Annotated in this window: 56 protein-coding genes and 1 riboswitch (2 of these 57 only partly in view); of the genes, 21 read left to right on the top strand and 35 right to left on the bottom strand. The window is 37.8% G+C overall.

Features of this window, described 5'->3' with window-relative positions; all coding sequences use genetic code 11:
• A protein-coding gene (locus ABC228_RS07270) for a CBO0543 family protein (RefSeq protein ID WP_345824442.1) crosses the window boundary here: on the top strand, window positions 1-101 show its 3' portion. Its footprint begins 337 nt before the window's first position; only the last 101 of its 438 coding nucleotides appear in the window; its start codon lies off the left edge, out of view; the stop codon is at window positions 99-101.
• Window positions 102-163: 62 nt separating this feature from the next.
• Here the strand turns inward: ABC228_RS07270 and ABC228_RS07265 are convergent, their stop codons facing one another.
• Window positions 164-1,564, bottom strand: a complete 1,401-nt coding sequence (locus ABC228_RS07265; RefSeq protein WP_427902213.1) for a SpoVR family protein — start codon at window positions 1,562-1,564, stop codon at window positions 164-166.
• A 156-nt stretch (window positions 1,565-1,720) separates the two neighbouring features.
• Here ABC228_RS07265 and ABC228_RS07260 point away from each other — a divergent pair, with 156 nt between their 5' ends.
• Entirely contained in the window at window positions 1,721-2,809 is a 1,089-nt protein-coding gene (locus ABC228_RS07260; protein WP_345824441.1) for a metal ABC transporter solute-binding protein, Zn/Mn family, read from the top strand.
• A 53-nt stretch (window positions 2,810-2,862) separates the two neighbouring features.
• Here ABC228_RS07260 and htpG read toward each other — a convergent pair whose 3' ends face one another.
• The gene (gene htpG, locus ABC228_RS07255) at window positions 2,863-4,746 is read right to left on the bottom strand and encodes a molecular chaperone HtpG (RefSeq protein WP_345824440.1); all 1,884 of its coding nucleotides are present in this window, start codon (window positions 4,744-4,746) and stop codon (window positions 2,863-2,865) included.
• Window positions 4,747-4,973: 227 nt separating this feature from the next.
• Between htpG and ymzB the strand changes: the two genes are divergently transcribed.
• Window positions 4,974-5,330: a protein YmzB gene (ymzB, locus tag ABC228_RS07250; RefSeq protein ID WP_345824439.1), complete on the top strand. Its 357-nt coding sequence runs from the start codon at window positions 4,974-4,976 to the stop codon at window positions 5,328-5,330.
• Between the two features lie 47 nt (window positions 5,331-5,377).
• On the opposite strand, the gene yhbH is transcribed toward ymzB, so the two are convergent.
• Together yhbH and ABC228_RS07240 are read right to left on the bottom strand one after the other, a co-directional pair.
• The gene (yhbH, locus tag ABC228_RS07245; protein WP_345824438.1) at window positions 5,378-6,547 is read right to left on the bottom strand and encodes a sporulation protein YhbH; all 1,170 of its coding nucleotides are present in this window, start codon (window positions 6,545-6,547) and stop codon (window positions 5,378-5,380) included.
• Window positions 6,548-6,793: 246 nt separating this feature from the next.
• Window positions 6,794-8,689 carry a PrkA family serine protein kinase gene (locus ABC228_RS07240; RefSeq protein WP_345824437.1) on the bottom strand — a complete coding sequence of 632 codons (1,896 nt, stop codon included), beginning with the start codon at window positions 8,687-8,689 and terminating at the stop codon, window positions 6,794-6,796.
• Between the two features lie 241 nt (window positions 8,690-8,930).
• On the opposite strand from ABC228_RS07240, the gene ABC228_RS07235 reads away from it, so the two are divergent.
• Window positions 8,931-9,647 (top strand): YebC/PmpR family DNA-binding transcriptional regulator, encoded by a 717-nt coding sequence (locus ABC228_RS07235; protein WP_345824436.1) that lies wholly within the window; start codon window positions 8,931-8,933, stop codon window positions 9,645-9,647.
• A 203-nt stretch (window positions 9,648-9,850) separates the two neighbouring features.
• Window positions 9,851-10,021 carry a hypothetical protein gene (locus ABC228_RS07230; protein ID WP_345824435.1) on the top strand — a complete coding sequence of 57 codons (171 nt, stop codon included), beginning with the start codon at window positions 9,851-9,853 and terminating at the stop codon, window positions 10,019-10,021.
• A gap of 69 nt (window positions 10,022-10,090) precedes the next feature.
• Here ABC228_RS07230 and ABC228_RS07225 read toward each other — a convergent pair whose 3' ends face one another.
• The 4 genes from ABC228_RS07225 to ABC228_RS07210 form a co-directional block, all read right to left on the bottom strand.
• Entirely contained in the window at window positions 10,091-10,717 is a 627-nt protein-coding gene (locus ABC228_RS07225; RefSeq protein ID WP_345824434.1) for a hypothetical protein, read from the bottom strand.
• A gap of 255 nt (window positions 10,718-10,972) precedes the next feature.
• On the bottom strand, window positions 10,973-11,641 hold the full coding sequence (locus ABC228_RS07220; protein ID WP_345824433.1) for a GNAT family N-acetyltransferase: 669 nt from the start codon (window positions 11,639-11,641) through the stop codon (window positions 10,973-10,975).
• Between the two features lie 16 nt (window positions 11,642-11,657).
• A complete protein-coding gene (locus ABC228_RS07215; RefSeq protein WP_345824432.1) occupies window positions 11,658-12,512 on the bottom strand; it encodes a carbon-nitrogen hydrolase family protein in 855 nt (284 codons plus the stop codon).
• Between the two features lie 63 nt (window positions 12,513-12,575).
• Complete coding sequence (locus ABC228_RS07210) at window positions 12,576-13,871, bottom strand: alpha/beta hydrolase (RefSeq protein WP_345824431.1); 1,296 nt, start codon at window positions 13,869-13,871, stop codon at window positions 12,576-12,578.
• Window positions 13,872-13,997: 126 nt separating this feature from the next.
• On the opposite strand from ABC228_RS07210, the gene ABC228_RS07205 reads away from it, so the two are divergent.
• The gene (locus ABC228_RS07205) at window positions 13,998-14,852 is read left to right on the top strand and encodes a DUF4352 domain-containing protein (protein ID WP_345824430.1); all 855 of its coding nucleotides are present in this window, start codon (window positions 13,998-14,000) and stop codon (window positions 14,850-14,852) included.
• A gap of 25 nt (window positions 14,853-14,877) precedes the next feature.
• Window positions 14,878-15,183: a hypothetical protein gene (locus ABC228_RS07200; protein ID WP_345824429.1), complete on the top strand. Its 306-nt coding sequence runs from the start codon at window positions 14,878-14,880 to the stop codon at window positions 15,181-15,183.
• Between the two features lie 45 nt (window positions 15,184-15,228).
• Here ABC228_RS07200 and ABC228_RS07195 read toward each other — a convergent pair whose 3' ends face one another.
• From ABC228_RS07195 to ABC228_RS07175, 5 genes are all read right to left on the bottom strand, one after another.
• Window positions 15,229-15,654: a hypothetical protein gene (locus ABC228_RS07195; RefSeq protein ID WP_345824428.1), complete on the bottom strand. Its 426-nt coding sequence runs from the start codon at window positions 15,652-15,654 to the stop codon at window positions 15,229-15,231.
• 233 nt (window positions 15,655-15,887) lie between these two features.
• Window positions 15,888-16,046, bottom strand: a complete 159-nt coding sequence (locus ABC228_RS07190; protein WP_345824427.1) for a hypothetical protein — start codon at window positions 16,044-16,046, stop codon at window positions 15,888-15,890.
• 262 nt (window positions 16,047-16,308) lie between these two features.
• Window positions 16,309-17,832, bottom strand: a complete 1,524-nt coding sequence (locus ABC228_RS07185) for an alpha/beta hydrolase (protein ID WP_345824426.1) — start codon at window positions 17,830-17,832, stop codon at window positions 16,309-16,311.
• Window positions 17,833-17,961: 129 nt separating this feature from the next.
• Entirely contained in the window at window positions 17,962-18,612 is a 651-nt protein-coding gene (locus tag ABC228_RS07180) for a TerC family protein (RefSeq protein WP_345824425.1), read from the bottom strand.
• A gap of 207 nt (window positions 18,613-18,819) precedes the next feature.
• Window positions 18,820-19,332, bottom strand: coding sequence for a hypothetical protein (locus ABC228_RS07175; RefSeq protein ID WP_345824424.1), 513 nt, complete (start codon window positions 19,330-19,332; stop codon window positions 18,820-18,822).
• 237 nt (window positions 19,333-19,569) lie between these two features.
• Here ABC228_RS07175 and ABC228_RS07170 point away from each other — a divergent pair, with 237 nt between their 5' ends.
• From ABC228_RS07170 to ABC228_RS07155, 4 genes are all read left to right on the top strand, one after another.
• Window positions 19,570-20,262: a response regulator transcription factor gene (locus ABC228_RS07170; RefSeq protein ID WP_345824423.1), complete on the top strand. Its 693-nt coding sequence runs from the start codon at window positions 19,570-19,572 to the stop codon at window positions 20,260-20,262.
• Window positions 20,259-21,263 (top strand): sensor histidine kinase, encoded by a 1,005-nt coding sequence (locus tag ABC228_RS07165; protein ID WP_345824422.1) that lies wholly within the window; start codon window positions 20,259-20,261, stop codon window positions 21,261-21,263. The genes ABC228_RS07170 and ABC228_RS07165 overlap by 4 nt, the downstream gene beginning before the upstream one ends.
• Before the next feature lie 99 nt (window positions 21,264-21,362).
• The gene (locus ABC228_RS07160; RefSeq protein WP_345824842.1) at window positions 21,363-22,124 is read left to right on the top strand and encodes an ABC transporter ATP-binding protein; all 762 of its coding nucleotides are present in this window, start codon (window positions 21,363-21,365) and stop codon (window positions 22,122-22,124) included.
• Complete coding sequence (locus ABC228_RS07155; RefSeq protein WP_345824421.1) at window positions 22,114-24,057, top strand: ABC transporter permease; 1,944 nt, start codon at window positions 22,114-22,116, stop codon at window positions 24,055-24,057. The genes ABC228_RS07160 and ABC228_RS07155 overlap by 11 nt, the downstream gene beginning before the upstream one ends.
• Window positions 24,058-24,120: 63 nt before the next feature.
• Here the strand turns inward: ABC228_RS07155 and ABC228_RS07150 are convergent, their stop codons facing one another.
• From ABC228_RS07150 to ABC228_RS07115, 8 genes are all read right to left on the bottom strand, one after another.
• A complete protein-coding gene (locus ABC228_RS07150; protein ID WP_345824420.1) occupies window positions 24,121-24,603 on the bottom strand; it encodes an acyl-CoA thioesterase in 483 nt (160 codons plus the stop codon).
• Window positions 24,604-24,780: 177 nt separating this feature from the next.
• A riboswitch (cobalamin riboswitch) is annotated at window positions 24,781-24,960 on the bottom strand.
• 78 nt (window positions 24,961-25,038) lie between these two features.
• Complete coding sequence (locus ABC228_RS07145) at window positions 25,039-25,785, bottom strand: hypothetical protein (protein WP_345824419.1); 747 nt, start codon at window positions 25,783-25,785, stop codon at window positions 25,039-25,041.
• A 1-nt stretch (window position 25,786) separates the two neighbouring features.
• A complete protein-coding gene (locus ABC228_RS07140) occupies window positions 25,787-26,500 on the bottom strand; it encodes a hypothetical protein (protein WP_345824418.1) in 714 nt (237 codons plus the stop codon).
• Window positions 26,501-26,738: 238 nt separating this feature from the next.
• Complete coding sequence (locus tag ABC228_RS07135; RefSeq protein WP_345824417.1) at window positions 26,739-27,152, bottom strand: MarR family winged helix-turn-helix transcriptional regulator; 414 nt, start codon at window positions 27,150-27,152, stop codon at window positions 26,739-26,741.
• A gap of 70 nt (window positions 27,153-27,222) precedes the next feature.
• Window positions 27,223-27,957, bottom strand: coding sequence for an SDR family NAD(P)-dependent oxidoreductase (locus tag ABC228_RS07130; protein ID WP_345824416.1), 735 nt, complete (start codon window positions 27,955-27,957; stop codon window positions 27,223-27,225).
• Window positions 27,958-28,193: 236 nt separating this feature from the next.
• Window positions 28,194-29,336 (bottom strand): mannitol-1-phosphate 5-dehydrogenase, encoded by a 1,143-nt coding sequence (locus tag ABC228_RS07125; protein WP_345824415.1) that lies wholly within the window; start codon window positions 29,334-29,336, stop codon window positions 28,194-28,196.
• Between the two features lie 28 nt (window positions 29,337-29,364).
• Window positions 29,365-31,275, bottom strand: coding sequence for a PTS mannitol transporter subunit IICBA (locus tag ABC228_RS07120; protein ID WP_345824414.1), 1,911 nt, complete (start codon window positions 31,273-31,275; stop codon window positions 29,365-29,367).
• Between the two features lie 162 nt (window positions 31,276-31,437).
• On the bottom strand, window positions 31,438-32,895 hold the full coding sequence (locus tag ABC228_RS07115) for an Msr family ABC-F type ribosomal protection protein (RefSeq protein ID WP_345824413.1): 1,458 nt from the start codon (window positions 32,893-32,895) through the stop codon (window positions 31,438-31,440).
• A 591-nt stretch (window positions 32,896-33,486) separates the two neighbouring features.
• Here ABC228_RS07115 and ABC228_RS07110 point away from each other — a divergent pair.
• From ABC228_RS07110 to ABC228_RS07090, 5 genes are all read left to right on the top strand, one after another.
• On the top strand, window positions 33,487-34,446 hold the full coding sequence (locus ABC228_RS07110; RefSeq protein WP_345824412.1) for an ABC transporter ATP-binding protein: 960 nt from the start codon (window positions 33,487-33,489) through the stop codon (window positions 34,444-34,446).
• Window positions 34,439-35,956, top strand: coding sequence for an osmoprotectant update ABC transporter permease/substrate-binding subunit OpuFB (gene opuFB, locus ABC228_RS07105; RefSeq protein ID WP_345824411.1), 1,518 nt, complete (start codon window positions 34,439-34,441; stop codon window positions 35,954-35,956). Before ABC228_RS07110 ends, opuFB begins: the two co-directional genes overlap by 8 nt.
• Window positions 35,957-36,098: 142 nt before the next feature.
• Window positions 36,099-37,460, top strand: coding sequence for a cytochrome ubiquinol oxidase subunit I (locus tag ABC228_RS07100; protein ID WP_345824410.1), 1,362 nt, complete (start codon window positions 36,099-36,101; stop codon window positions 37,458-37,460).
• Between the two features lie 11 nt (window positions 37,461-37,471).
• Window positions 37,472-38,533 (top strand): cytochrome d ubiquinol oxidase subunit II, encoded by a 1,062-nt coding sequence (locus ABC228_RS07095; RefSeq protein ID WP_345824409.1) that lies wholly within the window; start codon window positions 37,472-37,474, stop codon window positions 38,531-38,533.
• A gap of 151 nt (window positions 38,534-38,684) precedes the next feature.
• Complete coding sequence (locus tag ABC228_RS07090; RefSeq protein ID WP_345824408.1) at window positions 38,685-40,259, top strand: cation:proton antiporter; 1,575 nt, start codon at window positions 38,685-38,687, stop codon at window positions 40,257-40,259.
• A gap of 116 nt (window positions 40,260-40,375) precedes the next feature.
• Here ABC228_RS07090 and ABC228_RS07085 read toward each other — a convergent pair whose 3' ends face one another.
• From ABC228_RS07085 to ABC228_RS07075, 3 genes are all read right to left on the bottom strand, one after another.
• The gene (locus tag ABC228_RS07085) at window positions 40,376-42,079 is read right to left on the bottom strand and encodes a methyl-accepting chemotaxis protein (protein WP_345824407.1); all 1,704 of its coding nucleotides are present in this window, start codon (window positions 42,077-42,079) and stop codon (window positions 40,376-40,378) included.
• 171 nt (window positions 42,080-42,250) lie between these two features.
• On the bottom strand, window positions 42,251-43,255 hold the full coding sequence (locus tag ABC228_RS07080) for a hypothetical protein (RefSeq protein ID WP_345824406.1): 1,005 nt from the start codon (window positions 43,253-43,255) through the stop codon (window positions 42,251-42,253).
• 131 nt (window positions 43,256-43,386) lie between these two features.
• A complete protein-coding gene (locus tag ABC228_RS07075; RefSeq protein WP_345824841.1) occupies window positions 43,387-43,755 on the bottom strand; it encodes a winged helix-turn-helix transcriptional regulator in 369 nt (122 codons plus the stop codon).
• A gap of 196 nt (window positions 43,756-43,951) precedes the next feature.
• Between ABC228_RS07075 and ABC228_RS07070 the strand changes: the two genes are divergently transcribed.
• Together ABC228_RS07070 and ABC228_RS07065 are read left to right on the top strand one after the other, a co-directional pair.
• On the top strand, window positions 43,952-45,133 hold the full coding sequence (locus ABC228_RS07070) for an MFS transporter (RefSeq protein ID WP_345824405.1): 1,182 nt from the start codon (window positions 43,952-43,954) through the stop codon (window positions 45,131-45,133).
• A 17-nt stretch (window positions 45,134-45,150) separates the two neighbouring features.
• Window positions 45,151-45,993, top strand: a complete 843-nt coding sequence (locus tag ABC228_RS07065; protein ID WP_345824404.1) for an aldo/keto reductase — start codon at window positions 45,151-45,153, stop codon at window positions 45,991-45,993.
• 65 nt (window positions 45,994-46,058) lie between these two features.
• Here ABC228_RS07065 and ABC228_RS07060 read toward each other — a convergent pair whose 3' ends face one another.
• On the bottom strand, window positions 46,059-46,625 hold the full coding sequence (locus ABC228_RS07060; protein WP_345824403.1) for a TetR/AcrR family transcriptional regulator: 567 nt from the start codon (window positions 46,623-46,625) through the stop codon (window positions 46,059-46,061).
• A 146-nt stretch (window positions 46,626-46,771) separates the two neighbouring features.
• Here ABC228_RS07060 and ABC228_RS07055 point away from each other — a divergent pair, with 146 nt between their 5' ends.
• Window positions 46,772-47,530: an SDR family oxidoreductase gene (locus ABC228_RS07055; RefSeq protein WP_345824402.1), complete on the top strand. Its 759-nt coding sequence runs from the start codon at window positions 46,772-46,774 to the stop codon at window positions 47,528-47,530.
• A gap of 57 nt (window positions 47,531-47,587) precedes the next feature.
• On the opposite strand, the gene ABC228_RS07050 is transcribed toward ABC228_RS07055, so the two are convergent.
• The 6 genes from ABC228_RS07050 to ABC228_RS07025 all read right to left on the bottom strand — a co-directional run bounded on the left by ABC228_RS07050 (window position 47,588) and on the right by ABC228_RS07025 (window position 52,520).
• Window positions 47,588-49,135 (bottom strand): polyamine aminopropyltransferase, encoded by a 1,548-nt coding sequence (locus tag ABC228_RS07050; protein WP_345824840.1) that lies wholly within the window; start codon window positions 49,133-49,135, stop codon window positions 47,588-47,590.
• Window positions 49,136-49,162: 27 nt separating this feature from the next.
• The gene (locus ABC228_RS07045) at window positions 49,163-49,558 is read right to left on the bottom strand and encodes a DUF350 domain-containing protein (RefSeq protein ID WP_345824401.1); all 396 of its coding nucleotides are present in this window, start codon (window positions 49,556-49,558) and stop codon (window positions 49,163-49,165) included.
• 18 nt (window positions 49,559-49,576) lie between these two features.
• Window positions 49,577-50,173 carry a DUF4247 domain-containing protein gene (locus tag ABC228_RS07040; RefSeq protein ID WP_345824400.1) on the bottom strand — a complete coding sequence of 199 codons (597 nt, stop codon included), beginning with the start codon at window positions 50,171-50,173 and terminating at the stop codon, window positions 49,577-49,579.
• Between the two features lie 126 nt (window positions 50,174-50,299).
• On the bottom strand, window positions 50,300-50,971 hold the full coding sequence (locus ABC228_RS07035; RefSeq protein WP_345824399.1) for a PspA/IM30 family protein: 672 nt from the start codon (window positions 50,969-50,971) through the stop codon (window positions 50,300-50,302).
• A gap of 20 nt (window positions 50,972-50,991) precedes the next feature.
• Entirely contained in the window at window positions 50,992-51,498 is a 507-nt protein-coding gene (locus ABC228_RS07030; RefSeq protein WP_345824398.1) for a DUF4178 domain-containing protein, read from the bottom strand.
• Between the two features lie 80 nt (window positions 51,499-51,578).
• Window positions 51,579-52,520 (bottom strand): aminoglycoside phosphotransferase family protein, encoded by a 942-nt coding sequence (locus ABC228_RS07025; protein WP_345824397.1) that lies wholly within the window; start codon window positions 52,518-52,520, stop codon window positions 51,579-51,581.
• Between the two features lie 177 nt (window positions 52,521-52,697).
• Between ABC228_RS07025 and ABC228_RS07020 the strand changes: the two genes are divergently transcribed.
• A complete protein-coding gene (locus tag ABC228_RS07020) occupies window positions 52,698-53,540 on the top strand; it encodes an aldo/keto reductase (RefSeq protein ID WP_345824396.1) in 843 nt (280 codons plus the stop codon).
• 94 nt (window positions 53,541-53,634) lie between these two features.
• Here ABC228_RS07020 and ABC228_RS07015 read toward each other — a convergent pair whose 3' ends face one another.
• Both ABC228_RS07015 and ABC228_RS07010 read right to left on the bottom strand, forming a co-directional pair.
• Complete coding sequence (locus ABC228_RS07015; RefSeq protein WP_345824395.1) at window positions 53,635-54,153, bottom strand: hypothetical protein; 519 nt, start codon at window positions 54,151-54,153, stop codon at window positions 53,635-53,637.
• Window positions 54,150-55,676 carry a GGDEF domain-containing protein gene (locus ABC228_RS07010; protein ID WP_345824394.1) on the bottom strand — a complete coding sequence of 509 codons (1,527 nt, stop codon included), beginning with the start codon at window positions 55,674-55,676 and terminating at the stop codon, window positions 54,150-54,152. The genes ABC228_RS07015 and ABC228_RS07010 overlap by 4 nt, the downstream gene beginning before the upstream one ends.
• A gap of 274 nt (window positions 55,677-55,950) precedes the next feature.
• On the opposite strand from ABC228_RS07010, the gene ABC228_RS07005 reads away from it, so the two are divergent.
• Window positions 55,951-56,946, top strand: coding sequence for a LysM peptidoglycan-binding domain-containing protein (locus ABC228_RS07005; RefSeq protein ID WP_345824393.1), 996 nt, complete (start codon window positions 55,951-55,953; stop codon window positions 56,944-56,946).
• Between the two features lie 64 nt (window positions 56,947-57,010).
• On the opposite strand, the gene ABC228_RS07000 is transcribed toward ABC228_RS07005, so the two are convergent.
• Both ABC228_RS07000 and ABC228_RS06995 read right to left on the bottom strand, forming a co-directional pair.
• On the bottom strand, window positions 57,011-57,160 hold the full coding sequence (locus tag ABC228_RS07000) for a hypothetical protein (RefSeq protein ID WP_345824392.1): 150 nt from the start codon (window positions 57,158-57,160) through the stop codon (window positions 57,011-57,013).
• Between the two features lie 146 nt (window positions 57,161-57,306).
• On the bottom strand, window positions 57,307-57,671 hold the 3' portion of the coding sequence (locus ABC228_RS06995) for a malate:quinone oxidoreductase (protein ID WP_345824391.1). It continues 1,138 nt past the right edge of the window; the window shows 365 of its 1,503 coding nt (coding positions 1,139-1,503); its start codon lies off the right edge, out of view; it ends in the stop codon at window positions 57,307-57,309.

The raw sequence follows: 57,671 nt of genomic DNA, 5'->3' as shown, positions 1-57,671 counted from the left end.
ATTTTGTAAATTATTCTGGATGGAAACTCTGGTATTCTGCCATTTACTACGTATTTGCATATTTATTTCTTCGCTGGCATCTTTATTATATTCGAAAATAACTATCTGAAAATTTATAGAGGCTGTCATAGTAGACAGCCTCTAGTTATGTTTTTTATAGTATTCACCGCTTAAACACCCGATCACCGTCGTAACTATAAACCGTCAGCTTATCATCCACATACGTTTCGATTAATACCTTTCTTCCCCATAACTGATAAATATACGGCAACACATTTTCTAAATAATGCAGATCTAATTCTGTGCCTTCATAACCGTGGACTAGATACAACTCACCATTTCGCATGTAATCGCCGTCCTCCACTGTTATATATGGAAAGCCTCCGTTTACGCGCATCGAAACTAATTGATCACGAATATTTTCATAATCCTTATCTGATATTCGATAGTAAGCACCTTGCTTCTCAAACAAATACATATCCTCTCGCTCAACCAGTTCCTTGGTTAAGTAATTTCGAATAAAGGAAATATCCGATTCAATTTCACGGACTTCAAATAGCTTTTCCCGACCAGAGCCTGGTTTTACGCCTCGTTCCTTCATCTCTTTCGTCGGATTATTATAACGCTCCTCAATATCCTCAAATATTTTCAAGCCCAAATAATATGGGTTAATTTGCTGTTTTGACGGCTGTACGACACTTGAGTTTAATTTGGCAAATTCGACCGTTTCATCAGTGGTTAAGTCTAGTTCTCGCATGATTCGTTGATGCCAGTAGGAAGCCCAGCCTTCGTTCATGATTTTCGTTTCCAGCTGCGGCCAAAAATAGAGCATTTCTTCTCGCATCATGGTTAAAATATCGCGTTGCCAGTCCTCTAATTCTCTGCTATATTGCTCAATAAATAGGAGTAAATCCTTTTCAGGTTTTGGCGGAAACTTTTTCTTTTTCCTTGAGGGCGGTTGGGTTTCCTTTGGTTTTTCATCCATATCCCAGAGGTCATCATACTCTGTTTTTACGCTTTTCCCTTCCTCTTCCTCCTCTTCCCAAACATACTGTGGTAATTTGGGACGGACAATGGACGGGTCGATATGCTCCTGAATCGCAAGGATCGCGTCTAAAAATTCCTCCACCTCTTGCTTTCCATGGATTAGCTCATACTCGGCAATTCGTTCGGCAGTTGCCGTCATACTCTCAACCATATCTCTTCTCGTATTAGAGAAACGAACATTATGTTTAAAGAAATCACAATGGGCCAGTACATGGGCGATAATTAATTTATTTTGAATCAGACTATTCGTGTTTAACAAAAATGCATAGCAAGGATCGGAATTGATGACAAGCTCATATATTTGGCTTAATCCCAAATCATATTGTAGCTTCATACGATGAAATTGCTTTCCAAAACTCCAATGGGAGAAACGAGTTGGCATCCCATATGCTCCAAATGTATAAATAATATCTGCTGGACAAATCTCATAGCGCATTGGATAAAAATCTAACCCAAATCCAATTGCAATCTCCGTTATTTCCTCAATGGCCTTGTTTAGCTCCTTTGTATCGGTCAACCTGATCCCTCCAAAAATGCTTTTTATAGTTTATGAGAAAAAATTGGAATGATGAACGACAAAGGGGAATAAACATAAATCGTAACCGTTACTATTTACAAATCGAAATGGTTACGATATAATTCATTTTATCGATTAAAAAGGAGAGATTTGTAGTTGAAGACATTTCGAATTTTATTCAGTGTAATGGTTCTAGCACTATTATTAGGAGCATGTAATTCAGAAGAAGCAAATAACAACTCTGAAGATGGAGATAAGCTAACTATTTATACGTCCATCTATCCGTTAAAGGATTTCGCTGAGAAAATCGGTGGAGAGTATGTAGCAGTTGAAAGCATTATACCGCCAGGTGCTGATAGCCATACATACGAGCCGACTTCAAAGGAAGTTATTGAAATCGCTAAATCTGACGCGTTTATTTATAATGGTTTAGGAATGGAAGCTTATGCTGAAACCATTCAAGAAACGCTCCAGGGTGAAGATGTTATGATGGTTGAGGCATCAAGTGGGGTTGAAGTCATTGAGCATACGCATGATCACGCCCATGAACACGCAGAAGGCGAAGCTAGTGAAGAAGAGCATGACCACAGCCATTCAGAAGGCGAAGCTAGTGAGGAAGAGCATAACCACAGCCATTCAGAAGGCGAAGCTAGTGAAGAAGAGCATGACCATGAGCACGAGGAAGGTGAATCCAGTGAGGATGAACATCACCATGATCATGGTGATCAAGATCCACACGTTTGGTTAGATCCATATCGCGCAATTGTCCTTGCGGAAAACATTAAGGATGCACTTATCGAGCTTAAACCGGAACAACAAGAAACGTTTGAGCAAAACTATGAAACATTGAAAAAAGAGCTTGAAGAGCTTGATTCCCAGTTTCATACGTTAATAGAATCTAAGGAAAACCCAGAGATAGTCGTATCACATGCAGCTTATGGTTACTGGGAAGAAAGCTTTGGAATAACGCAAATTCCAATTGCTGGACTTTCACCTAGTGAAGAGCCTTCACAATCCGAGTTATCCGATATTGTTCAACTTGCTAAAGAGCATGAAATTAAGTATGTAATCTTTGAAACGAATGTAACACCGAAAGTCGCAGAAATCATTCGTGAAGAAATTAATGCGGAGCCGCTTTACCTCCATAATATATCTACCTTAACAGAGGAAGATCTCGAAAACGGAGAAGATTACTTTAGTTTAATGAAAGCGAATCTTGAAACATTGGATAAAGCTTTGCAATAATTATAAACAAAAATGCATTTGGAGCGTTTCGTATCTCCAAATGCATTTTTTTCTTATGCAGGTGTAACCATCACCTTAACCATATTATTCGTAAATTCTACTGGATCATCTATTGGCAAGCCTTCAATTAACAGTGCCTGATTAAACAAAATACTTGTATAAAGTGTTAACTTTTCTTTATCTGTATCATATGCCGTCTTTAACGCTTGAAATACCTCGTGATTTGGATTAATTTCAAGCACCTTATCCGCTTTAACACTTTGATTATCAGGCATTGCATTAATAACCTTTTCCATTTCAATAGAGATTTCACCTTCAGCTGTTAAGCATACTGGATGTGATTTTAGGCGTTTTGAAATTCGTACCTCTTTTACTTTTCCGCCTAGCTGCTCTTTCATGTATGCAAACAGCTCTTTGTTTTCACTCGCTTCGGTTTCAGAAGCCTTCTCATCCTCAGATTCAATCCCTAAGTCATTACTTGATACCGATTTGAATTCCTTTTCTTCATAGTTCATTAAAACACGGATAGCGAATTCATCTATTTCTTCCGTGAAGTATAGAATTTCAAATCCTTTATCGGCAACTAATTCCGTTTGCGGTAGCTTTTCGATACGCTCAATGGATTCTCCAGTTGCATAATAAATGTATTTTTGTTCTTCTGGCATTCTCGATACATATTCAGCTAATGTCACGAGCTTGTTCTCTTTTGAGGAATAGAACATCAATAGATCTTTTAGGACATCCTTATTCGCGCCAAATTCATTATAGACGCCAAATTTCAACTGTCTACCAAAAGCATGATAAAATTGTTCATATTTTTCACGTTCGTCTCGTTGTAGACTGAGTAATTGGGATTTAATCTTCTTATTAATGTTTTTAGCAATTAGTTTTAATTGTCGATCATGCTGTAGCATTTCTCGGGAAATATTTAGTGACAAATCCTCTGAATCCACTAAACCTTTCACAAAGCTAAAGTGATCCGGAACTAAGTCTGCACACCTTTCCATGATTAAAACACCATTCGAATACAGCTCAAGACCTTTTTCATAATCCTGTGAGTAATAATCAAATGGACGGTTTTCTGGAATAAATAAAATGGCATTATAGCGAATTGTTCCATCAACATTTGCGTGGATATGCTTTAATGGCTTGTCAAAGCCATAGCGCTTCTCATGATAGAAATTCTCATAATCTTCATCACTTAGCTCGCTTTTATTTTTTCTCCAAATGGGAACCATACTATTGATGGTTTCTTCTTCCATATATTCAACGTAATCATCACTGTCTTCTTCCTTCTTACTTTTCGTAACATCCATCTTAATTGGATAACGAATAAAGTCAGAATACTTCTTAATAATTTCCTTCAAGCGATATTCCTGCAAATACTCCTCAAAATTCTCATCATCTTCATTTTCTTTTAGCTTTAATGTAATTTCGGTTCCAACTGTTTCTTTTTCTGTTGGCTCAATTGTATAACCATCTGATCCTTTTGATTCCCATTTAAATGCTTCATCACTACCCAATGCCTTACTTTTTACTGTTACAACATCCGCTACCATAAATGCAGCATAGAACCCTACTCCAAACTGCCCGATAATATCGTGACCATCCTTTACTTCATTCTCGCTCTTGAAATTAAAGGAGCCACTCTTGGCAATTGTACCTAAATTCTTTTCTAATTCTTCCTGAGTCATCCCAATACCTGTATCAATTAGCGTTAAGGAACGCGTTTCCTTGTTCGGGATAATTTTTATGTAATAATCGCTCTGATTAAAGGATAAATTTTCATCGGTTAATGCTCTGTAGTAGATCTTATCAATTGCGTCACTTGCATTGGATATTAGTTCCCGTAAGAACACCTCACGTTGAGAGTAGATGGAGTTAATCATCAAATCCAATAATCGTTTCGACTCGGCTTTGAACTTTCTTTTTCCCATTCTTTTCATCTCCTTATCATCTTGGTAACTATTATTATGAATACCTTCATTTTAGCACTCTAATACAAAGAGTGCTAACGCCTAACAAATAAATATCATATCTGTTTGAATGGTGTCAACAGGAATGCTATTAGGGTAAGAAAAATCACGAGGAAAATCTCTAACCACATAATCCCTTTCGCATATTTCTTGATGAATTAGGAGATTTTATTATCAGGAGGGATAGTATGGACCATCAGTTTTTATCGGTTGAGGAATTTAATGAGCTTATTCAGCAGTGGGGTGGACAGACTGTGAAGATAACGAAGCACGAAATGGACGATATTGATCAAACCATTATGAAATTACAGCATATATCCTATGATCGGAACACACGTAGAATTGATGATTATGTACCCATGCATAGCTTGCAGTTAAATGGCGAAGGACAAATTGAAACACTTGCAGAAATGAGTAGTCAGCCGCTTCCATCACCTGTCTATGAGATACCACTTCAGGATAATACCCTTTATGAGTTTGATGGACATAAGTTTTTTATTACGACAGATCGTGGCGTATATAAGATTGAACTAACCAATTCGTAATTTCTCCAAAAAAAATCCCCCCAACAGGGGATTTTTTCATACATCGGCTACACAACTGCTGCTTCTTGTTGGAAAAAGCGTTTCATTGCATGATAGACATCTCGCTTCTCCTTTAAAATATAATGACGAAATTTTGGATTCTCAATAGTGTTATATGCACGCATTAGCGTGGAGTGGCGATTATAAATATTGACCTCTGCATAGCCGAACATATTGGACACATCCATTATTTCGCTGACGAGTTTCATACATTTTGGATTATCTGATGTTATATTTTCACCATCTGAAAAATGAAAAGGATATATATTATACCGAGATGGCTGATAGTGTTCATCAATTAATTCCATTGCTTTGGCATATGCTGAAGAACATATTGTTCCACCACTTTCTCCCTTTGAAAAAAACTCCTCTTCTGTCACAACCTTAGCCTCCGTATGATGGGCTATATAGGCAATGTCTACCTGCTCATACTTTGTTTGTAGGAAGCGTGTCATCCAAAAGAAGAAGCTGCGCGCCATATATTTCTCAAACGACCCCATTGAGGCACTTGTATCCATCATCGCTAGCACGACTGCCTTTGACTCTGGTTTAATAACGTCGTTCCAAGTCTTAAATCTGAGGTCATCATTATAGATTGGTGAAATACCCGGCCTACCTTCCCTAGCATTTCGTTTAATAGCCGTTAATATGGTACGTTTTTTATCGATATTTCCCATTAAACCTTTTTTTCGGACATCATTAAACGCTGTCTTTTCCGTTATAATCTCTGCCTGTTCCTTCTCTTCAAGATTTGGTAAGGCTAGTTCTTTAAATAGGGCTTCCTCCAACTCCGCTAACGAAACCTCCGCTTCATAGTAGTCACTCCCAGGCTGATCGCCAGCCTTCTTTCCATCGCCAGGACCGTTTTTATTCTGCCCCTTCGCATTCGGATCCTTTCCGACTACATCTCCTACTTTACTGTCTCCATTTCCTTGCCCTACATGCTTGGATTTGTTGTAGTTATAACGAATTTTGTACTCATCTAATGAACGAATTGGAACTTTAATAATATCCCGCCCATTGGACATCACGATGCTTTCTTCACTTATTAAGTCTGGTAAATTGTTTTTGATGGCTTCCTTTACTTTATCCGTATGACGTTGCTGATCTTGAAAGCCTTTGCGATGGAGGGACCAGTTTTCCTCGGAGACGACAAAGCTGTGTTTACCTTCCTGCATACCTTCCCCTCCTATACAATTTTATAGATTGCCTGGCATTCACATGCCTTAAAAAATGGCAGATAGGGAAGTGAATCATCCTATCTGGTAAAAAAAGATCGTACTCTCCTTCAGAAGATTACGATACTTTTCTCTATAATATGCAGTTAGGCGCATATTATTGCAATATAACGAAAAATTGGGATTACAAAAAGGTAACAAGACTCGAATATTTTTCCAAGCCTTGTTACCTTTTAAATTGTATTATTATCGGTTCAGTAAGCTTCCAACATAGCGCAATAACTCATTAGCGGAAACCGAATTGTATCCATGCTCATCAATTAATCTAGCAATGACCTCATTAATCTTCTTAAGCTGCGACTCATCTGGTGTTTTCGATGAAGTAGTAATCTTCACAACATCCTTTAAATCCGCAAATAGTTTTTTCTGAATGGCTTCTCGTAATCGTTCATGTGAATTATAGTCAAAACGCTTGCCCTTTCTGGCATATGCGGAAATTCGAATGAGGATTTCCTCTCGGAAGGATTTCTTCGCATTTTCTGAGATTCCAATCTGTTCTTCAATAGAACGCATTAGTTTTTCATCTGGATTTAATTCTTCACCTGTTAACGGATCTCGCAGCTTATTCTTATTACAGTATGCTTCAACATTATCTAAATAGTTATCCATTAATGATTTAGCAGACTCTTCATAGGAATATACAAATGCTTTCTGAACTTCTTTCTTCGCAATATCATCGTACTCTCTTCTCGCAATTGCTATATAATTCATATAGTTTTCTTTATCTTCACTCGAAATGGATGCATGCTGATCTAATCCTTCCTTTAAGGAACGTAATACATCTAGCGCATTAATGGAAGGCACTTCTTTTCGAATAATGGCAGATGATATCCGGTTAATAACATATCTAGGATCAATGCCATTCATACCTTCGACTGGGAATTCCTTCTTTAATTCCTCTACATCCACTTGATTAAAGCCCTCTACATTCTCCCCATCATAAAGGCGCATCTTCTTTAGCAAATCCATCCCTTGCTTCTTAGAGTCTTCCAATCGAGTTAATACGGAGAATATAGCAGCAACACGCAATGCATGTGGCGCAATATGGACATGAGCCATATCGCTTTGCTTAATCATTTTTTCATAGATTCTTTCTTCTTCACTCACCCTTAAATTATACGGAATAGGCATGACAATGATACGGGAGTGAAGGGCTTCATTTTTCTTATTGGAAATGAATGAACGATATTCGGATTCATTTGTATGTGCCACGATGAGTTCATCCGCCGATATTAATGCAAATCTTCCTGCTTTAAAATTCCCTTCTTGCGTTAGGGAAAGCAGATGCCATAAGAATTTTTCATCACACTTTAACATTTCCTGAAATTCCATCATCCCACGGTTTGCCTTGTTCAGTTCACCATCAAATCGATACGCTCTCGGATCTGATTCCGAGCCATACTCAGCAATCGTAGAAAAGTCGATACTCCCGGTTAAATCTGCTATATCCTGTGATTTTGGATCGGACGGACTAAACGTTCCAATCCCAACACGCTTATCCTCGGAAAAGAAAATTCTTTCCACCATCACATCTTCGACACATCCGCTATATTCCTTTTCTAAACGCATGGTGTTGAGTGGTGAAAGACTCCCTTCAATACGTATGCCATATTCCTGATGGAATTCCTCTCGCAGATGATGTGGAATTAAATGCAAGGGATCTTCATGCATCGGACAGCCTTTAATTGCATAGACAGCACCCTCATCTGTTCGGGAGTATTGCTCTAATCCACGCTTTAGCATGGTGACAATGGTGGATTTACCACCACTAACAGGTCCCATTAACAGTAATATTCGTTTTCTTACATCAAGTCGTTTGGCTGCCGGATGAAAGTATTCTTCAACAAGTCTTTCAATTGCCTCTTCTAAACCAAATATCTCTTCGCCAAAGAACTGATACATCTTTCGACTATTTCTTTCCTCGACTCCAGCCGCTTTAATCATATTATACACACGTGAGTGGGCTGTTTGTGCTACTTCCGGTCTATCCTTGATAATTTCTAGGTACTCCGCGAATGTACCCTCCCACTTCAGACGATTCTCTTCCTCTCGATAGTTCTTCACCCTGTTCAGAATATCCATGTTTGTCTTCCCTCCATCTAGGACGCGGTTTATATAGCTTATGCGGAAGGTAGTGTCGTGATGCCGACAAGATATGAAATTGAAACGCTACGAAAACGAAATAAAGCTGGTTTTCCATTATTTTAAGAAAGTATTGACTAGATGTTGTATACTTATAGAAGGTGTGTTTTTAGGCTGTTGTTGAATCAATTGATTCTATATTACAATATTAGTTGAAATTACTAGAAAGTGAGTGTTCGTTATGGGACGTAAGTGGAATAACATTAAAGATAAAAAGGCAGAAAAGGATAAAAGTACAAGTCGTATATACGCTAAATTTGGTCGTGAAATTTATGTTGCCGCTAAACAAGGTGAACCAGATCCCGAGGCTAACCAAGCATTGAAGGTTGTTTTAGAGCGCGCAAAAACGTATAACGTGCCTAAGCATATTATTGAAAAAGCGATTGAAAAAGCCAAAGGCGGTTCAGAGGAAAACTATGATGAACTTCGTTATGAAGGCTTCGGACCTAATGGATCAATGATTATCGTTGATACACTAACGAATAATGTAAACAGAACGGCCTCTGAGGTTCGTGCTGCATTTGGTAAGAATGGCGGAAATATGGGTGTTAGTGGTTCTGTTGCCTATATGTTTGATGCTACTGCTGTGTTTGGGGTAGAAGGAAAAACTGCTGATGAAGTATTAGAGCTTTTAATGGAAGCTGATGTGGATGCACGTGATATTCTAGAAGAAGATGATATTATCATCATCTATGCTGAGCCAGATCAATATCACGCTGTGCAAGAAGCATTTAAAGAGGTTGGAATTACCGAGTTTACAGTTGCTGAGTTAACAATGCTACCTCAAAACGAGGTGACACTAGATGAAGAATCGAAAGCGCAATTCGAAAAGCTTATTGATGTGCTAGAAGATTTAGAAGATGTTCAACAGGTTTATCATAATGTTGATTTAGGTTAATACAGCTCGTTTATGTAGCAGTCCTTTAAACAAAAGGACTGCTTTTTAATTTGGGAAGAAACACCTAAAGAAGATGTGTAAACTAGTTCAAAAGCAATAAAAATAAATTAATTATTCAGATAACAATTTACACCTACTTCATACTCGCTTAAAAATAAGTCTGTACAATAAAAATCGTAACAAATATACTTAGCGAGGTGATTATGTTGAAGCTTAAAAAGTTATTATTAACCATGTTAATTATGATGCTTTCAACGGGTGTATTATTTGCATGCTCAGCAGAGGATGAAGACGATCCAGCAACAAATGATGACACGACTGAACAACAAGACACTGACAATGAGGATACAGAAGATGAAGAAGAACAAGAGTAAGTAGTATTAGTAATAAAGCCTTCCAAGTTGGGTGCAGTACCCAACTTGGAAGGCTTTAACTATTTCAAACTATTCATTTACCCAAGCTGATGGACTTTCCTCTTTAATTATATAAGTCTCCGGATCGTCTTCCATCACTTTAAAGGCATTTAAGATGTTCTTTGTCATTAAGAAAATGGATATCATGAATGCAAAGTCAAGTATGTAATAAATAAAAATAACTGTATCGTTAACAATGTATCCTTTAGTCAGCAATCGCTGTAAAATGCCTGATCCAAAATAAAGAAAATAATAAACTGGTATTAATCGTAATAATTGCTTTCCAAGCTTTTCAAGTTTCGAATAACATATAAAATAATTACCCATTGTGGAATAAATATTCCATAAACCATAGAGATTATAAAACGGAATGAAAATTCTTAATAAAGCTCCCCCTGGTTTAATATCATAATATGGTGTTATCTTTTGTATGTCAGCATGCACTTGAAAAATCCATATAAAATATAAAATTAGTGATATAAACCACACGATTTGATATAGAACGGTTAGCGCTTGATCGAATGCCATCATTTCTAAAAACACATCATATGCATAGACGTAAAAAGTTGTTGTGATGAGCAAAAGTCCACTTAGTACTACAGCAACTAATAAGAATGCCTTTAATACTTTGCCCAGTGCTTTGTTTGTTAGTGTCATTGTTTCTCTCCCTTATGGTAAGTTTTATAAGAATGTTATTGCTTCCTCTAGCATTTCAACTGGTATTATATGTACGGATAAATTCTCTTCTTTTCGAATTCGTTCTGCCTCATTACTATCGCTTTCATCGGAAAAATAATCAACATGGTTATATTCAGCCGTATTGCCCCTACTGAACTGGCTATTATCACCTTAATAGATTACTAGAATTCATGTGTTGATTGCAAAAGATATTCCTCATTATTTTTTCAACACTCAAGAACGAAACGGATTTTTCCACTCCATTAAGGCAGCATAATCATGCGATTCCTCATCCTCTAAATAATTTGGCACTACACATATAGGAGTCCTGCCGGCACTTAATAGAAACGATATCACTGGATCCTTTACCACACCTCGAACAACTGCAGCTAAATACTCCTCTGCTGTCATTTCATTTGCATACTGGTGGTATCCTGGCATACACCCACCACCTAGTAAACGATCTAAGCCTTGATGGATTACCACTTCATACATGGACTGCATCAGTAACTTCCCTAATGCAAATTTGCGAAAGTCGGGGCGAATACAGATATCCACCACATATAATGTGTTACCGTTTGGAGAATGATTACGAATATAGCCATTATCCGTAATCTCCTCCCATGTATGAGTCGGATGTTCCCGATCAAAATTGACAACTAGTCCTGTCATCGAACCTGCTAGTTCGCCATCTACCTCTACGCATAACGCACCTTCAGGAAATAATGTTACGTGATTCTCCAGTTGCTCCTTATTCCACCACAGCTCTGATGGAAAAGGTGGTGGATAGCTTTCCTTTTGAATCTGGATTAAGTCCTCAAAGTCTTCCCGCTGATAGTTCCGAACGAATGCCTTTTTATAGCCGTCACTACTTTTCAAATAGACATGTTTTTGGTACGTCATTCAAATCATTCCCTTATTATTTACTAAGGTCAGGATACAAATCTAAGCGTCTATCGGTCCATGTTGTAACAGATCCCTTTTCTCTAACTTCATATAGTAATGATAAATCAAGGTCAGCTGTAATAATCATATCATGATTAAATTCACCTTCCATTAAAACGCCATTCTTTGGAAATGGAATATCATTTGGTGTCATAACAGCTGCCTGCCCATAATTCGCTCGCATGAAATCAACATTGCGTAATGCTCCTACAGTTCCGGTTGTTACAACATATACTTGATTTTCAATTGTTCTAGCGTGACATGTGTATCGCACTCGATGAAATCCGTGTAAATCATCAGTACAAGAAGGAGCAAAAATAACATCTGCACCCATTCCCCTTACCTTCCTTACAATCTCAGGAAATTCCATATCATAACATGTTAATAAAGCAATTTTCCCCTTATCCGTTTCAAAGATTTGAATGGATTCTCCCGGGGTAATGTTCCAATCATGTTTCTCTGTCGGAGTCATGTGAAGCTTTGCTTGTTCCGCCACTCTTCCATCTGGATAGAATAAATGCGCCGTATTGTACAGCTTATCGTCTTTTTTCACCACATGTGTTCCACCGATAATATGCATGCCTGTTTCTTTTGCTAAGTCTGAAAATAAAGCTACATATTGTTCCGTATAGTTGGGTAACACATCAACACGACTTACGGTACTGTCCGAGATGGATAGAAGCTGTGTTGTAAAGAATTCTGGAAAAAGAACGAATTCAGAGTCATATTCGGCAGCGGTTCTTACATAATGGGTAACCTGTGCTGCAAAGTCCTCGAAACTGTTTATTTTTTCTAACTGGTATTGAACGGCTGATACACGTAATCTCATTTTCAAATACTCCTTTTAAAACTTATTCTCATAAAAATACCATAATCTATTGTTTCCAACAATTCATCCAATACCCAAATGCTTTTCAAGCTCATATTGTAGTTCCAATATCCAATCTACTGGAAGATCTGAGAATAACTGGTTCGTTGATGGCAATGAACGCTCACCCGCAAACGCTTCTTTCACATCACAGTTGATTTCTAACCGTTCATTTATCCACACATATTCCATATCGGAAAAGATAAATTCTTCAATACCGTTTTCCTTTAACAATAATCGAAGGTGATGAATGGATACTCGTAGCGAGTTTTGTGCACTATTAATGGAAGACTCCGGCCATAACCTTGCATATATTTTATCTTTAGCACTCTTGCCATAATAAGCAAGAAAAGCTAATAATTCTTTTGCTTTACGCTGATTCCATTTCCCCTTTACTTCCTTCCCGTTTACTGTCATTCGGAAAATCGTTAAGAAATCGACACGGCATAAGGAAGGTGTGTTAGCGCTTAGCTCATGATATAACTTGTCCAAATAAGGTAAATGCAGTTCATTCCTTGATGCCTTTGAATACTTCATGTGGAAGGTCTTTATAAAACCAGCTGTTTTCTCTGGCTGATCAACAAACACCATATTAGAAGCTTCCCGAATGATTTCCGTTTGGCAATCCGGAATATAACGCGCACTAATTGATGTTAGCTCAGGAGGATAATTCACATCATATTCTCCATTGAGCAAAAGCGTTGGTACGGATATCCTTGTCAGTTTTTCAAGTGATATCGCGCGTACATTGAGCAAAAGCAATTCCAAATAATAAGTCATGTCTACTCTTGTAAACGCATTTGCAATATGCCTGTGCTTCTCGGGATTAACATCATGTAATAATTGTGGAGCCATCCACTCTCCTAAGTTCTCTCCCGTCATTCCTTTTAATTTTTCTTTCCGAAACTCGATTCCTTCTTCTGCTACTTTATCCGGATAATAAAAAGGAGTAGAAAGTACAGCAAATGTCTTCGGAGTTACTTTTTTTCGAATGATTAATTCAATCGCTAATTGCGCACCAATCCCATGAGCAACAATGTGGAATGACTGAATATGCTCTTGTTGGAGTATTGCTACTGTATCCTCCATAAGTAGCTGCCAGTTTTCTTCATCGGTAGCAGCGAATTGCCCATGATTATACCCATGACCACGCAAATCATAAGTAAGAACTCGATAATCAAGAAAATAAGGTAGCATATAATTCCAGGCAGTATGATCTAGACCCAATCCATGTAAGAACAGGATTGTGCCATTATCAGGATGATTTGGCGTATGGATATGATATGAAATTGATGTCTGTTGTCTCCGAATTGTTTTCATGTTTTCTCCTGTTGTGTAATGAGTTTGTAATGCTATTTTTGTTACTATTTTACTAGTTTTACAGACTTTTTTACAGACTTTAACGCAATAAATAGTTAAATTTTTTTACAACAGGAGGAAAAACACTTGAAAAAGGCAATTGGTTTATTACTTGTATTAATTCTGGCATTGGTTGGGTGTTCCGATAAAGATGCCGAAACTACTACCAAGGAAGCGTCACCTAAAGGAGATTATACGCATATTGATGGTGATGAAGTGAAAGAAACTACCAATCTCCCAATAGGGCAGACAGCTACTTTCATCTATCCAAAAAGTGAATTTCTTGAAGAGAAAAAAATTGAGTTTACAATTCAAGGTGTCGATTTTCTTACATCTCTAGAAACGGAACCATATGCCGGTGAGCAAAACGACTTTTTAGTAATGGATTTTTCAGTCAAAAATATTGGAGAAAATAAAGTTTCTTATTTAGATTATCCAACTGTTATCATCCATAACACAACTGGACAAGAAGAAACCTACAGCTTAGAAGAAGGATTACAATATGATAGTGTTAGCTCGTTTTCGAAGGAAGATTTATTACCTGGTGGCGAAACGAGTGGTCTAGTTGTAATACCTTTAGAAGAGGGTGCATCTATTAAGTCGATCTTCTTAGAGCCTTTTGATATATTAGGCGAATTTGAGTATCCATTCGCTTTAGATATTAGTAACCTTCGTGAAACTGCAAGTGATTCCCCAACACAGCTTACCGAAACACTTAATGAGAAAAGGGAAGCTTTCCTAATGGAGGAATTCGCTGAATTCGATAGTAAGGTTGTTGACGATGCAACAGCATCATTTGCTATTTCAAGATTACAAAACTATAACCTTATCGCAGAGCCAAACGATATCGGGTTTAATATGCATGACACGAAAGAGTACTTCGCAGAATTTATCCGCGATGGTAATGGCAAAATTACAGGGGTTAAATTTACAGAACAATAATGTAGCGATATAAGGGGGATGTCTCATGAAAATAGCTATAACAATAGTGGTTATTCTATTTTTTGTATTTGAAACTATTAATTGGTTTACATTGCAAGGACTTCGATTAAAAATGAAATTTCAGAAGCAGCCCGTAACCCAAGAACAAGCAAATCGTGTATTAAAGCAAGTTAGATTTATCTATTTCTGGTTATCATCTGATTACTATTTTAATCGACTTCGTGAACTGTATTACTTGGTTTGTCAAAGCCAGAACGTTAACCACGAAACAAAGGAAGGACTTTATTCTTCTTTAAACAGAAGGTTTGTTAGAGGTATAAATAGAGTCTAATGAATAAGAGGAATACCACTTATGGAGTGGCATTCCTCTTATTGTTTATTCTATCGAAAACTCTTTTTCACCAATTAAATCGGAATCATTTTTATAAACTCTTACTAGATAATCACCCGTTTCAAGCATTCCATCATAACTAACAATATAAAACTCATATATTAACCAATCCCAAGATGGATCAACAGATTCATACCATTGCGTCTGGATCACTTCACTATTCCCATCGATTTTAACAATGACAAAGCTAATTTCACTTGTATCAAATGGTTCATCCAAACTTAGCTCCATCATAATATCCTCATCAGACGAGAATTCATATCTCTCATCCAAGATTCCATCATCAACGTTTCCTGTTCCTAATGAAATTTCCTCAGAACCCGTAACAGTTGCCAGCATATCTAGCACACCACATGCCGACATGAGCATTAAGATAAATGATAAAAATAAGACCTTTATAAAATTTTTCATGCGACTTCCTATCTCCTCTCGTACGCCACTATTCTATTAATCGGTATTTTTTACCGAATGTGAAGCTTACAAAGAAAAACAATCGTGTGAGTACCAGAGGGCAGACTTATCGTATTTGGGGAGGGGGGCTTTAGCTTTTGGAGTGCTATCATCAGCTTTTTGGAATCAATCTTCAGCCTTCTCCAACATTCTCAACAAAAAAGCCTTTTCTAATTTAGAGAAGACATACCTAATTACCCAATAACATTGTTTATTTCATTCTTTATTTGTATAAATCTATCTAGGATTTTTTCATGGTTTGTAAATAACTCGTGGAGCTCTTCAATACTGAAGCCATCCTCCCTTGCTTGCCTTATCAATTCTACCCATTCTAGATCAAGTGATTCTTTCAAATAAGTCCCCTCCAAAATACATTAGTATTTCTGGCAGACTAGCCTCATAAGCATTCTACCCTTCGAATCGTATCGTTGTACCCCTTGTTCCAATTAGGTTTGCGATATTTCTCATTGTTCCAATCTATGCTCATTTCGATAGTGTTCCAACCCTGGGGTACGGTTATGTTTAGAATACATCATAACAATTGACCCATTACAGTATCATTACATATCATGGCTTGGCTTTGAAAAAATAAAATGCCACTAGTGTAGTAGCATCTCATGTATATAACTGATTTTTCAATTGGCGAAGTCGCTTTTCAATTGTGTATTCATCTTGTATGTATTCCATTGCAATCTCCAGGTAATAGATTGCTTGTTTATATTGCTTCAATTGTTCATAGTAATCTGCTAAAAACAAGGAGATATCAACCCACTCCTTTTCCAGCCAGCTACGGTAATTTAAAAACCACGTTTCGTATAATCCAGGTAAAGGATTTTCTACTCGTTCATTAATAATCCGTTTGTACAGGTCAACCTTACCAGCTATTGTTTTCGATTGATGTGCTAGATGAATGGTCTTCACATGAAGCAACAAATCAGATTCCATATTCGCTTGTAAGTAGATATGCTCTCTTTCCGTTACTAGTAGCTGCTTCGTGGACGCGATGTGTAATATAGTATTCAAATGGTGAAGTGCGACACGTAGTCGATTACGGGCGTTCTTCAAGTCGACATCCGGCCAGAACAGATCACATAATTCATCACGTGTAGAGGACTGTTGAATAACAAGGTACATTAAAATCTGCTTCGCCTTACGCGACCCCCAGCCTTCTATAATCCTTTTATCATTTACATAAACATTAAAGCCTCGCATAATATGAACCTGTAATGTAGGAAGGCTTCGTTCAACTTCTGAATTCAGCATATGCCTTATTTCCTTATACATTTCAGAGGTTAATTCACGGTGATAGCTATCCGCTAAAGCACTTGTCTTGTATTCCTCGTTCGTATGCTTTTGAATAAATCCATTGATCCAGTCTGCCGTTATCTTGGGCTGGTCCATTTGGATTAAATAAGAGGCATGCGGTACCAAGTAGCACCTAGCATGATAATTGAAGTTTAAGATAGCACTATTTAACTGTGGTGGAAATATTTCATCATCGGAGCCTGATAACACTAAAATTGGCACGGTAACACGCTGTAAATTCATTTTGGCTTGATCCAGATGATCCAAACTAAATAACTCAAAATACACCCTAGTAGAAACCACCTTATACGCTTCCGCTAATAGTTGCTGTTTTTCTTCGTTCGGAAATAGTAGGAGCTCTTTCAAATACTTCTGTCCCATTTCAGCCATCGTTGCATGACCCTTTGCGAGTGCCTTTCTTCTTTCTATGACCTTTTTCCCCAATTCCTTTGGAAAATGTACAGGCACCGCCAAAAGCCCTAGCGTTTTCAGTTCTTCGGGATTACGAGCTGCATATTCAATTGCAATAACTCCTCCTAACCCTTGTGCGATAAGATGACAGGATGGTATGTCTAACATCGTAATGAGGTATTCTAAGTCATCTGCCAAACGCGCAATCGTTCTTTCTTCCTTTCCCGCACCAGTCCTTCCATGGCCTCTTAAATCATAACGAACAATGTGGTAATTCGACTTCAATAACGGAATAACCTCATTCCAGCAATTCATATCAAGACCAACACCATGGATGAATACAAGGGTTTCCTTTGCTTGGGGATCCTCTGATTTTATGTTTTCATAATGAATTTCAATACTTTCGCGGTTAAGAAAGGTCACCCGAGCACCTCCATGTATGACTTAACATATTTTTTCTATCGATATACCTAACTACTTCGATAATAAACCGGGATAATCCTCCTAAAATTTTCCTGTTTTTTTGTAAAGCTTTCCTCTTAACTTCTGGTTTCATCTATATCTTCGTTGGTAGCCCCCAACTGTTAGCGTTATTACAATAATGCCAAGTAATAGAACATACTCCATATTGGCATTTAATACGATTATTTCTTGGATAAATTCTTCCTTTACTATCATCTCTCCAGCTGTCCATGCCAGTAATGCTGCTCCAATATAAATAATAATGGGATAGTTTTCCATAAGTCTTAATATAAGGTGACTAGCAAATAACATAATTGGAATGCTTAATATAATACCAATGACGATTAAGAGCATATTATTATTCGATACTGCTACAATGCCCAACACATTATCTAGACTCATTAATAAATCAGCAAAAATAATAATGACAATTGCCTCTTTTAAGGAGCTTCCCACTTTAATATGGGCTTCATCGCTTTCCTTATCTACAAGCAGCTTATACGCCACTATCAGCAGAAGTAGTCCGCCAATTAAATGGATGTACGGTAGCTTTAATAGATACATAATTATAATGGTAAAAATAATCCGGAAAACAACCGCTCCAACTGTACCCCAAATGATGGCTTTTTTCTTTAAATGCCCCGGTAAATTTCGACTTGCCATTGCAATAACAACTGCGTTATCGCCACTTAAAATAATATTTATCAATAATATTTTGATTAACGGCTCAATAAACTCCAAGGTTTATCCACACTCCATTTCCCTTCATAATACTTGTCCTAAATTATCGCTACTTCAATGTATGTAAAAACAGCTAAATCCATTACATGTTTTAGGGGGTTTTATGTGTTAACCGACTTGCATACAGGAATTTTCAACATATAAAAAGCCGAACTTGTGCAGTTCGACTTTTAACCATGTATGTACAGCATACAGGTCCGTTCCATATTATTTGTTTTCTTCACCTTGTTCGAGCTTCAAACTAGGAGAAACTCGATAGTCTTCTATATTTGTTTCCTCTTTTTTCTTATCAAAGGTGGTAGACTTCATTTCTTCTATAATAGTCTCAATGGATTTACCATCTGTAGAAATTCCAGCTTCTTTCGCCTTTGCTAGTATCATTTCTTCACGTATATCGCTTTTTAATTTCTCTACATTCTTGCCATCTGCTTCAACTCCGATTTCATCGGCTAAATATTGCATGAACTCCTCTTCAGAAATCTTATTCTTTCTCACTTCACTACGCTTTACTACGTTGTCTTCGTTATCCTTTGATTCCGTTTCACGTATTGCCATACTAGCAGTTTGCTGATTGTCTTTACTCTCTTCCTCTGATACTGTTGGCGTTTGCTGTTTTTGTGTTCGCTGTTCATGATTCTCATTTGCTAGTACTGGTGCAAGCTGGAAAAATCCTATGGCCAATATAGCCATAATAATGAAGGTGAACATTAACTTTTTCATTTTATCCCTCCTAACAAACCATTAATTAGTAACAGTATACCCAACCTAAGATGAGAATACTGTCGATTGGTAAGATATGGATTGTAAAAAAATCAGATTAAAGAATTATTTATGAAATGTTTAAGTTATTCAGCCCAAAATATACCATTTTTCGTATGATTCCTTTTCACTTCAATTATGGGATGAGGTACAATAGATGGATGAAAGATATGAAGAAAAGTAAGGACATGATGAGATATGTTTAAAATCCTGTTAATTGAAGACGATGCAACATTATTTCATGAAATTCATAATCGGCTATCAAGCTGGTCATATGATGTACACGGCATTTCAGACTTCGGGAATATTATGGAGCAATTTACTACATTGAAGCCAGACCTTGTGATTATTGATATACAGCTTCCCAAGTTCGATGGGTTCCATTGGTGTCGGATGATTCGAGCGCATTCCAAGGTACCCATTGTATTCCTATCTTCTCGTGATCATCCAACTGATATGGTCATGTCCATGCAGCTTGGTGCAGATGATTTTGTACAAAAGCCATTTCATTTTGATGTTCTGATCGCAAAGATACAAGCAATACTTCGACGAGTCTATAATTATAATAACGAAGAAATCATGTTAAAAACATGGAATGGTGCTACGATAGACTATGATCGTAATACCGTGACTAAAGAGGATACTTCAATTGAATTAACGAAAAATGAAATGTTTATTTTAAAGCAATTGCTCGAGCAAAAAAATAAAATTGTCAGCCGTGAAGAATTGATAAAAAGCTTATGGGATGATGAGCGTTTTGTTAGTGATAATACGTTAACGGTTAATGTAAACCGACTTCGGAAAAGGCTAGAGGAAATCGGATTAGGAAGCTATATTGAAACAAAGGTAGGACAGGGGTATTTAGCTGTTGAAGAGGCACTATTACCATGATTAGAAAGTATCTTATTGAAAAACTTAGCTGGATACTCCTTTTCCTAGCTCTTTTCTTACTCATTGCCTTTGTTGCTTATGTCGATTCTGAAATCCCACTGTCACCCATTCTCTATATCATCTTATTAGCTAGCATTATTTTTACTATTTTTATGATAATTCGTTACCAAAAAGAAACGAAATTTTATAAGCGCTTAGAAGACTGGGATACAAGTCTTGACCTAACGAACTTAGTCAGTCCTGAAACACCGTTTGAGAAAATTATTGTGGAACAATTAACGAATCAAACAGAGCAATTAAAAGAGGCGTTAGCTAACAAACAATTTACTTTAGAGCAAGAAAAAGATGACCTTTTAGCATGGATTCATGAAGTCAAGACACCACTAACAGCCATGCAACTTATCATGGATCGACTTGAAGATAAGGAAATGAAAGCACAGCTCCTGCATGAATGGATGCGAATTCATTTACTGCTTGATCAACAATTACATCAAAGAAGAATTCACTTTATTGAGAATGACCTTTACATGGAGCGCATTGACTTAAAATCCATTCTCTATCAGGAAATAAAGGCACTCCAATCCTGGTGCATGCAAAAGAGGATTGGATTTGATCTTCAGCTAGAGCAAAATGCGATATATAGTGATGGAAAATGGGTAGCATTCATTACGCGACAGCTTCTAACCAATGCCATTAAATATAGTAAAGAATCGGAAATAACCATTAAAACATACGAGGATAACAGCCAAGTAAAATTAGCGGTTATCGATTCTGGTCGGGGAATAGACCCTAAGGATTTACCACGTATTTTTGATAAAGGCTTTACCTCTACCTCCAACCACGAGGACCATGCCGCAACAGGGATGGGACTATATTTAGCGAAGAAAGCTGCAGAATCGCTTTTCATTGAAATTAAAGTAGTATCAACACTTGGAACAGGTACAACCTTTATTTTAACGTTTCCAAAGCGAAATGATTTTCATCATATTGTAAGCATGTGACAAAACTGTCACATGCTTTTATTATCTGTTTGGTAAATCGAAGGATATCGACTAGATACAATCTTATAATAAACCTATCGAATGAAGGAGTGAGGAATGATGAAAATACTAGAAGCAGCTAAAATTCATAAAAATTACGGAAATAAGTGGAATAAACAGGAGGTCCTTAAAGGGATTGATGTATCTGTCGATGAAGGCGAATTTGTTAGTATTATGGGAGCATCTGGTTCCGGAAAAACCACACTACTAAATGTGCTTTCTTCTATTGATAACGTGAGCAGTGGCACCATTCTTATTAATGGAAAAGAAATGACCGCCATGAAGGAGAAAGAGCTTGCTACTTTCCGCAAAACCAATCTTGGATTTATTTTCCAAGAATATAATTTACTGGATACGTTGACTGTTAAGGAGAATATTCTATTACCATTGTCCGTTTCTAAAGTATCCAAAAAAGAAGCCAATCAAAAATTTAAAGAAGTGGCAACCGAATTAGGTATTTATGATTTAAAGGATAAATATCCGAATGAGATATCTGGTGGTCAAAAGCAACGTACCTCTGCAGCACGTTCTTTTATTCACCAACCAAGCATCATATTTGCCGATGAGCCGACCGGTGCACTTGATTCGAAATCAGCATCAGACTTATTAAAGAAAATGAGCGACTTAAATGAAAAGCATAAAGCAACCATCCTAATGGTGACACATGACCCCGTTGCTGCAAGCTATTGTGGTAGAGTCATATTTATTAAAGATGGTCAGATTTATACACAATTAAATAAGGGCGAACAATCTCGACAAGCTTTTTTCAACGATATTATGAAAACACAGGCTGTGTTAGGTGGGGTACAGCATGAATATTAATCTCCTAATCCTACGAAACCTGAAAAAGAACATGAAGAATTACTATCTTTATGTGTTTGCCCTGATTTTTAGTGTGGCACTTTATTTTGCCTTTGTGACACTACAGTACGATCCATCGATGGACGAAGTAAAGGGATCGATTAAAGGAGCAGCAGGAGTTCGAACAGCTTCCGTTTTACTCATTGCTATCGTATCCATTTTCCTATTGTATGCCAATAAACTATTTGTAAAACGCCGTAGTAAGGAAATTGGATTATATCAATTAATTGGGATGACGAAAGCTAGAATATTTCGTTTGCTAAGTGTAGAGAATTTCATTTTATACTTTGGGTCTATGCTTTTTGGAATATTCATTGGTTTTGCTAGCTCAAAACTAATCTTAATGATTTTATTAAAAGTGATGGGAATCGAAACAAGTACGACACTACAATTTTCAGAAGAAGCACTCATCCAGACTATCCTTGTGTTTTTCGCCATCTACCTTCTCATCTTATTGACGAACTTTGTCTTTATTAAAAGACAAACCATTCTCTCTTTGTTTAGAGTTCTTTCTTCAACGGAGGAGAAGGTGAAAAAAATAAGCCTATTCGAGATTTTATTAGGTGCAATGGGGATTGGTTTAATCCTTCTAGGCTATTACATTTCATCGAAGCTATTTGATGGTGACTTTTCAACAATAAATGAATTGTTTATGGCCATGATCGTGATTCTAGGCTCCGTTATTATCGGAACATACTTATTCTATAAAGGGTCGGTCACCTTTATTGCGAATATCATTCGAAAACAAAAAGGCGGCTATTTATCCATAAATGAGGTTCTATCACTATCATCCATTATGTTTCGAATGCGGTCCAATGCCTTATTATTAACTGTTATTACAACGGTGTCTGCACTAGCAATTGGTTTACTAGCATTAAGCTATATCTCTTACTATTCAGCAGAAAAGGCAGCTGAGGACAACGTGCCTACTCATTTCTCCTTAACCAATACCGAGGCTGCTGAAAAATTTAAAGCTGCATTAGCACGTCAGCATATCGACTATCAGGAGAAAAGAATAGAAGTAATCCAAGTAAACACAGATGTAACCGACATTATGGAAACCAATCTCGCAGAATTGAATTTCGACCCAAGCCAGATGAGCTTACCGGTTGTGAGTGAGGAGTCTGTTAATGGTGATATCAAGAAGGACGAAGTATTATTTTCAGGGTATAATGATGCCATGGCGCTTATGATGTCATTAAAGGATCATGGCGAAATAGAGCTATTTGGGAAAAATAAATCATTTAAGCAGCATTATATCGGTTTACAGGATGAATATGTTATACCATTTAATTTTTCAAATGGTGGTTTACCTACAGTCATCGTGGATGATGAGATTTACCAGGCGCTAAAGAATGATCTAAACCAAGATATTCAACACGATTCATCTCTTTACATTGGGATTGATATAAATGAGGAAGAAAAGCTAGAGGCTGCCAATACCATCTTCCAATCATTATCTTTTCGTGAGAATACAATTAATTACTCACGAATTGAAATGAGTAATAGTCAAAAACAGGTCATGGGACTTACAATGTTCATTGTTGGGTTTCTGGGACTAACATTTCTTATTACGTCTGGATGTATTCTGTACTTTAAACAGATGGATGAAGGAGAAGAGGAGAAATCCAGTTATACCATTTTAAGAAAGTTAGGGTTTACTAGAAAGGATTTAATGCGAGGCATTCAGGCAAAGCAGTTCTTTAATTTTGGAATTCCCTTAGTAGTTGGTCTTTCACATAGCTACTTTGCCGTTCAATCTGGATGGTTTCTATTCGGAACAGAAATGTGGACACCGATGATAATTGTCATGATTATTTACACCGCCATGTACTCTGTCTTTGGTATTCTTTCTGTTCTCTACTATAAAAAAATTATAAAGGAAGCACTCTAATAAAGCACAAAGCTCCAGGCCACTAAATGGATCTGGAGCTTTTCCCTTATTGAAATTGAAATACTAGCTTTCTCCTAATAGCTCCTTAACCTTTAGGCGACGTTCCTTTCTTTCCTGTGCCAGTTTAAATAGTTTATAATCCGCTTCTGTCTCTGGCTCCACTCCTAATACCGGAGTCGGCTTTCCCGTTTCATTAACGGCTACCATCGTAAGAATAGCTGTCGTCGTTGTCGTTTTCTCCCCTGTTTCGAGGTTTTGGCATTCCACTTTCACATATACCTCCATAGAAGTTCTACCAGTAGAAACAACTAAGCCCTCTAATAATAAGATGTCCCCTACCCGAGCTGACGATAAGAAATTCACGGTGTCGATAGAAGCAGTGACAACCACTCCCTTACTATGCTTCATGGCAGTAATTGCTGCGATTTCATCAATATACGATAAGACAGTTCCACCAAAAATCGTCCCCAGATGGTTGGTATCCGGTGGTAATACTAACTTTGTTTGAATCGTTCTAGAAATACTTGCGGGTAATTTTTCAACCATTGCTTTCCTCATTCCTATTCATTTGTTATTTGGGTGCGAATCCTCTAGTAGAAAGAATGACAAAAAACCCCATCCTTGAAGATGGGGTGTACAGGCGCAGAATAACACTATTCAAACAGAAGACAGTACTGTTTAAGTAGCAATCCCTCGTCCAATCTTCCCAACTCCCGAAGAAGAAAATACGCTATAAAAATGGCAGGTCTCCTGACTCATGCGAGATAGCTACTTTAAACCCTTCCCATCCGAAGACAGTGGTTTTGTTTATTTCGGTTCGCACTTACAGTTGCGGGTACAGTTCTGGATTTTCACCAGATTCCCTTTTAGGTCCTTTCAGACACCATTTTTACCGGCTAGCTATGTTTCTTTTCAACTATAATATACAAGTTTTATTTTTACAACTGGTGATGAATCGTATGGGGATGAGCTTCCTGGAATTTATTCCAAATCCTCTTCATAGAGATGCAAGACAAAATCCAACTGTATATCACCAATTGTATAGGAACTTCCATTAATAGAACCTTCAAGCTCCGTTATCTTATCATTTTTATCATACGGAATAAATCCTATCCTGATGGATTGCCCAATCGGCATTTCGTAAAAAAGAGATTGCGGTTGACTAGCTTCCTCCACCTTCATCAGGCTAGACATGAACGACTGCCATTCATCCGGTAACGCCATCGCTCCATAAGTTTTCTCCTGAGCGTTGACTCTCTGCACCATTTGAACCTTCGGATAATAGTAGTGTTCGGTTCCATATGAAATCCTGAATCCTCTATCTCTTGTCATATAAAAATCGATGTACTGCAGTTGATCACTTGGCTGTATATTCCAGACAAGGTAATAGGAATCCGGATTATTTTTTTCAATCTTCCATAGCATTGGATAACCTTTTGTATCGATGTTAACTACTTTCCACTTATGCTTTTCCCAAACCAAATAGCTTAATCCATACTCTTCATTTGTGGATACAAAGGGCACCAACACATGCTTTTCATCTATTGAAATTGTATCCTGTATAACATCGGCACGAGCTTGCGGGTAGATTTCATTAATTTCAGCAATTAATTCCTCATTAGTTGGAAGAGAGCCTGGCTTCGCAAGATAATACCAATAAACAAGAAATAATAGAAGCATGACAGCTAGAACGATGCCACTAGTAAACAACTTCTTTTTCATTGTCATGTTATTCGCCCCCCTCTAACAAGGATTTATCTGAGCGAAAGTATTGCTGTTCCTTCGTTGTCGTTATCAATATTCCTTTGCCATCGTCTTCGATAAGGATCATTACATTAAGACTACTTCCCCATTTAGGTAATGCACCGATTAGCTGATATGGGAACCTCTCTTCTTTAGGACTACTTTCAGAGAGATAGGTATCGTTATACCACTGATCACTATTAATTTCTTCCTTTGTCATCGATGGGATTTGTTTCTGAAGACTTTCTCTATCTAAGCTTAAACTTTCCCCTGATGGATGGATAGCATGAATAGAAGTATTTTCAATGTTTGCTAGATACGTTGTTAGATCATCCTTAGGATATACAAAGTTAAAGATAGGTATCGTTACCAACGAGATTAATAGAAAGAGGAAATTAGACCAAAATCCTAGCCAAGCAAATTTTCGATAAGTCCTCCAGCGGTTTTCATCTGATCGAAGCACAAAATATAATAGCCATACACCTAGTGGTAATAATGGGATTTTAATTAACATATTAAAAGTTAATGTGATGGAAAAAGAAAAAATCCCAACTACAATTACCACAAAAATCTTCCATGCCTTTGGCTTTACGCTTAGACCTCGATTAATTCTAGTAGCAAAGTAAAAAATGACAACTATCGCGAAAAAGAACCCTAAAACTTCGATTAAATTATTGTTGAAAATAATATCAAAGCTCACTGCAAGCCACCCCCATGTCTACATATCCGAAAAATACACTCCTTACGACTTTAGCATAAATTTCCAAATTATTAAACAACTGTTGGAGTGGCAGCTATATTTGGAACGTTAGCATAAGATTTTGGGAGCTGACCTTTAGCCTGTTTGTGGTAAACTTCAGCTTTTGAATGCCGATTTTCAGCCTTTCCAAGCCAAACTTCAGCCTCTCACCAGCTTTCTTCAGCCTTTCCCCCAAAATTCAGCTATCCAACTTTTCATAAATAGCTAATAGTTGCTGTTTTTCTTCGTCCGATAATTTTTTAAATAGATTCTTTCGTAGGACGACTCCTTCTTGATGTGCTCGGTTCACCATTTCAATTCCTTTTTCCGTTATTCCCAAGTTGATAATTCGTCGATCGGATTCGTCCACGATTCGAACGACTAATTCTTTTTGTACGAGCTTTTCTGCCAGATGCGTTAATGTAGGAGGAGTTAGCCCAAGGGACTTTGCAATGTCAGATGGACGGCTTTTTCCGCTACTCCTTAAATGACTGAGTATGAGGATATGCGAAATTCCAAGGTTTTCATTGAACATTTTATTCCATTGTATGATTAGATTGTTCGTCACCTTGTCCATGGTATGTAACAGTTCAAAAATGGTTTGTTCTTTCATTTGCGGGATCCCTGCTTTCTAAAAATGGAGAGCCCTATACAAATTAGGGCTCTCACTGTCTACTACTATTTTATTGAGCAGAAAACCCACCGTCAATAACCAACTCAGAACCGGTAATGTAAGAGGATTCATCTGATGCTAAGAATAGGGCAGCATTTGCAATGTCTTCAGGCTTCCCTAATCGTTGTAGTGGTGTAGCTTGAACTAACTGTCCAAGAAGCTCTTTTGAAGCACTTAATGCTTGTGTCATTGGTGTCTCAATAATTCCTGGGAACAAGGCATTCACACGTATTCCCTGACGTCCAAATGTCGTTGCGGCAGCCTTGGATAATGCGCGAACCGCACCTTTTGATGCAGAGTAGTGATTAAATCCTTGTCCAATTTGTGCCGTATAGGATGAAATATTAATAATAGATCCCTTCTTCTGCTCGATCATATATGGTGTGACATGTTTAATGCCAGCAAAGGGGCCAAAACTGTTAATCGCCAGCATCTTTTGCCAATCATCACTATTAATTTCCTGATATGGCTTTTCTGATGAGATTCCAGCATTGTTAACCAGAATATCTATTCTTCCAAACTGGTTCACTACTTCCTTCGCAAACACCTCCCAATCTTGATCAGAAGCGACATTTAATTTCATACCAAATACATTTTCTTTCTCACTTACCTTTGCAATGGCTTCCTCATTGATATCTGCTGCAATAACCGTTGCACCTTCTTGTTGAAAAAGCTCTACCATTCCTAGGCCAATCCCTGATGCACCACCAGTTATAATTGCCACTTTACCTTCTAATCTTCTCATGATATTCCCTCCTAAGGAAAAAAACTTATTTTTCTCTAATTATTATTTAGATATCTAACTATTTTACATCTAAATAATAACATGAAAAACTTTCTATAAGCAACCTTATCCACTAATATCTATTTAGAGGTTAAACAAAAACAACTCATTTTCACGAGTAGACAGCAATTTTTGACCACTAGCAAAGGAAAAGACCTGATTTCTCACACGGAAAAAATCAGGTCCTTCATTTCCTCTTAATTCTTTAATGCCTCATAATGTTTTATCACTTCACGCGTTATTTCACCATTTTCCTCCAGTCCACTTATTTCCTGTAATACTGTTGCGACGCCTTTCTCTTGTATCATCGCCTGTAGTTTGATTGCTTCCTCATCTTCTTCAAAATTGAATAGAAGTGCTGCTGCAATAGCTTTTGCTAAATTCGTATACGCCAATCCAGCTTTATGTGCTTCAACTGCAGGTCTCACCAACCGATCCTCTGGTCCTAATTTACGTATTGGTGCTCGCGCTACTCTGGTGACACCATCATGTAAATATGGATTTTTGAATCGCTCAATAATCTTCTGGATATACGCTAGATGTTCTTCATGATTTAATCGATATTGATGAACTAAATAGTCTCCTGTTTCGTTTAGCGTCTGACGAACTTGAGTTTCGATTGATTCATCGGCCAACGTTTTATCAATAGTTGATTTCCCCGCAAGGTAGCCAAGATAAGCAATAACAGCGTGACCTGTATTGACAGTAAATAATTTTCGTTCAATATAAGGAGCCAACTCAGCCACAATCTTCATGCCAGTAATCGAAGGAAGCGTCTCGGTTGTTTCCACAACCCATTCATAATAAGGCTCCACTAGTACATCTAATGACCCTTTGTTCTCCTGAATTGGCACAATTCGATCAACGGCAGAATTGAAAAAGTAGATTTTCCCTTCCATCTTTTGCTTTGTGTCCTCTGATAAGTGCTCTACGATATGCTGTTTTAGAATATCTGTAGCACCAATTTGATTTTCACAAGCAATGATATAAAGCTTTGCATCTGATTGTTCAACACGCTTTGTCAATCCACGAGCAATAAGTGGTGCAATTCTAGGTAAAATAGTTGGACCGATAGCCGTTGTTAGAAACTCAGCACCAGTAATCGCCTCTACAACCTCATCCGCTTGTTTAAGATTATTTAATCCAGATACATTGCTAATGGCAGTGGATTCTTGTGTACTGGTAGCCAGCTTTACCTGATAGCTTTTCTGTTCGTTTAATTGTTGAATGATTTCATCTGCAATATCAACAAATGTTACATGGTATCCAGATTCAGAAAATAATGCACCAATAAACCCCCTACCAATATTGCCTGCTCCGAAGTGAAGAACTTCCTTCATGCTTATCATTCCTTTATCCATTTATAAATTATTTGCTGTTAATAATATCCTTCAATTCTTGGGCTGTTTTCGCTTGAACCATTTGCTCAATATTTTCTAGCTCCGAGCAAATAACAGCGATGCCAGATAGGATTTCAAGATGCGTACCATCTTTTCCAGCAATACCAAAAATTAATTTAGCTTGTTCACCGCCAAAATCAACACCAGCTGGAACCTGTGCTACCGTAAAGCCTGAACGGATAACTGCTTTTTTGGCTTCCTCTGTTCCATGTGGGATCGCAACATGGTTTCCCATATAGGTGGAGGTCATATTATCTCGTTCAATCATGGCATCGACATAACTTTCTTCCACATAACCAGCCTTCACTAAAGCCTCGCCAACAAACCGAATGGCTTCCTCCTTGGAAGAAAATTGCTGATTAATAAATATATTTTCTTCCCGTAATAGATCGTCATCATCATGCTCATGATCAATACCAGTAATATCTGCTTCGGTGTCTTCAACTAGTTCTGCTTGTGCTCGTGATACACCGTTTTCTAAGCTATCAATGAGTTTATCGTATTCAGGACTTGATAGGAAATTATCGACAGAAATATGATAAGCACTCGGCACCTTATTTTTAGCACGCGGTGTTAGCTCCTCTTGGGTAATGACAATTTGTGCATCACTTGGTATATTGCTAATCGCCGTATTGGTGACCGTCACATCTAACCCTGCTGCTTTGACCTTTTTACGGAGAAGAGATGCTCCCATTGCACTAGAGCCCATTCCTGCATCACAAGCAAACACAATCTTATTTACTTCTTCCGGTAATGCACCTTGCTTCGCTTGTAGTGAGGAAGCAACAGAGCTTTTTCTCCCTTTCATTTCCTGCATTTTTTGTGTAGCTTCTTCTATATCTTCTGTATCCTGCTTACTTGTTTTCAATACAAATCCTGAGATGACAAATGATACGATCGTAGCTACTATTACAGAAGCATAGTTGGCAACATAAGCCATTGCTTGCGGCGGAGTAACGGCGGTAATAGCTATAATACTACCCGGTGATGCTGGAGCTGATAAGCCCCCTCCTAACAGCACTAAGGTAAATACACCACTCATGCCACTGATGATTACGGCAAAAAGTAGCTTCGGACGCATGAGTACATATGGGAAGTAAATTTCATGTATACCACCAAAAAAGTGAATGATTCCTGCACCAGGTGCAGATTGCTTTGCTGTACCTTTTCCAAATAGCATAAAGGCTAGTAGCACACCAAATCCTGGCCCTGGATTTGCTTCTAATAAGAATAGAATTGATTTTCCAGTATCCTGAACCTGTTCTAAACCAATTGGTGATAACACCCCATGGTTTATCGCATTGTTTAGGAAAAGAATTTTGGCAGGCTCAATTAATATGCTTGTTAGTGGCAATAAGCCTGTTTCAATTAACCAGTCTACTCCAGAAACTAGCAATTGTGTGAAGCCATCTACAGCAGGACCTATTGCTAAGAATGATAAGATTGCCAGAATGCCCCCTAATATTCCAGCTGAAAAGTTATTAACAAGCATTTCAAATCCTGACCTTATTTTTCCCTCGATGGCCTGATCGAACTTCTTAATGACATATCCGCCTAGTGGGCCGATAATCATGGCACCTAAGAACATTGGTGTATCTGGAGCGCCAATAATGACACCCATTGTTGCAATCGCACCAACTACACCACCTCGGTGATCATGGACTAGCTTTCCTCCAGTAAAACCAATTAATAATGGCAATAAGTATGTCACCATTGGACCAACTAATTGGCCCAAATTCTCATTTGGAAAGAAGCCCGTAGGAATAAATAATGCTGTAATTAATCCCCACGCAATGAAGGCCCCTATGTTTGGTAAAACCATTGAGCTTAAAAAGTTACCAAACTTTTGTACTGCTACTTTCAAATTTGATTGCGCCATTTCTACCCTTCCTTTCACATACATTACCTCTAAAATCGCGCTACCTCATAAACCATATCTTTTCCCAATTACTTGCCAATATTCTAAGCTTAGACTCTACTCTCTTTATCTTTCCCCACTTGAAAAGCCACCAATAAAATTGATGGCTTTCTTTAATATTAATTAAATCAGATATATATCTTGGTTACGTATTGTGAATTCTAGATCTGCTACACGCTGAATAAACGAACGATCATGGGATACAAATACAATCGTTCCTTCATACCCCGCTACAAATTTTTCAATTGCTTCAATCGCATGTATATCGAGAAAATTGGTTGGTTCATCTAATAAGAGAATGTTGTATTGTCCTAAAAACAGCTGACAAAGCTGTAAACGAATTGCTTCGCCACCGCTTAATGTCTGCACATTTTTTCGAATATCCGTCCCAACAAACTGCATAGCATGTAAAACAGTTCTCAAAAACCCTTCCTTGTAATCTGAACGATTTTGAAGAAATTCCAGAACGGTTTCGTTACGACTAAATTGATAGCTCATTTGCTGAAAATAGCCGATTTTTGCCTTTGGTGAAATGGTTAAGCCATGATTGTGTTCTGCTATAGATCGAAGCAAGGTTGTTTTACCGCTGCCGTTTGCGCCAGTAATCGCTACTTTTTTGCCCAGTGGCAATTGGAAGCTCACTTCATTTAATAACAATCTATCCTTTAGCTGAAGGGTAAATCGATCTGCCATGATGGGAAATTTATTATGCAGCTGCAATGCCTTCGATTGGTGAAACACAATCCTTCGTTCCTCTTGAACCGCATCGATTTCCTGAAGCCTTTCCACTCGCTGTTCAATTGCCTTCGCTGCACGGTATACCGCTTTTTGGCTAGTTCCTTTAGATTTCGTTTCAAACATGCGGTTTGGCATTGATTTTGATTCTTTTTTGGACATTCTACCAGCTTGCGCTATCTTTTCCGCTTTTTTCGTTTTTTCTTGTGCCGCTTTTTCAAGCCTTCGCTTTTCGTTTACATATTGCTCATATGCCGCTTGTTGCTGCTCACGTTCTAATTGCTTTTGCTCGATATAGTCACTGTAGTTCCCTTTATAAACCATTACTTCGCCGTCTTTCACTTCCCAAATTGTTGTAACGAGTTCATCTAGAACTGTCCGGTCATGACTAATCATCACAAGGGCCCCATAGTAATAACGCAATTCATCGAGTAAAAACGAAATACCATTCTGATCAAGATGTGTTGTCGGCTCATCGATTAATAATGCCTCATAATAATTGGTAAACAATTGTGCTAGCTTGAGCCTGGTCTGTTCACCTCCACTTAATGCTTCCGAGTCTTTTGGTACTGCTAATTTTCCATTTAATGCTTCACTAGCTTCCATGCTCGCTATTGGAGCTTCTACTTGTTCCAAATAACCACATGTTACATGACGACTGACGCTTCCTTTCGTCGGTTCAATTCGACCTGCTAGTAGCTTTAATAACGTACTCTTCCCCGCTCCATTTTTCCCAACAATTCCAATTCGATCAAACTGGTGTACAGCTAAACGTTTCGTTTTCAACACGGTTTTATCGAAATAAGTCACGTCAATATTTTCTAACTCTATAATTAATTGTTCCATATTTGCTACCTCCGAAATGTCATAAATTTCGTATCGATAGCCTGGATCGATACGAGTGTTTGCCTACCCCTACAAAACTCGTATCAATAGAATAGTAATTGCATCATGACATACTCCCCCTTTTACAAATTTTTCATATAAAAAAACACAAGCATCTGCTTGTGTTTACGAGTAAAAGGGATACGCTATCCAAAAATTCTTGTCATAAATAGACTCTCGGGCAATCGAGAGACATACATATAAAAAAGAAAGACAGAAAACGCCGCCTTTCTACGATGACAAATATGATATGAAATGTAGATTATAAAAAAGGACAGACCAATCCCATTTACTCTGTATTCCTAAACAGAGTCTTTGAACATATTAAATTACTTCGTTCAAAGCTGGGAATCGTAGTCTCATTGCATGTATATCCTTTCTATAATTCTCCTAGATTTAGTATTTACAATGCGATTATAGTATTCCTTTATGAAAAAGTCAAAGCAACTTTCAAACGGTTCAAATTCGATTGCTTGGGCAATACGTGTAAAAATGCTACTATTGCAACAAACGGGCGATAGTAATATCCCCTTTACGAAAGGAGTACGGAAAATGATAACGTTCGAAAACGTGACAAAGAAGTATGCAGACGGCAATACTGCCGTAGACTCCTTAAGCTTTGATATACATAAAGGAGAATTTTTTGTCCTGATTGGCCCCAGTGGCTGTGGGAAGACGACTACACTTAAAATGATTAATCGTTTAATCCCGTTAACCGATGGGACTATTTTTATTGATGGCAAAAAAATCAGCGAATACAACATCCATGAACTCCGTTGGAATATTGGCTATGTCTTACAGCAAATAGCGCTATTCCCACATATGACGATTGAAGAAAATATCGCCATTGTACCAGAGTTAAAGAAATGGGATGATGCCACCATTAAGGACCGAGTTACGGAGCTTTTAGATATGGTTGGATTAGATCCAGATACTTATCGAAATCGAAAACCAAGTGAGTTATCAGGTGGAGAACAGCAACGAGTTGGTGTTGTTCGTGCTCTAGCAGCAGATCCAGATATCATCTTAATGGATGAGCCATTTAGTGCACTTGATCCAATTAGTCGTGAGAAGCTTCAAGACGACATCATTGCCTTACAACAAAATATCAAAAAGACAATTGTATTTGTTACCCATGATATGCAGGAAGCATTAAAGCTAGCTGATCGAATCTGTTTAATGAAGGATGGAAAAAAGGTTCAGCTAGGCACCCCTACAGAACTCATGGAAAAACCAGCGAATGAATTTGTTCGTGAATTTGTTGGGAATACCAACAAACCTGCTGTTCCGATCAATTTAGCTGATATTATGCAGCCATTAACGGAAACAGATCCTGTACCTACTGTGACCTTATCTAATTCTTCCTTATCACATGAGATATTGGAACAATTATCCGCACACGAAGTAGTAGGTATTACAGAAGATGAGCAGCTCATTGGCATCGTCAATCGCCAGATGGTGATTCGATACTTTTCCGAGCATCTGCAGGAAAGAGGTGCAATAAATGGCTGATTTCATTGCGGTTTTTCAAGACAGACAAAGCGAACTAATTCAAGCACTGCTTGAGCATATTCAGATTTCCTTTATTGCGATTCTATTTGCAGCATTAATTGCAGTTCCTTTAGGGATCTATTTAACAAGAAAGAAAAAAATAGCAGAAAGTATTATTGGGATTTCAGCAGTTTTACAGACAATCCCATCCTTAGCATTATTAGGTCTATTTATTCCGTTATTTGGCATAGGAAAATTACCCGCAATCATCGCTTTAGTCATTTATGCACTGCTTCCTATCTTACGGAATACCTACACCGGAATAAAAGAAGTAGACGCATCCTTAATCGAAGCTGCAATGGCGATGGGGATGAATACGCGAAAAAGACTGATGAAGGTAGAATTACCACTCGCAACGCCAGTAATTATGGCTGGAATTCGCACCGCAATGGTACTTATCGTTGGTACGGCAACGCTTGCTGCTTTAATTGGCGCTGGTGGTTTAGGGGATATTATTCTTCTTGGGATTGACCGAAACAATACAGCCTTAATCATTCTTGGTGCCATACCCGCAGCGCTACTTGCTATTCTATTTGACATCTTGCTACGTAGGATGGAAAAGCTATCATTCAAGCAATCCATTATTTCGATTGGGGTTATTTCTATCATTGCGCTGGCAATTATTATTGCACCTAGCTTCACAAAAGACTCCGATGACACGCTAGTGATTGGCGGAAAATTAGGTACCGAACCAGAAATACTGATCAATATGTACAAGATTTTAATCGAGGAATCGACTGATTTACAGGTGGAATTAGAACCAAGCCTTGGAAAGACTTCCTTTTTATTTAATGCGTTGGAATCTGGTAGTATTGATATTTATCCTGAATTCACCGGAACAGCAATCTCACAATTTCTCCAAGAAACCGCTGTTAGCAATGATCGACAGGAGGTTTATGAGCAAGCGAAGAATGGCTTACAGGAACAGTTTAATTTCGTATTGCTAGAGCCAATGGCGTTTAATAATACGTATGCTTTAGCGGTTCCAAAAGAATTTGCTGAAGAAAACGATCTACAGACTATTTCTGACCTTCGTGCGGTTGAAAATGAAGTACAAGCTGGATTCACATTGGAATTTTCTGATCGTGAGGATGGCTATTTAGGAATTCAAGAGCTGTACGGATTACAATTCCCAATTGTGAAAACAATGGAGCCACAGCTACGCTATTCTGCAATTGAACAAGGCGATATTAATGTCATTGATGCCTATTCAACAGATAGTGAACTGAGAAGATTTAATCTAACGGTATTGAAGGATGATAAGGAGCTCTTCCCACCATACCAGGGTGCACCGTTGCTACGAGAGGAAACAATTGAAAAATACCCTGAACTGAGAGATATATTAAATCAGCTTAGCGGTAAAATATCCGATGATCAAATGAGAGAAATGAATTATCAGGTGGCTGTTGAAGGAAAAAGTGCGTTTGAGGTAGCAGAAGCATATCTTAAACAAGAAAACCTAATCAAATAGAAGGAAGGGATATGGTAGAAACCGTATCCCTTTTTTTATGCATACATCGGAAAGTCTTCTGAAATCTTCTCTCATACATATTACCTTCAAAATCGAAAACAATAGATAGTATGTTAAATAACTGTGGAGGGACGATACGTTCATGGACGATATATTCATAGCTCGCTCCTTATTTGGTACAACCATGGCATTCCATATTATTTTTGCAACGATTGGCGTGGGACTGCCTTTCATGATTCTAGTAGCAGAGCTTCTTTACCAGAAAACGAAAAACTACGAATATGTTGTAATGGCAAAACGCTGGACAAAGGCCTTTGCTGTTCTTCTTGGTGTTGGAATTCCAACTGGAACCATTGCTGGTGTACAGCTATCCTTATTATGGCCAGGGTTTATGGAGGTAATTGGTCGTGTCATGCCTTTACCATTTCAAATAGAAATCTATGCCTTCTTTGTGGAAGCATTATTCATGTCGATTTACGTATATGCGGCCGAAAGAATTAAACCTTGGATGCGTATTGTTAGCTTAATCTTAGTGGCATTAGGAGCATTAGCCTCTGCAGTATTAATTACAAATGTACATGCCTTCCAGGGCACACCTGCTGGATTTCGCATTGAAAATGGACAGATTGTCGATATCAATCCTTGGGCAGCTTTTTTTAACCCGAGTTTTTTTGTAACAGCAGGACATGTCGCACTATCTGCATATGTTGTGGGGGCATTTGTTGTGGCTTCGGTTTCTGCATTCAAAATGCTTAAAAATAAATATGGTTCTAGAATTTATCAATTCCATCAGAAAGCATTGATGATAAGTCTGGTTGTTGGCGGAATCTTTTCCTTTCTAACTGCTATTAATGGACATGCATCTGCTCAGTATTTACACGAGTACCAACCAGAAAAATTGGCTGCAGCGGAAGGACTATTTGAAACCCAGTCTCATGCCCCACTAGCAATTGGCGGCTTTACCGATCGCGATACACAAGAGGTGAAATGGGCAATTGAGGTACCTTGGGCTTTAAGCTTTTTAGCTGGAAACAGTTTTGATACCGTTGTGGTCGGTTTAAATGATTTCCCAGAAGAATTATGGCCACCGTTGTTTATCCATACCCTTTTTAATATTATGGTTGGAATTGGTTCCTTCCTCATTTTTATTGCATTGGTTGGGTGGGCTTGGAAGAAATTCCTCAAAAAAGACCGCTTCCCCAAGGTATACCTCTGGATAATGGTATTTACTGGCCCCCTAGCAATCATTGCAATTGAATGCGGTTGGATATTCGCTTGTACAGGACGGCAGCCATGGGTTATTTATCGTATATTAAAAACTGCAGATGCTGCCACTGGTGCTTCTAATTTAGGCTTCTTAGCTGTTCTGTTTTTTAGTATCTATATCATATTAGGAATTGCAGTCGTGACCGTACTCTTATATTACTTCAGAAAAAATACGGTTCAGGATGATTTTAGACGGGCGGAAGAAAAAGGCATCCCGCTGTTTGGATCAAATTCGTAGGAGGCAATCACATGACGGATGCACTTATAGCAATAACGGTTCTATGGGGATTCGTGTTTATTTATGCGGTAATGGCAACAATGGATTTTGGAGCTGGATTCTGGTCCATGATTTATTTAAATCGAGAGAAAACAAGGGCAACCAATATTGCTAATCGTTACCTTTCACCTACCTGGGAGGTTACCAATACCTTTATCGTAGCATTAGTTGTTGCGATTTATAGTCTCTTTCCAAACGCAACCTACACATTGGGAACCATTCTACTTGTACCAGGGAGCATTATTTTACTTTTATTAGCATTACGAAGTGCTTTCTTAGTTTTCTCGAATATCGCAACCGAATATCGGAAGCCATTGACTTATATATCCGGGATTACTGGTATTATTATTCCGGGGATATTAATTAGTGTCTTACCAATTACACACGGACATTATATTGATTATATCGATGGTACCGCTAACCTTAACCTACAAAAGCTATTTACAAGTCCAAATGAATATGCGTTTATTGGGTTTGCGATTTGCAGTACACTATTCCTTTCCTCCATCTTATTAGCAGATTACTCCAAGGTATCCAAGGAAATGGATGCTTATAAGGCCTATTTAAGAGATGGTATGATTTTAGGACCAATTACATTATTAATGGCTTTTTTTGTTATGCTCACGCTCAAGCAAGAAGCACAATGGATTTACGATAAGATGATGGAGGATTTACCTTTACTACTTGTCTCAGTTGGATTTTTTATTTTGGGTGGATTAGGACTTTTCCTTCCTTCTTTTTTTGAAAAAGGTGTACGTGGGATGCCAAGGATTACCGTGATTGCAGTGACGATTCAATACTTGGTTGCTAGTTATGTGTACGGGAAAGCACACCTACCTTACATTCTTTATCCGGAAATTACCATCCATTCTGCTTTTACAGACCCTAATTCCTTTCGAGCCGTATTTACAACTTATATTGTCGGTTTTGCCATTCTGTTTCCTGGTTTTTTCTACTTTTGGACTATATTTATGAAGGATAAGCGGTACCTGCAGGAGAGCCTCGATGAGAATGGAAAAAATGATAAGTCGTAAATATCGATGGTAAAAATAGCTTTCAGAAGAATAATCCATTTATAGTGCCTGTCCTTTAGAAAATGTGTGCGCAGCCCCCGATCCTGTGTTGAATATATAGTAGGTTAACGGTAAACTAAATGAAAATACTGGCAATTGAAAGGATGGAATCATGCACGAATTAGACTTACATCATATTTTTGAGCTTGGGCTAATCTTAATTATGATTGCAGCGGGGATTACGGCCATTGCCAAGAAATTTGATCGGCCCTATCCAATAGCACTCGTCATCGTCGGTGCGATTATTGGACTTGCGAATATTTCAATACTAGAGCCCCTCATAGACTTTATTACAGAAGGGGAAATATTCAACTTTGTCATCATAACCTTATTTTTACCGGCACTATTAGGAGAGGCTGCTCTCAAGCTTCCGTTTTCACATTTAAATGAAAATAAAACACCTATTATGGCACTGGCATTTGGAGGTACGTTTCTTTCTTTTCTTATTATTGGGTTTTTATCCATTTGGTTATTAGACTTTTCAATACCGGCAGCTTTTGTATTTGCTGCAATCATGAGTGCTACTGATCCTGTTAGTGTACTTTCCATTTTTAAAGGGCTTGGGGTAAATAAACGACTTGCAACGATTATTGAAGGAGAAAGTCTATTCAACGATGGGTTAGCTGTTGTTCTGTTTAAAATATCCGCTTTCTCTTTAGTTACCTATATGGAGCTCGGCTTTGAAGGAGTCGGCCTAGGTGTATGGGAATTCTTTAAGGTGATTTCACTTGGACTATTAATTGGAGGTGCTCTTGGATATGGGTTTTCCCAGCTAACGAAGTATTTCGACGATTATCCACTAGAAATCATCTTCAGTATTATTTTATTTTATGGTTCATTTTTATTAGCAGAGAGCTTTCATGCTTCAGGCGTAATTGCTGTAGTTGTAGCAGCACTTGTCTTCGGTAATTATGGTGGAAAAATCGGGATGAGTCCTACAACCAAATTAAACATTAATAATTTCTGGGATGTTACGGCATTACTAGCGAATTCACTTGTATTCTTAATGGTCGGATTAGAAATTACGCGAATCAATGTAACTGATAAATGGGGATTAATTTTTCTTGCGATAATCATTGTTCTGATAGCAAGAAGCCTAGCGGTTTATACAAGTCTCTTTGCAATCAAAAATATTCCGACAGCCTGGAAGCATATTTTCAACTGGGGTGGTCTAAAAGGATCCCTATCTATCGCACTTGTACTTAGCTTACCTCGAGATTTTGAAGGACGAGAGGATATCTTAATTGTTGCATTTAGCGTTGTCTTATTCTCACTCGTAATTCAAGGGCTCAGCATTAAGCAGCTACTTAACTGGCTTGGTGTTACAAAACAAGAAGAGAGTTACAAAGAGTACCGAGCTATGATTGCTCGAGGGCATCAATATGAAACAGCAATAGCAGAAATTAATAAAATGAAAAAGAGATTATTTATTACAGATGCTGTATCCAGCGAATTGGTAGTGGAATATGAGCAACGATTGAATGAATTGCATGAGGAAATGGACCGGTTATTACAGAATCATCCAGAGTTAAAACAAGAGCAGCAGGTAGTGCTACAAAAATATTCACTCTATGCGCAGCATGAGTCCATTGATTTATTACTTAAAAATGATGTGATACCAAGTGATATTGCAGAACAAGAAAAAGAAAAAATTACGGAAAAGCTTGTGGAGTTAGAAAAGGAATAATGTAAATAAGACAGTCTCTCGTTGTTTTGGAGAGGCTGTCTTTTATTAGATGGATAATATATTTCTTTTAATCAAATTCAGATTTCCCTGAAATCCTAACTACAGAACACGAAAGGCTATTCCACTTTAAACTTTCGGATTGTGTTGTTTAAGGATTCTGCTAACTCTGTTAAAGCTTCCGCATTTCCAGCTATCTCATCCATTGCACTGGAAGATTGCTGAACAGATGCTGATGTTTGTTCGACACCTGCAGAGGACTCCTCTGCAATCGCAGCAATTTCATCAATCGATAGACTAATTTTTTGGCTTGTTTCTGTGATTCCATTGAGGTTATCAGAAATACCTTTAATCTGTTGCTCAATTTGGTTAACTGCTTGGTTAATATGATTAAAAGTCTCTCCGGTAACCTTAATTTGATCTGAACCTTTTTCAACCTGCTCATAGCTTTCCTGTAGTGCTGCTGCAACTCCAACAGATTCACTTTGAACCCCTTCCACAATACGACTAATGTCTGTAACGGAAGCTGTTACTTGCTCCGCTAACTTACGCACTTCATTCGCAACAACCGCAAAGCCACTTCCATGCTCACCTGCTCTTGCTGCTTCAATAGCTGCATTTAATGCTAATAGATTTGTTTGATCTGCAATGTCCTTAATTACTAACACCAGTTTCGAAATCTCTTGTGACTGATTTTCTAATCCTTTTACTTTCACAACAGATTCCTTAACATCTTCATAAATATCCTTCATCTGCTTAATAGATGAATCCATAAGTTGTTGTCCTTGTGTAGTAAATGCCAATACCTCTTCTGAAGATTTCTTTAATGCTTCCCCATTATCACTTGCTTCTTGAATAATAGATGTGAAGTTTTTCATCCCTTCAGAAATATCGGACGAGGTTGTTGCTAAAGATTCCGAACCACCTGATAAATCTTGCATTGTAGAAGCTATTTGACGATTTCCTTCGTTAACCTCTAAAGCTGACTGGGACAACTCTTCAGATTGCGCATACACATTATTAGATACTTCAGTTGTATGACCGATTAACTGTTTAAGATTACGTGACATTGTATTAAAGGATTCTGCTAGCTCCTTAACTTCATCTTTCGATTTTACGTTAATTTCTTTTGCAGTTAAGTCTCCATCCGCAATCATAACAGCAGCATTTTTTAATTTTATTAATGGTTTTGATATAGAAAGGATTAAATAATAACTCACTATCACTACAACAATTACGGCTACAACTGAAAGAATAATGCTAATAAGTTTACCATTGTTGTAGATACTCTCACTTTCTTGAACCGCTTGATTTCCACCGTCTTTATTTAACTGAACTAACTCATCAATATTAATTTGAATTGCTTCATAAAGTTTATTACTTTCGCGAATTAAGTTTCTAGCTTCGTCAAGGTTATTCGTTCTCCCTGATGTGATAATTCGATCATGAATTCCAAGATAGTTATTCCATTCATGCACTAATTCTTCAAGGAGTTTCAGTTCTTTTTCAGATGCTACTGATTGTCTATAAGACTCTATTTCGTTATCTATCTCTTCTAGCGCACCATTCATGCGTAATTCAAGTGCAGCCATTTCTTGTTCCGTTGTAACCAATAAATATTCTAACTCTAAAGCGGAGACATTTTCCGTTAAGTAATTAATTTGATCTATGTCTTGAATACCTTTTAGCCATAATGTATTTATTTCTTCCGTTTTTTTACTAATTGTACTCATGCTATTAATCCCGGTTATGACCAATACAACCATTAGAATAATAACTAAAACAAATGAAAACACTATTTTCTTCCCTATGGTAAATTTCATTTCACATACCTACCCTCATAAATTAATTAGTTCGACTTTTGTCGAAACTTGTAGAAATATGAGTAAATTATACCATGCAAATAGAACTATAAAGCGAAAAATTTTACTGGAAAATACATACAAAAATGCTTAGATTTTCATTATCTAAGCATTTCATCACCATGTATCATGTTATCTTTCTCTATAAAGAATCGGGTCAAACAATGCGACCTCTATCTTTCTCTCCTCAAGCTGAGTAGTTGTTACCCAGATTTTAAGGCTTTGGGCACCTGCTACATTTAAATGGATATCAATTGGTTCTATTCCTTTTGATAACACCACTGTATGTAAATCCTCCTGCATATCATCTAGTCTGAATATAAAGGTTGTTTCTGCACTAGAATCCTTAAAATCCTCTATAATTCCAGCCTTTGCATCAAAAAATAGATAGTTATTATCTAGAGGAATCTCAATATAGGTCCATGTAGCCTCTCCTTTTTGGATTGGGTCCATCGTGTACGTGACTTCATATCCGTTACGGAATAGAATATATTTCGTGTAGGAACGACCATCTGAGTCGTGAATTCTCTCATCAAACCACCACCATTTCGATTCAGAGAAGTCAACAAAATTATCCCGTACATTCTCATCTGTGCTTATCTGGACAACATCCTCACCTACAAAATCTGCTTCATACTTTACTTGAAGCTCATCATATCCAAAAAATAGAGCTGTAACCGATATGACAATGTAATAGATAACGCGAACAACAAGCAACATAAAATGTATAAGTAAAAACACTTGGATGACTGTGTTTATTCTCGACGGTAGTATTTTATAAATTTGCGTAGACAAAAAATAAATTATTACAACTGCTACAATCATTAATAGTAATTTAATAAATGGTTTTCCTTCACCTAATCCATGAAACAAATCGAATGTAGCTGGATACAGAATATAATGTGCCAATTCAGGTAATGTTTCATATATCTTAAACAAAAATCCACCTAGTCCAACAATTATATTCGATATAAATTGGAATATTAACTCGACCAGCGTAACTATTAATACAAGTAAAAATAAAATACCGATAATGATTCCTAGAAATCCTGATGAATCTCCACTTGGGCGACGATTACCCCCGCCATCGCCTCCAAAAAACCACCCTGCCAGAAATCCCCTTTCAAAAGCACTCATACTTCCCTCTCCTAATCTATGATGTCAAAATAATCTGCTCTATTACTATAGCAAATATTGTCTTGTTTTTGGAGAGGATAAAAAAGGACATCATAAAGAGATGCCCTAATGCAAGTAGTTTAATTGGCTACTTAATTTAAATGTTTATTTAAGTCGTTTTCCTCTAAAACAGAAGTATCACCATATACCTTGACAATGTGTTTCTCTCCCCAAGCACAAAGCGAATCCAAAATCCCCTGCAGACTCGTTCCATAGTCACTTAGCTCATATTCCACTTTTGGTGGAACTTGATTATGAACAATTCGATTGATTACACCATCTTCCTCTAATTCCCGCAATTGTTGTGTTAACATCTTTTGCGTAATAGTAGGCATCAGACGTTTCAACTCGCTAGTCCGTTTCTTGCCGTGATTTAAGTGGCAAAGGATAACACATTTCCACTTTCCACCTATAACCTCCAATGTTGCTTCAACGGATATATTGTATTTCTTTTCTTTCATCATGATTGTCCTCCCAATCAAGGGCACCAAAAAGTACCTATATTACTTTTTAGTGCCTATATTACTTTAAAGTGCGTACTTTTCATTTTTTCCTCTATGCACCATAATAACATTTGCCGGTTGAAAGTAATAGCATTTATTGAACTATATAGTTCCCCATAATCCCATATACCATGTTTTATAAAGGAGGAAAAGCATGTCAGTCAACAAGAAAAGAAGTACATTAGCACTTCTTGCTTTAGCAGTAAGTACATTTGCTATTGGTACAACAGAATTTATAAGTGTTGGATTATTACCGTTAATAGCCGATGATCTAGAGATATCCGTTACAACAGCAGGTTTAACCGTTTCGGTATACGCGTTAGGAGTAACTTTTGGCGCACCCATTCTAACTTCTCTTTCATCCGCGATGTCACGGAAAGCACTATTAATATGGATTATGATTACCTTTATTATTGGCAACAGTATTGCAGCAGGGGCAACTAGCATCGAGGTATTGCTCCTAGCACGTGTAGTAGCTGCCTTTTCACATGGTGTATTTATGTCCATAGGCTCAACAATAGCGGCAGAATTGGTGCCAGAAAACCGCCGTGCTAGTGCCATTTCTATTATGTTTACTGGGCTTACAGTAGCTACCGTAACTGGAGTTCCTTTCGGGACGTTTATTGGGCAGCAATTTGGTTGGAGAATGGCCTTTATCATTATTGTCGTTGTTGGTGTCTTTGCACTAATTGCCAATAGCATTCTTGTACCGGGAGATTTACGTAAAGGAAATAAAATTTCATTTAAAGACCAATTTAAGTTAATTTCCAATGGACGCCTATTACTTTTATTCCTGATTACAGCTTTAGGGTATGGTGGGACTTTTGTGGTCTTTACCTACTTAACACCTTTATTACAAACCATTACAGGTTTTCAGGAAGAAACAGTCGCTCTCATATTACTTGTTTACGGTATAGCAATTGCTATTGGAAATATGATAGGTGGAAAGCTATCCAATCACAATCCTATTCAAGCATTATTCTATATGTTTATCGTTCAGGCATTAATCCTATTTATCTTACACTTCACAGCACCATTTAAAGTCATTGGGCTAATAACAATTATTCTCATGGGCTTGATGGCATTTATGAATGTACCAGGATTACAGGTGTATGTAGTTATACTGGCAGAACGATTTGTTCCAACCGCTGTAGATGTAGCATCTGCGATAAATATTGCAGCATTTAATGCTGGCATTGCAATCGGCTCCTATTTTGGAGGAGTAATAACCGATTCAGTTGGACTAATTCACACTTCATGGGTCGGAGCCATTATGGTACTCATTGCTGCTTTATTAGCAGGATGGAGTACAAAGTTAGAGAAAAACAATAAATAATTTGGAGGAAAGTTATCATGATTACTAGTTTACAAGATACAACAACATTGCATAACGGAGTAAAAATGCCTTGGCTTGGAATTGGTGTATTTAAGGTAGAGGAAGGTCCCGAGCTTGTTCACGCCGTTAAAGTTGCCATTAAACACGGATACCGAAGCATTGATACGGCAGCCATCTATGAAAATGAAAGTGGTGTTGGACAAGCCATACAGGAAGGACTGCATGAAGCAGGTATTACGAGAGAGGAATTATTTGTCACATCAAAGGTATGGAATGCTGACCTTGGCTATGAATCAACAATTGCCGCGTTTGAAGCTAGCCTTAACAAGCTTGGGCTTGATTATTTGGATCTATACTTGATCCACTGGCCTGTTGAAGAAAAATATATGGATGCCTGGAAAGCACTTGAAACCCTTTATAAACAAGGAAAGGTCCGAGCAATTGGCGTAAGCAATTTTCAGGTTCATCATCTGGAAACGTTAATGAAGGACGCAGAGATTAAACCAATGGTCAATCAAGTGGAATGCCACCCACGTTTAACCCAGAAGGAGCTTATGGAATTCTGTCTTGAGCACGAGATTCAACTCGAGGCTTGGTCACCATTAATGCAAGGTCAATTATTCGAGAATCCCGTGTTACAGGAGATTGCTGCTAAGTATAATCGGAGCGTTGCACAGATTATTATTAGATGGGATTTACAAAATGGTATTGTCACCATTCCAAAATCTACGAAAGCGCATCGAATCATCGAAAACGCATCTGTTTTTGACTTTGAGCTATCAAAGGAAGATATGGCTATCATTGATGCGTTAAACCAAAATCACCGGGTTGGTCCAGATCCTGATAATTTTGACTTTTAATTTTGCAATGGAAAGAGGGGCTTCGTAAGTAGAAGTCCCTCTTTCCATTTTCTAGATGACCTTCATTACAAATCTGCCTTTAAGTTAATATATTTTACAAGCTGATTATTTAAATAACTGACATTGTAGGAAAAGTCCTGCCGATACCATTCCAGAATCATCCCAATAATGGCATTTGCCTGATAGGCACTATATAGATCGTGGTTAATTTCTTCCTCAATAGAAGCGATTTTGTCATGCAATAATAGACTCTTAATTTCCTCAAATAGTAAATAATAGTACATCATGGGGACCTTTTTTGAAAAAATAATTTTGTAAAAGGGTTTGTACTTTTCAATATGATGAAAAATTTGTATCGTGGATGGATCTAACTCACTTGGTTTTAACACCGAAACATGACGATAGGGCTCTTGATAGGAACGTGCTAAATCTGCCGTTATTTCTTTAAAATACTCTTCAAACAAATCTTCTATCTGACTATAATGCAAATAAAAGGTTCCACGATTTACCTTAGCCTTTCTGCAAATTTCCGAGATCGTAATATCCTCTAAAACTTTATCATTTAACAAATCTAATAATGCAGCATGTAATGCTTCTTTCGTTTTTACAATTCGTAAATCTGTACGAGTCATTTTTTTCACCTCTTATTCAACACATCTTTATCAATCTGTTAATTACTGAACAAAACCTGGTTTTTTGCTTATTGTAAGCCTTGTCATACCTATATTATAATTTTTATTGAACAACTGTACAATAAAAAATAAGGAGGCTGTTTGGTATGCGATTAGAAGGTAAGGTAGCAATCGTAACTGGTGCCGCTTCAGGCATGGGGAAAGCAATAGCAGAAGGATACGCTAACGAAGGTGCAAAGGTAGTTGTTTCTGACTTAAACCTAGAAGGTGCACAAACTGTCGCTGACGGAATTAAATCTGCTGGCGGAGATGCAATTGCTTTAAAAACAAATGTAGCTTCTGAGGAAGATGTCAATCTATTATTTGAAGAAACAAAGAAGGCTTATGGCAAATTAGATATTCTAGTAAATAATGCAGGTATCATGGATGGAATGGAGCCTGTTGGCGAACTATCAGATGAACGTTGGGAGAAGCTATTTGCTGTCAACACAACAGCTGTCATGAAAACCATGCGTATCGCTGTAAATCTATTCCTAGAACAAGGACATGGAACAATCGTCAATAATATTTCTGCAGGCGGATTATACGGTGCTCGTGCTGGCGCTGCTTACACCGCTTCCAAACATGCGGTTGTAGGTTTAACGAAAAACACAGCATTTATGTACGCAAACAGCAACATCCGTTGTAATGGTATTGCACCAGGTGCAGTCATCACAAACATTAGCGCTACTATGACAAATGTTAGCGAATTTGGCGCTGGTCGTCAGTCACTAGGCCTATCTATTAATCCTCGTGCTGGACAACCAGAGGAAATTGCACAATTAGCTATTTTCTTAGGTTCTGATGAATCAAGCTTTGTTAATGGACAAGTTGTAGCAATAGATGGCGGCTGGACCGCTTACTAAAAAATATTGTACAAAAATAAGACCACAATTATGAAGTGGTCTTATTTTTGTTACTTATTAATAATGCTGCCATGCTTCTAGATATTTTTGTATTAATATTGGATTGATCAACGTATTAACGGTGAGTTCAACCTGCTCACCTTTCTCATTTACGATATGTTCATCGATATCCTTGCCAAAGGTACGTAATCCATGTAATACCTCTTCGGTTAAGAAGCTAGTCTGAACGGAAATATTGATATTATCCCATTCAATCGGCTCCCGCTTGGCTAACACAAATCCCCAATCCCCAAAGCTTGGAATATCCACATGAAGATTCGAGGTCTCTAGCCCTGTCTCTTGGACAGTTTTATTAATGCCCCAATATACTTCTGTGGCAAACGTTGGGCTAGTTGCTTGAATCATAACACTTCCACCTGGCTGTAGGTGGTTTCGAATTAGCTGATAAAATTCTAATGTATACAGCTTATTTAATGTTTCATTATTAGGATCAGGCAAATCTACTAAAATGACACCATAAAAGTCAGACGTTTCTTCTAAGAACTTAAATGCATCCTGATGAATCACATTCACGCGATCATCCAGTAGGGAGTGGTTGTTCAATTCTGCTAGATCATGATTCGTTTTAGCCATCTCCACCACCTTCGGATCAAGATCAACCAGTGTAATCGATTCTACATCATCATACTTGAGTAGCTCTCGTGCAGCTAGTCCATCTCCACCACCCAAAATCAACACGTTTTTCCGATTATTGCTCTGTGCCATCGCAGGATGGACCAGTGTTTCATGGTATCGGTATTCATCTGCTGAACTGAATTGAAGCTGACCATCTAGAAATAGCCTTAAATCACCTTGTTCCTTCGTCAGAATGATTTGCTGGTATTGGGTTTGCTCGTTATAGACAATCGGGTCACGGTACAGCTTCTGCTCAAAAGAAAACGCCATCTCCTCACCAAACGCTACCCCACCAGCAAGGAGTAAAATAATCAATATTCCTGCAGAACGATGTAAGTTTACTCGTTTAAGCTCATCCTTAAAATAGAATATTAGCCAAAGTGCTACACAAGCATTAATGAAAGCAACCACAAATGCCGTCTTCACCAGCCCCAATTGTGGACGTAGAATAAACGCAAACAAGAGCCCCCCGATTAACCCACCAGCATAATCTGAAAATAGAACCCTTGCTGTACTTCGATTTAGCTGTTCACCAATCTCATTGGCCTTACGAATTAATATCGGCAGCTCTACACCTGTTAAACACCCGACTAATAGCGTTACAAAATAGAGAAACAGGGCATCCGTGCCATCACTTAAAAAGGCGGTAACGCCAAATAAAAGGAAAATAGAAAATCCACCGATAAGGGCAATCAGCATTTCAATCCAGGCAAAGGATGCAATTAAATTTTTGGTTACCTTCTCACTCAAGTAGGCGCCAATTCCCATACCGGTAAGAAAAAGGGAAATGGTAAGTGTATATTGCTTAATCCCATCTCCCAAAATGTAAGAACCTGCAGCTCCAAATAATACTTCATATATAATTCCACAAATTGATACGATCCCCGATGACCAGTAGATCGCATTTGTTTTCTTTAGATTATCTTTCATCACTTAAATCCCTTCTAGCCGAAAAAATCACGTAATCGATGCGCCGATAACGAAAGCTAATCCAATGGAAACTCCTAAGCTAATGATCCCAACAGAAATATTTCCTTTTTTAAGCTCTGCCTGAACCGAAAATTTTCTAGTTAATAGCTCAAACAAAACATAGGCAATTAGTTGAAGAACCACACCAACTGCTCCCCAGATTAATGTGTCCATTAATTGTGCGCTATTGTATATGGAAAATGCCAGAACAATACATATCCCAATAATTTTTCCCGTAATAGACAGGGCAACAGCTTGATTCCCATTTTTAATTTCGTCCCAATCCTTATACTGGTTCGTCATGAATTCAAAGATTACTAACCCGATAATGACAATTAAAATAGCTAAACCAAAATACATTAATGTTAATAAAATAGCTTCCATAATACCGCCTCCTTTTTTCTATTTACCTGCACCAGGGCCACCGCCACGAACAGGTGAGCTTCCACTGCGAATGGTAGGCTTTGAATTTTTCCCCTTAAAGCTTCCACCAGAGGTACCATAACCTCCATAGCAATAGGAAGGATCTTTTTGACACTTTAGATTTCGATTTTTGGACCAGTCATCTACATCCAATAAATCATCTAGTACCCAAAGCACAAATAAACCATTGAAGAAACTAGGATTATAATTGTTTCTCACAAATTTATCATTTGCTACTTCTATGTACGTATTATCCTGATTTTCTTCATCCTCGGTTAAAATGACAAAAAGATTATCATACACAAGTACCTGCTTTCCGTCCTTTAATTCACTCTCTTCACTTGGCTGTTGATAGGAAATAATGTCTGATGCAACTTCTGTTAAGCTCTTATTTTCAGCGATGTAAATCTCTGAGAAGTTATCAGAATCCGTTGCACTGTTTACCGTGTCATAAAGCCGATATTCACTATCGATAAATTCCACCACACCATCTTTAAACAATCCTCCACTTGACGAAGAGCATGCAGACAGCAGTAAAGTAACAGAGAGAATAAGGACAAGAAGTGGTTTTTTCATAGATTCCCCCACTTTCTTTTCCGACATGACGTATTCATTTTTCAAAAAAATGGAGAAATCAAGAAATACAGAACGACTGTATTTCTTGATACCTCTCCAATTGTTTATATGTAAAGCGGAAAGGGATTATTCCTTTCCAAGCTCTTTCTTCAAAGCAGCCAGCTCATCATCAACCGCATCTTTTTCATCTAATGCATCTAGCTCATCATCTAAGCTACGGCTTGATGAACGAAGGTCTTCACTTGTTTCTGCTTCCGCTTCAAAACGCAATACTTTTTCTTCCATACGTTCAAAGCCTTTTCTACCTTCGTCGCCACCAATACTTGACATAGCACGATTCATTTTCGTTCTTGTTTTAGCTGACTCTGCACGTGCTTTTAATGCATCCTTCTTCAGCTTCATTTCATTATATTCACTCTTCATTTCATCCAGCTTCACTCTTAAGGAATCCGCATCTTGCTTTGCTCTTTCATAGGATGCTTTTAAGGAATCTGCTGTTGACTGATGGATTTTTTTGTCCTCTAGTGCTTTTCTAGCTAACTCTTCATTTCCAGCTTCTAATGCCTTCACAGCCTGTTCTTGGCGTTTCTGCACCATTTTCTCGGCATCCTCAAACTTCTTCTGTAGCATTTTTTCATTCGCAATTTGTTTCGCTACGGCTGCTTCAGCATCCCGTATATCCGCTTCCATTTCACGCATGAATTGATCCAGCATTTTTACCGGATCTTCCGCCTTATCTAACATCGCATTTAATTCGGATCCTACTACTGTTTTTACTCGTTTAAAAAAAGAAAACACTTTTCATTCCTCCTAGTTTTTTAATTACTTGCTAAAATTTTTATTTCAAATTCTTCAATCTCATACCCATAGCTTACTTCTACTTCAGAACCCCATACTTCCACTGATAAGAAATGCTCTTCCTCATCATCCGCATAATCATAATACTGACATTCCATGTTATGAAGGTTCTTCCCTCTTCCTTCACCATGCACGCGGGCTACACCTGACTCATCTAAAAAGTACTCGCGATTCTCATACGTCATACTTTTTGGCAGCGGATCCTGTAGCTTTAGCGGAACCTTCTCATAGATCCCTACATACAGCTCATCGTCCATTTCAGCACTTAACCAAATTGATTTATTCGTGCTCGTGAGCTGATAAGCAATCCATTCAAAGCCATGATCGTTATAGGTTAATTTGCTAACTACCTGATAATCCTCCAGGTTATACGTAACAATATCGCCTACTTCAATGGAAAGAACCGTTCTCTCTTTTACCTCTCGGGTTTCTTCTTTTTGTTTAAATAGTTTCTTAAATATACCCATTGAAACACCTCTTATAGCAGCGTATTCGTTATTCATTATTCATACGGATAAAACGGAAATAAGTTTCATTTTATTTGTATTTATCCATGTTTCCCCACAAGATTCCGGTGCTCGAGTAATAATTGCAGCCATTGAGAAGGGCGGTTATAGGACTCCGCTTTATGTTCTCGGCTGGGTGTTAAATAGACATGCCAGCTTAGTGCACGTTGTACACAAGCCAGTTGATCCGAAATTTGTAGGGCTTTCTCTAATTCTCTCATAGATGCGTATATTGTCCAAGGCTCTAAGTAGTAAGGTCGAAAATCATTTACTATCCCAAGCCACATAGACTCATCTGCTATCAAGTCATCTAAAGCATGCCAAAATATTCTTGTGCTAAAAAAAGGATGGGAAACAGATGCATCTCCCCAATCAAAAAATACAATCCTATCCTTTACGAGTCTAATATTATTGGTATGCAAATCCCCGTGCTCAATAGAAGCTGGTAGGATGGCATCGAGCGCATCACACATTTCTACAAGTTCAGGCAGAAGTTCGATAACCTTCTCCGTTTCAGCTTTCGATAGTCCTGTCTTGCACATATCCGCAAGGTGTTGTTTTATCTCTTCCTTTAGTACGGACATTCTGCGGTCTGGGACACCGATTCCAAGTAGCTCCTCTACATGATTAAGCTCCGAAACCTGTAACTCCGCATATTCTTGCAGTGCCCGCTTCCAAAGCTGTTTATCTTTAATGTTACGAAGGGCTTCCCCTCCTATATCTTCCATAAGAAACCAGCCTTTTGAATGATCCCTTGCCATAACGTTGACGGTTTTGCCAGGATACCTTCTACCTAAATATGCACTCAATGCACCTTCATGAGATGCAGCTGCATTAGTCGCTTTAAAATAAAGATCGCCATCAGAAGTAGGTACTTTTTGGATATGGCAGAAATCAGAGGTTTTTATTTGCTCCATGTGTCCATTAATTTTTCTCCCTGATTTTTCAATTTCATCAACGATCCATTCTTTGGCATTAACCATTTCAGGCTCCTCCGGTATTTTTGGAATATTTAGACCTTATCTATATAGTACGGCTTACACATGTGATTGGTAAAGTATTTGTTTACATTTCTATTTCGTCATCATAATCGTCAAATCCATATAATTGAATTTAAATTCTTAATAGTGGTACTCTTTAAAGGAAGGGAGAGTGTCATAATGAATAAAGCAATTCCAGAGGTTACTTTAAATGATGGCGTTACAGTACCAGCAATCGGCTTAGGTACATATAAATTAAATGGTAATGAGGGCGTGAATGCTATTACGAGTGCCATTGATTTAGGCTATCGTCTAATTGATTCTGCCTACAATTACGAAAACGAAGGAACAATAGGTGAGGCTGTTCGTCGAAGCTCTGTTCCACGACAGGAATTACGCATTACATCTAAGCTACCTGGTCGCTATCAGCAATATGATAAAGCGGTAAAAACCATACAAGAATCCTTGTATCGTGCGAACTTAGATTATTATGATGTTTACCTTATTCATTGGCCAAATCCGAAACAAGATCTTTATGTAGAGGCATGGCAAGCATTAATTGATGCTAAAAAATGGGGATTCATTCGCTCAATTGGTGTATGTAACTTCTTACCGGAACATCTTGAACGACTGGAAAAAGAAACTGGTGTAAGACCAAGTATGAACCAGGTTGAACTACATCCTTTCTTTAACCAAGAACCACAAAGAAAATGGCATGAAGAAAATAATATTGTGACAGAGTCTTGGAGTCCATTAGCTCGAGCATATGATGTCTTTCAAAATGAAACGATTAAAAACATCGCTGACAAGCATAACAAAACAATTTCACAAGTTATATTGCGATGGCATTATCAATTAGGGGCAGTATCGATTCCAAAATCTGCATCCCCACAAAGACAGCTTGAAAATATCTCAATCTTTGATTTCGCATTAAATGCTGCGGACATGGAGACCATTTCGAATTTAACCCGCCCAGACGGACGACTTCACGATCAAGATCCTGCTGTTTATGAGGAGTTTTAAGTTAATATAATATAGATAAAAGCTGTCCTTCTGTAATAGAGGGACAGCTTACTTATTTTACTAGAATCATTTATCTACAAATTTTCTTTTAAGACTATAAGCCGCCTTTTGTCCCCATGTACATTTCACTTTTTCCTACCTGAAGTTGCTTATAAACCTCTTCTGTAATTTCCGTTAAGGTTGCTGGGTGGATTAGCTTATTCATACTTATCTTTAAGTACTCCGCTTCGTTTATACTTCCCTGCTCCAGTAATGAATCCAATTTAGGTAGCCTGAAATCCTTTATTGGTAGATACGCCAGCAATATGTCTTCCTGTTGCGACTGGATGTAAATTCTTATTCCTACTAGCTCCGGTAAATAAAATGACGTATACTCACATTTAATGAAAACATCTTCTTTTCTCGCATTACTAATAACTGCTAGATTGCTAGGCAAGGATATGAAATATACCATCTGATCAAACGAATAGGACAGCTCCAAGATATCCAATTGAAGTACTTTACTTATTTTTTTCGTATAAGACTTCAACTCTAGGTTATAGAAAAATCTACTACTTAGCACCATAACTGCCACAAAGATTACTAGCATGCAAATAACTGTTAATCCAGTCATGATAACCGTACTCCTTTATCAATCACTACTCTATTCCTTCCTGTTCGCTTGGCCTCATAGAGAGCCTTATCAGCTGTATCTAACAGTTCCTGCACTTGAATCGAATTCCTTACCGCATTTGATGCGGCACCAATACTCACCGTTAGCCTTCCTAAAGGTTGAGTTTCACCACATGGGAAATTTGTCAATTCTACATTTTCCCTTATTTTTTCTGCTAGCAAGGAAGCATATTCGATATCGGAATTTGGTAAGAGCACAATAAATTCCTCCCCTCCAAATCGAAAGGCAAATTGTCCTTCTGCTAAAGTATCGTTTATCACCTTAGCTGTTTGCGTTAATACCTGATTTCCAAGTAAATGACCATTTGTGTCATTAAAATGCTTAAAGGAATCGATGTCGATCATCATAAGCGAAAATTGTTCGGAGCATTCCGTTCTGCAATACTCTTCCATTTTTGATTCAAAGGCTCTTTGGTTTAAAAGTCCTGTTAATCCATCTTTTAATGCCATATCTTCAATTTTCTTGTATAGATGTGCATGATGTATTGCTATTGCAGCCTGGTTGGCTAATGGAATGACACTGTCAATATCGGAATCAGCAATGGGTCTTTTATTAACAGGATTATCAATAATAAGCACGCCTACTTTATTCCCTTGATTGATTAATGGAAACACGGCCATTTCTATTATGGTAAACTCTCGCACGAATTCCATTAAAGTTTTATCATGCTGGTCAAATTCCTTTATATGTAGAGGAGTCCCACTATCTAATGCTTTTAATAGAAAGCTAGATTGATCTAACGATATCTCTAGTCGTTTAATTCGGTCATTTAAGTTCCGGTCAGTTGCCTCCTCCGTTTCTTTTATCTGGATTAGCTCCTTTAGCTCGTATTTCTTTCTTGATATTTCTTCCCAAGTTGCAAACCCTTCTTCTACTGTCATTGGACCCGTTCCCATCTTACCTCTTAACTTCTTGCCCTCATCTTCCATCAGCAATATCATAGCGCGATTAAACCCTAAGCCATGGCCAGCTGTTACCGAGGTAAGAATGGTTTGTAGCAGTTTTTCTAAATGCAGGGTTTGCTGCATGGATAAGCTAACCTCTCGAAACACATTAAGCTGTTTAGAATTATGGAGTAAGCTAGATAGTCTTCGATCACTTTCGAATTTAATGCTTCGAATGCCTTTGCTGATGAAGAACAAACTAATTGCGAACACAAGAAAACTTACAAATAAATAGATGGCGCTTTCATTCTGATATAACTGCAATTGTAACGATATTAGAGCAGAACTAAGAAGACCTCCTACTAATCCAAAGCATATTACGGTCATTCCGATAAATAGTAATGCTGCCCAACCAAAATAAAGGGAGCCTATCAGTAATCCATAAATTTCAATAACAAGAAAACTTGCTATTACCAATACCCATTTATTAAACAATTCGCTTCCTTTAAAGCGTATAAAGGTAGCGATAACTACTATTATAAATGTGATCGCCAGGACTAGAATATTCTCTAGAACCATCTACAATCACTCCTCACTTTGACGATATTATAGTTCTATTTTACCACAATTACTACGCATGTTCTTTCAATAACATCCAAACATAAGTCTTTTTACCTAGTTACCAATCCCTTATGACATACACTGTACAAAACTTGTTGAACGCTGTAAATAAGTGATAGGTAGCCATTTGGAAAGTTCTATATTAATTGGTGCATAAGAATAAAAATAGACACAAGAATAATGGAAGAAGCACATACTGATTTATCCATCATGATGAAGGGAAGCGAATGAAATGAAATCTGCTATTTCATTGATGATTACATCTTTACTTGCAATCCTCCTATTAGCTTTACCCCCTGCGATAGCAGATGAAACGACACCAGCTAATCTTTATTTGGTTAAGGCTGGTGATACCTTACCAAGCATTGCCAAGCAGTATGATATTTCCACTTCCGATCTTACATTAATGAATGGGCTACAATCGAGTGCTTTACTAGAAGGACAAAAATTATGGGTTCCAATCATACATACTGTTTCGGAAGGGGAAACGATAGCGAACATTGCTGTAGCTTATCATTCTACTGCTAATCTCATTAAAAAGCACAATAACCTTTCTTCCGATTCCCTAGCTACTGGACAGCAGATAAAAATTATTCCGAAACAATTCTCTATGCAAGGACAGCATATTCTAATGAGCAGGGAAGAATTTAAGGATTGGTTATTAAACGGTCAGTTTACGAGAGAGATTCATTTAATTCAACAGCACCATACTTGGCAGCCATCCTATAAGCATTTTCATGGAACCAATCATTTTCCGCTATTAGAAAGCATGCAAAACCATCATATCAATAAAATGGGATGGGGTAATATTGCACAAAATATCACTACCTTTCCCGATGGAAAAATAGCTGTATCAAGACCATTTGACAGTGCACCAGAAGGATCAATTGGTCCAAAGGCAAATAAGCATGGAATAGCAATTGAGAATGTTGGCAACTTTGATGTTGGACATGACAAAATGACAAAAGAGCAACGAGAAACCATTATCTATGTAACTGCTCTTCTTAGTTTAAAATTTGGGTTAACACCTTCCATTGATAGTATCACCTATCATCATTGGTGGCATTACAAAACAAAGGAAAGAGTACTTGATCATGCGGAAGACTATGAAGTCAAATCATGTCCAGGAACTGGTTTTTTTGGTGGAAACGCTACGGAAAGTGCGAGGAAGTATTTCTATCCATTCATTAAAGCGAAAATGGAGGAAATCCAGAACAACATGAACTAAAAATAAACATGAGGCAGTTGTATACAACGCTACAACTGCCTCTTCAAACTAACTGCTACATAAATCACTCATCATTTATTTCGCCATCACCAATTTCATCTTCTTCTTCAATTTCCTCGATGTCTTCTCCTTCGTCAGGTAGTTCATCATCTCCACAACCTGCTAAAGAAAAGATAGGGATAATTAGAAATAAGGTTAACAAGAACTTTTTCATGGATATACCCTCCTTTTTTCAATAGCTTTTCCGATTGTGTATAAAATATGTACGATGGAAAGTAGATAGGCTGTTATACCCAAGATTACATCATAAAAAGAAAAAAGCTGGTTTTCTAATCGTAAGAAAATCAGCTTTTGCTTCTATTAATTATCAGTTTGTTCATTTCCGTTTAAACCCAGTGTCTTTGCAGTTGAAGCATGGATTTCATGGAATAGCTCTGGATTATCCACAAGGGACAGACCATAGGATGGAATCATCGCTTTTATTTTTGGTTCCCACTTATTCATATGTTGCGGGAAGCATTTTTCCAGTACTTCTAGCATAACGTGAACGGCTGTAGAAGCGCCTGGAGATGCGCCAAGTAATGCTGCAATTGATCCGTCATCCGCACTAACTACTTCCGTTCCAAATTGAAGGGTTCCTTTTCCGCCGGCTTCCGTATCCTTAATGACTTGCACACGCTGACCAGCTACCACAACATCCCAATCCTCTAATTTAGCATTCGGAA

The sequence above is a fragment of the Ornithinibacillus xuwenensis genome, from assembly GCF_039614845.1.
Lineage (GTDB): Bacteria > Bacillota > Bacilli > Bacillales > Amphibacillaceae > Ornithinibacillus > Ornithinibacillus xuwenensis.
This window is presented reverse-complemented; position numbering and strand designations above follow the sequence as displayed.

Coding starts and splice junctions, on each gene's coding strand:
- htpG (WP_345824440.1), bottom strand. CDS start 4,746: ATGGGAAAAAGAAAGTTCAAAGCCGAGTCGAAACGATTATTGGATTTG.
- ymzB (WP_345824439.1), top strand. CDS start 4,974: ATGGACCATCAGTTTTTATCGGTTGAGGAATTTAATGAGCTTATTCAG.
- yhbH (WP_345824438.1), bottom strand. CDS start 6,547: ATGCAGGAAGGTAAACACAGCTTTGTCGTCTCCGAGGAAAACTGGTCC.
- ABC228_RS07240 (WP_345824437.1), bottom strand. CDS start 8,689: ATGGATATTCTGAACAGGGTGAAGAACTATCGAGAGGAAGAGAATCGT.
- ABC228_RS07235 (WP_345824436.1), top strand. CDS start 8,931: ATGGGACGTAAGTGGAATAACATTAAAGATAAAAAGGCAGAAAAGGAT.
- ABC228_RS07230 (WP_345824435.1), top strand. CDS start 9,851: ATGTTGAAGCTTAAAAAGTTATTATTAACCATGTTAATTATGATGCTT.
- ABC228_RS07225 (WP_345824434.1), bottom strand. CDS start 10,717: ATGACACTAACAAACAAAGCACTGGGCAAAGTATTAAAGGCATTCTTA.
- ABC228_RS07220 (WP_345824433.1), bottom strand. CDS start 11,641: ATGACGTACCAAAAACATGTCTATTTGAAAAGTAGTGACGGCTATAAA.
- ABC228_RS07215 (WP_345824432.1), bottom strand. CDS start 12,512: ATGAGATTACGTGTATCAGCCGTTCAATACCAGTTAGAAAAAATAAAC.
- ABC228_RS07210 (WP_345824431.1), bottom strand. CDS start 13,871: ATGAAAACAATTCGGAGACAACAGACATCAATTTCATATCATATCCAT.
- ABC228_RS07200 (WP_345824429.1), top strand. CDS start 14,878: ATGAAAATAGCTATAACAATAGTGGTTATTCTATTTTTTGTATTTGAA.
- ABC228_RS07195 (WP_345824428.1), bottom strand. CDS start 15,654: ATGAAAAATTTTATAAAGGTCTTATTTTTATCATTTATCTTAATGCTC.
- ABC228_RS07175 (WP_345824424.1), bottom strand. CDS start 19,332: ATGAAAAAGTTAATGTTCACCTTCATTATTATGGCTATATTGGCCATA.
- ABC228_RS07170 (WP_345824423.1), top strand. CDS start 19,570: ATGTTTAAAATCCTGTTAATTGAAGACGATGCAACATTATTTCATGAA.
- ABC228_RS07165 (WP_345824422.1), top strand. CDS start 20,259: ATGATTAGAAAGTATCTTATTGAAAAACTTAGCTGGATACTCCTTTTC.
- ABC228_RS07160 (WP_345824842.1), top strand. CDS start 21,363: ATGAAAATACTAGAAGCAGCTAAAATTCATAAAAATTACGGAAATAAG.
- ABC228_RS07155 (WP_345824421.1), top strand. CDS start 22,114: ATGAATATTAATCTCCTAATCCTACGAAACCTGAAAAAGAACATGAAG.
- ABC228_RS07150 (WP_345824420.1), bottom strand. CDS start 24,603: ATGGTTGAAAAATTACCCGCAAGTATTTCTAGAACGATTCAAACAAAG.
- ABC228_RS07145 (WP_345824419.1), bottom strand. CDS start 25,785: ATGACAATGAAAAAGAAGTTGTTTACTAGTGGCATCGTTCTAGCTGTC.
- ABC228_RS07135 (WP_345824417.1), bottom strand. CDS start 27,152: ATGAAAGAACAAACCATTTTTGAACTGTTACATACCATGGACAAGGTG.
- ABC228_RS07130 (WP_345824416.1), bottom strand. CDS start 27,957: ATGAGAAGATTAGAAGGTAAAGTGGCAATTATAACTGGTGGTGCATCA.
- ABC228_RS07125 (WP_345824415.1), bottom strand. CDS start 29,336: ATGAAGGAAGTTCTTCACTTCGGAGCAGGCAATATTGGTAGGGGGTTT.
- ABC228_RS07120 (WP_345824414.1), bottom strand. CDS start 31,275: ATGGCGCAATCAAATTTGAAAGTAGCAGTACAAAAGTTTGGTAACTTT.
- ABC228_RS07115 (WP_345824413.1), bottom strand. CDS start 32,895: ATGGAACAATTAATTATAGAGTTAGAAAATATTGACGTGACTTATTTC.
- ABC228_RS07110 (WP_345824412.1), top strand. CDS start 33,487: ATGATAACGTTCGAAAACGTGACAAAGAAGTATGCAGACGGCAATACT.
- opuFB (WP_345824411.1), top strand. CDS start 34,439: ATGGCTGATTTCATTGCGGTTTTTCAAGACAGACAAAGCGAACTAATT.
- ABC228_RS07100 (WP_345824410.1), top strand. CDS start 36,099: ATGGACGATATATTCATAGCTCGCTCCTTATTTGGTACAACCATGGCA.
- ABC228_RS07095 (WP_345824409.1), top strand. CDS start 37,472: ATGACGGATGCACTTATAGCAATAACGGTTCTATGGGGATTCGTGTTT.
- ABC228_RS07090 (WP_345824408.1), top strand. CDS start 38,685: ATGCACGAATTAGACTTACATCATATTTTTGAGCTTGGGCTAATCTTA.
- ABC228_RS07085 (WP_345824407.1), bottom strand. CDS start 42,079: ATGAAATTTACCATAGGGAAGAAAATAGTGTTTTCATTTGTTTTAGTT.
- ABC228_RS07080 (WP_345824406.1), bottom strand. CDS start 43,255: ATGAGTGCTTTTGAAAGGGGATTTCTGGCAGGGTGGTTTTTTGGAGGC.
- ABC228_RS07075 (WP_345824841.1), bottom strand. CDS start 43,755: ATGAAAGAAAAGAAATACAATATATCCGTTGAAGCAACATTGGAGGTT.
- ABC228_RS07070 (WP_345824405.1), top strand. CDS start 43,952: ATGTCAGTCAACAAGAAAAGAAGTACATTAGCACTTCTTGCTTTAGCA.
- ABC228_RS07065 (WP_345824404.1), top strand. CDS start 45,151: ATGATTACTAGTTTACAAGATACAACAACATTGCATAACGGAGTAAAA.
- ABC228_RS07060 (WP_345824403.1), bottom strand. CDS start 46,625: ATGACTCGTACAGATTTACGAATTGTAAAAACGAAAGAAGCATTACAT.
- ABC228_RS07055 (WP_345824402.1), top strand. CDS start 46,772: ATGCGATTAGAAGGTAAGGTAGCAATCGTAACTGGTGCCGCTTCAGGC.
- ABC228_RS07050 (WP_345824840.1), bottom strand. CDS start 49,135: ATGAAAGATAATCTAAAGAAAACAAATGCGATCTACTGGTCATCGGGG.
- ABC228_RS07045 (WP_345824401.1), bottom strand. CDS start 49,558: ATGGAAGCTATTTTATTAACATTAATGTATTTTGGTTTAGCTATTTTA.
- ABC228_RS07040 (WP_345824400.1), bottom strand. CDS start 50,173: ATGAAAAAACCACTTCTTGTCCTTATTCTCTCTGTTACTTTACTGCTG.
- ABC228_RS07030 (WP_345824398.1), bottom strand. CDS start 51,498: ATGGGTATATTTAAGAAACTATTTAAACAAAAAGAAGAAACCCGAGAG.
- ABC228_RS07025 (WP_345824397.1), bottom strand. CDS start 52,520: ATGGTTAATGCCAAAGAATGGATCGTTGATGAAATTGAAAAATCAGGG.
- ABC228_RS07020 (WP_345824396.1), top strand. CDS start 52,698: ATGAATAAAGCAATTCCAGAGGTTACTTTAAATGATGGCGTTACAGTA.
- ABC228_RS07015 (WP_345824395.1), bottom strand. CDS start 54,153: ATGACTGGATTAACAGTTATTTGCATGCTAGTAATCTTTGTGGCAGTT.
- ABC228_RS07010 (WP_345824394.1), bottom strand. CDS start 55,676: ATGGTTCTAGAGAATATTCTAGTCCTGGCGATCACATTTATAATAGTA.
- ABC228_RS07005 (WP_345824393.1), top strand. CDS start 55,951: ATGAAATCTGCTATTTCATTGATGATTACATCTTTACTTGCAATCCTC.
- ABC228_RS07000 (WP_345824392.1), bottom strand. CDS start 57,160: ATGAAAAAGTTCTTGTTAACCTTATTTCTAATTATCCCTATCTTTTCT.